Genomic DNA, 57671 nt, shown 5'->3' with positions numbered 1-57671 from the left:
GCCTGAGTCGCGGAGCCCCCCGCTTTCAGCAGTTCGGCCGCGAAGTAAACGTCTGTCCGCTTCGACAGGAAGTAGTTGGTGTAGAGATCGATTGCCCGATAGATTGGGCTCGCGGAGGTCGCATCGACTTTGCCGTGCGTGTAGATGTAAGCCGCGCCGGCGACCAGGAAAGGCGTAATGAAGTAACCGACGTTGGCCTCGTAGTTGTCAAACCGCACGTCACTACCAAGGAAGCCTTTCTTGAATTGCGTCGACGTGTACTCGAAGGCAACTGTAGCGCTGCCAATCTTGTACGATGCACCGACCCCTGCGATGGTTTGGCTTTCCGCGCTCTGCACGTACGGGGCATAAATGATGTTGTGCGGCGTAATGCTATCGAATGCGGCAACATACGGATTCTTGATGATCGTATAGGCGGCCGCAACATACAGTGGGAGGCTTATTCCCGTGTAACTCAGTCCCACCGACGTCACGCTATCCGTGGAGAATTGTCCGGGCTGCCCACCAAAGCTATAGAGCGCACCAAATGTGAACCCTGCAATTTTCGGACTGGCATATTTGACAGAGTTGTTGATGCGTATGCTTCCTCCAACGTTGTCAACGTCACCGGCATGAGCGAAGTAGACTGCCCAGTTCAAACCGGCGGCGATGGGGGAAAGCATTTCGGCTATTTCCTCGTATTGACGCCCAGCCGTGAACGTCCCATACGGGCTTGAAATGCCAACGTACGCCTGCCGGCCGAACAGACGCCCATTGTTCGACAGGTTTCCGCTAGACACGTCAAAGCCGTTTTCCAACGTAAACACCGCTTTGTAACCTCCGCCCAAATCTTCGGCGCCGCGCAGTCCCCATCTGGACAGTGATCCACCTCCGCTTTGAAGCAACCAGGCTGAATGTCCGCCTTGATTGCTTGTGTAGGTCAAACCTTCATCCAGCAGACCGTACAGCGTGACGGAACTTTGGGCGTACGCCACAGCAGGAGCGACGCAAAGAAGCGCCGCGGCCCATGACAATCTCTTCATCTCCAGTCTCCTTCGTCGTTTTGAACGTACTGCTAACTGGCACGTCAGAGGTGCTGAAATGAAGGATAGATCTAAATTTTCCAGTCGTACAGGATAGTTTGGATAGGAGTATCCCCAGGTATGCTTCACCTGACGAATGAAGAGAACGAATGTCCGACGCCACCGGGAAGCCGGGGATGGATTGAATTTGGCAACGCGTCAGATCGGAAATCGATGGCGACGGCGTGGGGCAGTGACGTTACAAGGACGCCAACCGGCAAAGGGGATGGGGGGATGTAGTGCAATGATGAAGTGCAACTGACGTCGCACTTGCGGTGTACGCGACGCCTTCTGATTCGCTGTTATGCCGTATCGGCCTGCACAATGGATCGTGCGTTCGCACCGACTTCAGCGTCATGCCACCGCTCAACCCGGTGAGCCCGTGAGCCGGCATCAGATAAAGGCATCATCAATTCAGGACTTCTGCAGACCTTCCTTGAGACGCCTTGTCGTCATCAGGTCGACGCGCTTCTGGGCGACTCGGAGTTGGCGATGAATTGAGCGACGCGTTGAGAAAACGCTTCCGTCGCCGCGCATCTCAGGAATGCACGTTTTTCCTCTTCAAGATGGCGCTCCAGGTTATCTTCGGCCGCCATTCCGACCAGCGATTTCGTTTCTCTAATCGCCGCTGCGGGTATGTCCATGACTTTCCGCGCGAGCGCCAGACTGGCGTCCTGCAGGGAAGCGGGTTCCGCAACACTCTGGACAAGCCCCAGCAGCTTGGCCTCGTCCGCACTCAACGAGTCCCGCGTCAACATGATCTCCAATGCCCTCGCCGCCCCCAATCGGCGCGCGAGATGAAAAGACAGGCCACCGTCGCTCGATGTTCCCAGCTTGGCGTAGCCGACGACAAAGCGGGCGGCGCTCGACGCCACCACCAGGTCGCACGCCATGGCCAGCGAAAAGCCCGCACCGGCTGCCGCCCCCTGAACGCTAGCGATCACAGGTATCGGCAAGCGCCGGATCGCCATGATCGTGCTGTTCAATGCGCTAATCAAGGATTCGAGGAAGGAGTCAGAACGCTGCAATCCGTCAAAAATCTGGCGAAGATCGCCGCCGGCCGAGAATATTCGGCCTCTGGCTTGAAGGATCACTGCACGATACCTGGACGACCCCTCAATTTCGTGGAGGGCGGCCAGCAGCTCCTCACAGAACACCTTGTCGATCGAGTTCGCGCGTGCTTCGTTCACCATCGTAACGAAAGCGATGTCGTCACTTGATGTCAGCGTGATTTTGCTTTCCATGTGCCCTTGGCCCGTGAATCAAATCTGCAGTGGGATTCAGTTCTGTCCTCGGCCGGTTGGAACACCAGGACCCGCCAGAGTTACCCCCCCATTATACTTTACGATATGTTAGTTTAGAAGGAATTTCGACACCACGGACCGACGGGTCGACTGAGCACGCCGCACGTGCGATGCAACTTTTGTCCGATGAATTGGATCACTCATTGCAATGTGTTACTGTGCCGGCCAAATCAACGGTGCGCAGCAGGTTCAGCGACGGTCAAGATCCGGGTCGAGCGTGTGATACCGTTGTGAAGCCTGCCCTCGTTGACGATCGCGTATCCTGCTACGCTTATAGTGTTGGCCTGTCAGAGGCGAAGGGCACTGGAACGCAGAAGTAACGAAATTCCCAATCGAGAAATCAAATGGTGGATAGCACAGGTCCCAAGAACGCTAGCAGTAAAAGCAGACCAACCGAACTCAAACGCGCAGAGCAGCAGCGGTCGCAGGAAACCCGCTCCGCGATTCTGAACGCGGCACTTGCCGAATTCGCATCGAAGGGCTTTGAGGCTGCGAGTATTCGTAGCATTGCGGATCGTATTGGGTTGCAACATCCGCTGATCACCTACCATTACCGATCCAAGGACGTTCTCTGGCAGGCGGTAGCGGAGTATGTGTTCGAACGCATCCGCCATGAGTGGGAGGCCTATCTGACCGATACGCCCCCTGCCGAGGCGGTGGACCGGGTAAGACTTGTGTATCGCGCTCTGTTTCGGTTCACGGTTGATTTCCCCCAGTTTCATCGCTTCATGCTTCAAGAGTTCCTTGTGTACAGCCCTCGATTGCAGTGGCTTGCCGACACGGTGCTCAAGCCATTGATCAACTGGTTAATTCCGCAGATTCGCGCGGCACAGAATGAACACGCTTTGCCCCAGGTCGAGCCGATCCTCTTGCACTATCTCATGATCAGCCTGACATCTACCCTGTCTGGATTCGGCCCGGAAATGCTGGCGACAAGCAATGTTTCCGCGTCCGATCCCGCTGTGGTTGACGCCTATTGGCAGATGGTCGAGGCGCTCGTCTTTGGCCAGCAACCGGCGGCGCAACGTTCGGACAAGGCCGAATCAGGTTCGAGCAAGCCCGCAAACCGGCCGCGCGTATCCGCACGCGTGAAGAACGGTTGAGGCGTCCACACTGCGACAGCGTTTCAAGGGAGGTCCGCATGTCCGGCACTAGCCGTCCACCTGCGGTTCAAGCCTCCTCCTGATCACGTCAATCAATGCACGCACCTTTGCCGTCGGATAACGGGTAGGCGGAAACACCGCGTAGATGCCCTTGGGCTTGCCGGCCCAGCCAGGCACCAGGCGGACCAGCCGACCCGCCGCCACGTCTGCCGCAATCGAAAAATCAGTCAGCAATCCGAATCCACCGCCCGCAAGCGTCGCCGCACGTGCTGCATCGGCCGTATTCACCAGCAGAACATTCTCGCACCGCACACTTTGTCTTGCGCCTTTCGCACGCTGCAGATCGAGCGTCAGCGGATGCGGCAGCACAGACAATGCGACATGAGGCATGGCCGCGAGCGCAGCCGGCGTTCTCGGCTTACCCCACGTATCGGTGAATTCCGGGCTCGCGACGATCCATTTGACGAAACCACCGAGCCTCACCGCCCGGTAGCCCGAGTCGGCAAGCTGCCCCAGACGGATCGCCACGTCGATGCCCTCCGCGATCAGATCCACATAGTGGTCGTTGCAGACCAGTTCGATGTCGAGTTCCGGATACGCACGGCGCATCTCGACCAGCGCGGGCGCCACCACCAACGCGCCATAGTCGATCGGCGAACTCACGCGCAGCGTGCCTCGCAACGGCGCCGATTCCCCCGACACGACCGATAGCGCTTCCTCGGCTGCGAGCAAGATCTTGCAACTTGCCTCGTAGAAGGCACGCCCGCTTTCGGTCACGCTGAGCCGCCGCGTCGTGCGGACTAGCAGGCCTGCACCGATCTCACGCTCGAGCCGCTGTATGTGCGTGCTGACCATGGTTTTCGTGAGTCCGAGACGCGCCGCGGCCGCGGTAAACGAGCCCGCTTCCACCACTGCAACAAAAATCGCAAGGCGGTTCAGATTGACATCCCGTAGATCTGCCATTCGCCGATTGTCCATCTTTGATTGATTATGTTTTCTAGCTTAGCAGTCTTCTGCGTTGCGCCGCGAGTCGGTAGGCTTGTCTCATTCCAGTCGACGGTTGTCGGCTTTTCCCGATCCAGGAGCTTTCAATGTCTGCCGCCAAACCCGCCCAGCCGATCCGCCTGCACACCGCGCTCCTCTCCGGGCACGGACACCGCGTCAAGCTGTTCCTGACATTACTTGATCTGCCATTTGAAGTAATCGAACTGAACATGGCTGCCGGCGACAATCGCCGCCCCGAATACCTGAAGCTCAATCCGTTCGGCCAGGTGCCGACGATCGAAGATGGCGACACGGTACTGTTCGATTCCAACGCCATCCTCGTCTATCTGGCGAAACGCTATGGCGACCCGTCATGGCTGCCAGAAGACGCGCTTGGCGCCGCCGCCGTGCAACGCTGGCTCTCGCTCGCGGCCGGACAGATTGCTTACGGGCCGTGTGCCGCCCGGCTGGTCACGGTATTCGGCGCGCCCCTCAATCTCGACACCGCGCAGAAGATTGCCCACAAACTGTTCGACGTGCTCGACGCGGAATTTGCCAGCAAACCGTTCGCTGCAGGAGACCACGTGAGCATCGCCGACATCGCCGCGCATACCTACATCGCCCATGCGCCGGAAGGCGGCGTATCGCTCGATCCGTACCCGAATATCCGGGCATGGCTTCGTCGTGTCGAAGCGCTGCCGCGCTTCATTGCGATGCCGGCGACGAAAGCGGGACTGCTCGCCGGCTGAGCGCAGACAAAACGCACGCAGCAACAACCCGAGGTCGACATGTCTCAACGCTCTTCCAGCACGCCGCGAGGTTGGGACGCCGCCGACTCGCCCTTTCACGCCGCCGAACTTATGGCGCAGCGGCATGCAGGCGTGAGCGAGGAGGCGGAGTTGAGCGGCCGTCGAGGCATTCGCCGCTATATGCCGGATCAGCATCGGCAGTTTTTCTCCGAGCAGCCGTTCATGGTGTTCGGCGGTCTCGATGCAAACGGTCAGCCGTGGGCCACCCTGCGCGCGGGGGCAGCTGGGTTTGTGTCGTCCCCTGACGCGCGCACTTTGCGGATCGACGGCGGGGTTTTACCGGGCGATCCGCTGGCCGGCCGCTGGCAGCCCGGCATGATGATCGGTGGCCTGGGACTGCAAGCACAGACTCGCCGGCGCAATCGCGTCAACGGTGTCGTGTCGTCGGTAGAGGGCGATACGGTCATGCTCGAGGTCATGCAAAGCTTCGGCAACTGCGCGAAGTATATTCAGAGCCGTACGCCGACATTCGTTGCGCGCGGCGAAACCAGCACGCGGACACCCGTTGAGATAACGACCGAACTCAGCGACGCGGACCAGGCATTGCTGGCCAACGCGGATACTTTTTTTATCGCCAGCGCGAACGTCGGCGAAGAAGCCGGCGCGGCGCGCGGTGTCGATGTTTCGCATCGCGGCGGCCTGCCGGGCTTCGTGCGGATCGACGACGCCACCACCCTGACAACACCGGACTTCAGCGGCAATCGTTTCTTCAACACACTGGGCAATCTGCTCCATGATCCACGCGCGGGCCTGTTGTTTGTAGACTTCGCGAGCGGCGACCTGCTGTATGTCGCAGCCCTCGCCGAGATCGTCTGGGACGGTCCGGAACTGGCTGACTTTCCGCTGGCCGAGCGCCTGGTGCGCTTTCGTATTACCGAAGTGCGGCGCAGCCGCGAGGCGTTGCCGTTTCGCTGGTCTGAAGTCGCCTATGCGCCGCAGTTTGTGACGTCCGCGTCACTGCCCGAGTCGCTGCCCGACTCACCTCCTGCTTCGCCGCCCGATTCCCTGCCGGCTTCACCGCTCGAAGCGCCGTGGAAGAAGCTCAGGGTCGCCGCCGTGCACGAAGAAACGCCCACGATCCGCTCGTTCTATTTTGAATCGACGGACGGCGCACCGTTGCCCGCGTACCAGCCCGGCCAGTACCTGCCGATCCGTGTACCGGTCGACGGGTTCGACAAGCCGCTCGCGCGCACCTATACGCTGTCAGACGCGAGCAACCGGCAGCAGTACCGGATCACCGTCAAGCGCGACGGAGTCGGCTCCCGCTGGCTGCATGAACGCTTCACCACCGGCATGCAGGTCGAAGCGATGACGCCGCGTGGCGGATTCACCTACGATTCAGCAAGCCCGCGCCCGGCCGTGTTCATTTCGGCGGGCATCGGCATCACGCCGATGATCACGATGCTGCATCACGCAATTGCAGCGCGCGAGCCGCATACGCAGCCCAAGCCGCTGCATTTCTTCCATGGCGCGCGAAGCGACGGCGATCGGCCGTTCAGCGCGCACTTGCGGGACCTCGCGGCGCGCCATCCCGCGGTCTCGATGCACCTGTTCGACAGCGCCGCCGATCCGGCCACGCATGCGTCTTCCAGCACCTTGCGCGGTCGCGTGAGCATGGCGGAAATCAAGCGCTCACTGCCCTTCGACGACTACGACTTCTATCTGTGTGGTCCCGAGTCGTTCATGCGCGAACTGTATGAAGGATTGCTCGCGCTCAACGTCGCCGATGACAGAATCCGCTTCGAAGCATTTGGACCGGCAACGGTCAAACGCACGCCTGCGAATCCACCGGCGGTGCCGGAAAACGCACGAGGCTCGCGGCCCGCAAACTTGCCGGAAACGAACGGGAGCGGCATACCCGTGACGTTCGCGCGATCGCACCGCACGGTTCAATGGCTGCCAAAGGACGGCACGCTTCTCGAACTCGCCGAGGCATGCGGCATCGCCGCTCAGTCGAGTTGCCGGTCCGGGATGTGCGGCACATGCGCCACGCGCGTGTTAAACGGCCGCGTCGCTTACGAAGAACCCACAGATGCCACCATCGAGGAAGGCCATGCGCTCATCTGCATGGGGCGACCGGTTGCCGATGACGTAGCCGCGCGGGACGGTCTGTCGCTAGAACTCTGAATGACGGGCGCGACATCTTGGCGCAAAATCCGACTACGCATGCTTCCACGCGCATGAGTTCCGTTTCCGACCGGTAAGGTGAAGCGGGCGCCAGGCATTTTCACACCGAATGCCGGTTTTCCCACATACCGAAAGCTTACGGCTTGTCATTCTGACCACTCAAGCATGCGGCGGGAGGTTGCCATGTCGGTATATGTCGATGAAGGATTCAGGCCCTGTGTCACGGAATGCGCAACCGTCGCCTTCCGGGTCTGTTTTGACGATCGGGTGCAGATTTTCGAGGTCAGCGCCGAGGCACTCATGACCTATTGCGGAGCCGCGAGCAAGCGCCGCCAGGATTTGCTCGTTGCGTTCGAAGCCGCGCAACTGGAAATATTGAAGGTAGTGGAGTGTAAATGGCCGTTCAAACAGACCGAGCCCGTGCGGTTAGGGGTCGACGAATTCCGAATGGTCAGACATTAGGTATGCCAGAATCGCGGCCATGACCTGGATCGCCGCCCTGCCGATGTACAACGTGACGCCCGCGCTCGCTACTGCGTGGCGCGAGTGGCTGGACGACGTCTTGCGCATGGTGAAGCCGGCGTGCCGCATCGTCGAGCCCGACGAGGAGCTGCATGGCTTCTGGAGGCGCCCTAACGTACTGCTCTCGCAAACCTGCGGCTACCCCTTGATGCATGGTTTAAGCGAGCAGGTTCAGTTGATCGCTACGCCGCGATTCGATGCGCCGGGCTGCGAAGACACGGATTATTCGAGCGTACTGGTCACACGGGCCGACGCGCAGTTCGATTCGCTTGCGGCGTGCCGCGGCGCGCGTGCCGCCTACAATCAGGACGATTCGAACAGCGGCATGAACGTGTTTCGCCACGCGGTGGCGCCGCTTGCGCGTGACGGAGCGTTTTTCAGTGCGGTTCTGCGCACCGGTTCGCATCTAGGCTCGTTGCGAGCGGTGGTCGAAAATCGCGCGGACGTCGCCGCAATCGACTGCGTGACGTTCGCGTTTGTCTGCGATGAACTGCCGGAACTGGCGCGGCAGGTTCGGCAAATCGGTGTGACGGCAGCATCGCCGGGATTGCCTTTGATTGCCTCCAGCAACGTGCCATCCGCGACGATCGAGACGCTGCGCGAGGCACTGAGCGAGGCGCACCTTGCGCAGCCCGAGCGCGCCAAACGCCTGCGTTTAAAGGGCTTTTCCGCGTTGCCGCTCACGGACTACGAACGGATCGAGCAACTCGAAAACGAAGCGCGTGCCACCGGCTACACGCGCCTCGCTTAAGCAGGGCGGTTACCCCACATCCAGCACCAGAAGCTGTGCCCCATCGGCGACCTGATCGCCAACCGCATAGAGCACTTCCTTCACCGTCCCTGCCGCCGGTGCGCCGATCGTGTGCTCCATCTTCATCGCTTCCATCACGATCAGCGGCGTGCCCTTCTCCACCACCGTGCCCGGTTCGACCAGCACTGCGATCACCTTGCCCGGCATCGGCGCGGTCAAACGGCCTTCGCCGCCTTCAGCATCCGCCGCATGTGCGAGCAGGTTCTGCCACTCGAACGCCAGCGCCTCGCCGAGGCAGAACACGTGGAACGTATCGCCATCGATGAAAACGCGCCCTGTTACCCGCGCATCGCCGATCGTTGCGCGGTATTCGTGCTCTCCTGTGCCACCCGACCAGGTGAAGTCCTCGCGCACGCCGTCGTGTTCGAGCGTTTGCGTGGCGCCGTCGCGGGCAAACGTGACCGTGAAAACGCTTTCATTGTCAGCGTTGCTGTCGACATTGCGCCAGCCGAGCGTCTGCGTATAGCCGCTGTTCAGGCGCCAGTGCGATAGTGCATCCCACGGCGACGCGCCATGCGCGGTGCCGCCTTCGCGCGTCAGCAACGCCGCGCAGGCAAGCGCCAGGGCTTCCTTGAAGGGCTTCTTGACAGGCGCGAACAAGGTATCGTGATGACGCTCGATCAACCCCGTATCGAGATCGCCGGTTGCGAAAGGTTCACTCGTGACGATGCGCTGCAGGAACTCGACGTTGGTGTGCGGACCGACCACTTCGCAGGCACGCAGCGCGCGATTCAGACGCGCGAGCGCCTCTTCACGCGTCGCGCCGTGAACAATCAGCTTGGCGATCATCGGATCGTAGAACGGCGTAATGGTGTCGCCTTCGCGCACGCCGCTGTCGATGCGTACCGGCGCTTTGCGGCCCGGCTCGCCGATGGAGAATTCAACGCCTTCCGGCATGCGCAGATGCTTGAGCGTGCCCGTCGACGGCAGAAAGCCGCGTGCGGGATGCTCGGCGTAGATACGTGCTTCGATCGCGTGGCCGTCGATTGTCAGCTGTTGCTGCGTGAGCGGCAGCGGTTCGTCCGCAGCAACGCGCAGTTGCCATTCCACCAGGTCCTGCCCCGTCACCATTTCCGTGACCGGATGCTCCACCTGCAGGCGCGTGTTCATCTCCATGAAGTAGAAATCGCCCGTGCCGGTCATGATGAACTCGACCGTGCCCGCGCCGACGTAATTCACCGCACGCGCGGCGGCCACGGCCGCTTCGCCCATCTCGCGCTTGATGTCCGCGGACAACCCCGGCGCGGGTGCCTCTTCCAGCACTTTCTGATGGCGCCGTTGCACCGAGCAGTCGCGGTCGAACAGATACACCGCGCCGCCATGACGGTCCGCGAACACCTGCACTTCCACGTGACGCGGCCGCGTCAGATACTTTTCGATCAGCACGCGATCGTTGCCGAAACTACTGGCCGCTTCGCGTTTGCACGATGCCAATGCCGCCGTGAAGTCTTCAGTGCGCTCGACGACGCGCATGCCCTTGCCGCCGCCACCCGCGCTCGCCTTCAGCAAGACCGGATAACCGATCGCATCGGCTTCGCGATGCAGCAGCTGCGGATCCTGATCGTCGCCGTGATAACCCGGCACGAGCGGCACGGCGGCCGCATGCATCAGCGCCTTCGCGGCTGCTTTCGAGCCCATCGCGGCAATTGCTTCGACCGGCGGTCCAATGAAGACGATGCCGGCCGCTTCGCAGGCCTGCGCGAAGTCTTCATTTTCCGACAGGAAGCCATAACCCGGATGCACGGCCTGCGCACCGGTGGCGCGCGCGGCTTCAATAATGCGCTCGAAGCGCAGATAGCTTTCCGCCGCGGTCGATCCGCCGATATGCACTGCCTCGTCGCAGGCGGCCACGTGTTTCGCATTGGCGTCTGCATCGGAATACACGGCCACACTCGCGATACCGAGCCGCTTGCAGGTCGCGGCGACGCGGCACGCAATCTCGCCGCGGTTGGCAATCAGGATCTTGTTGAACATGAGGTGTCTCGGTGATTGTCCCGTTCGGGGCTGTGTTGTTCTGGTGGAGGCCTGCATGCGCCTCGGAATAGGTGCCTTCGTGGCGCTTCAACTGCGCCAGGACGGCGTGCGCTTTTCGAGGAACGACGCGACGCCTTCACGGCCTTCCGTACCGGCTCGCGTGCGCGCGATGCGGGCCGCCGTGTCCTCGATCATGGCCTCGTTCAACTCGCGGCCGGCGATGTCCTGCACGAGTTGCTTGCAGGCACGCACCGCTTGCGGGCCGTTTGCGCAAAGCGTTTCAGCGAGCTGCTGCACGGTCGTGTCGAGTTGCTCCGCGCTGACCGCTTCGCTGACGAGGCCGAGGCGCAACGCCGTCGCGCAATCGAACTGCTCCGCGGTCGTGAAATAGCGCCGCGACGCCTGCTCGCCCAACGCGCGGATCACGTACGGCGCGATGGTTGCCGGGATCAGACCGAGACGCGCTTCCGAGAGGCAAAAACGTGCGCTCTCCACCGCAACGACGATATCGCACGCCGAGATCAGACCCATGCCGCCCGCGTACGCGTCGCCGTTCACGCGCGCGATCACCGGCTTGTTGCAGCGATAGATCGACGACAGCATGTTCGCCAGCAGCATTGCGTCGGCGCGGTTCTCGTCGTCCGAGTAGCCGGCCATCTTCTTCATCCAGTTCAGGTCGGCGCCCGCGCAGAACGCTTTACCGTTCGCGGCGAGCACGACCGCGCGCACGTCGTCGCGCGCGTTCAAGGCCGTGAAGGCCGAAGTCACTTCGGCGATCATCGTTTCGTTGAACGCATTGCGTACGTCCGGCCGGTTCAACGTGACCGTGGCGATCTGACCAGCGAAAGCGACATTCAGCGTTTCGTATTGCATCGTTGCAGCTCCTCTCTCGTAGCGCTCTGTCACATTCTGAACACGCCGAAACGCGTGTCTTCGATCGGCGCGTTCATCGTCGCCGAGAGGCCGAGACCGAGCACGTCGCGCGTTTGCGCCGGATCGATCACGCCGTCGTCCCACAGACGCGCGCTGGCGTAGTACGGGTGCCCCTGGTGCTCGTATTGATCGCGGATCGGCTGCTTGAACGCCTCTTCCTCTTCGGCGCTCCATGAACCGCCCTTGCCTTCGATGCCGTCTCGCTTGACCGTGGCCAGCACCGACGCCGCCTGCTCGCCGCCCATCACCGAAATGCGCGCGTTCGGCCACATCCACAGAAAGCGCGGCGAATACGCGCGGCCGCACATGCCATAGTTGCCTGCCCCGAACGACCCGCCGATGATCACCGTGAACTTCGGCACCTTCGCCGTGGCCACAGCCGTCACCATCTTCGCCCCATTACGGGCGATGCCTTCGTTTTCGTACTTGCGGCCGACCATGAAACCCGTGATGTTCTGCAGGAATACCAGCGGAATCTTGCGCTGGCAGCACAGCTCGATGAAGTGCGCGCCCTTGAGCGCCGACTCCGAAAACAGAATGCCGTTGTTCGCGATGATGCCGACCGGATGCCCCCAGATATGCGCGAAGCCAGTCACGAGCGTGGTGCCGTAGCGGGCCTTGAATTCGTCGAAAGCGGAATCGTCGACGATGCGCGCGATCACCTCGCGGATATCGAACGGCTTGCGCGTGTCGACCGGAATCACGCCGTACATGCTCTTCACGTCATAGCGCGGCGGCTTCGGTTCCTGCAACGCCACCGGCACCTGCTTCGTGCGATTCAGGTTGCCGACGATGCTGCGCGCAATGCCCAACGCATGTGCGTCGTTCTGCGCGAGATGATCGACCACGCCCGACAGACGCGTATGCACGTCGCCGCCGCCGAGGTCTTCCGCGCTCACCACTTCACCGGTTGCGGCTTTCACCAAAGGCGGACCGCCGAGGAAAATCGTCCCTTGATTCTTGACGATGATCGATTCATCGCTCATGGCGGGCACATAGGCGCCGCCCGCCGTGCACGAGCCCATCACGACGGCGATTTGCGGAATGCCTGCCGCGGACAGATTCGCCTGGTTAAAGAAGATGCGGCCGAAGTGATCGCGATCCGGGAACACGTCATCCTGATTCGGCAGATTCGCACCGCCCGAGTCGACCAGGTAGACACACGGCAAATGGTTTTCGGCGGCGATTTCCTGCGCCCGCACGTGCTTTTTCACGGTGACAGGATAGTAAGTGCCGCCTTTGACCGTCGCGTCATTGCAGACGATCACGCACTCCTGCCCCGCGATGCGGCCAATGCCGGTAATCACACCCGCGCCCGGCGCATCGTTGTGATACATGCCGTAGGCCGCAAGTTGCGAGAACTCGAGAAACGGTGTGCCCGGATCGAGCAGTTTCTCGATGCGATCACGCGGCAGCAGTTTGCCGCGGCCCGTATGTTTGTCGCGCGCCGCTTGCCCGCCGCCCAGCGCGAGTTTCTCGATCTTCGCGCGAAGATCGGCGACCAGCGCTTCGAGCGCCGCCGCATTGGTGCGGAAGTCGTCCGAGCGCGGATTCAACTTTGATTCGATGATCGGCATTGCTTGGCTTCTCCTGTGTCGATCGGAGTTAGCGCTTTAGCGCCTACTCCGATCCCATGCAAGGTGGTTGCTATCGCCGCTTTTTGTAGGCCTGCAGTGACGCGCTGCATTGGGTCGTGCGCTGTAGTGCGCCGTGGGCTGCAGTGGTCGGCAGTGATCCCGCGGTGCTCCGCAGTGATTGGTCAGGCAGCACGTTGCGCAGTGCTGTGGCTCAAGCCGTTTCGGCGAACAGTTCGCGGCCAATCAGCATGCGACGGATTTCGCTCGTGCCCGCGCCGATTTCATAGAGCTTGGCATCGCGCCACAGACGGCCGACCGGATACTCGTTGATATAACCATTGCCGCCGAGAATCTGGATCGCCTCGCCGGCCATCCACGTTGCTTTTTCAGCGGTGTAGAGAATCACGCCCGCGCAGTCCTTACGCACCTGGCGAATATGTCCGTTGCCGAGCGTGTCGAGTTGCCGGCCCACTGCGTAGAGATACGCGCGGCACGCTTGCAGCGTGGTGTACAGATCGGCGACTTTGCCTTGAATCAGCTGGAATTCACCGATCGGCTGGCCGAACTGCTTGCGGTCGTGGATATACGGCACGACTGCGTCCATGACCGCGACCATGATGCCGGTCGGGCCGCCGGCGAGCACGGCGCGTTCGTAATCGAGGCCGCTCATCAGCACCTTCACGCCGCCGTTCAGCTGGCCGAGGATATTTTCTTCCGGCACTTCCACGTTCTCGAACACCAGTTCACCCGTATGGGAGCCACGCATGCCGAGCTTGTCGAGCTTTTGCGCGACGGAGAAGCCTTTCATACCCTTCTCGACGATAAACGCAGTAATGCCGCGCGAATTCGCTTCGAGATCGGTTTTTGCATAGACGACGAGCGTGTCGCAATCCGGGCCGTTGGTGATCCACATCTTCGTGCCGTTCAGCACATAGTGATCGCCCTTCTTGTCCGCGCGCAGTTTCATACTGACGACGTCCGAGCCCGCATTCGGTTCGCTCATGGCGAGTGCGCCAATGTGCTCACCGGAAACCAGCTTGGGCAGATACTTTTCCTTTTGCGCTGCCGTGCCGTTGCGATGAATCTGGTTGACGCACAGATTCGAGTGCGCGCCGTACGAGAGACCGACCGACGCAGACGCGCGCGAGATTTCTTCCATCGCGATCATGTGCGCCGTGTAGCCCATATTCGCGCCGCCGTATTCCTCCGAGACCGTCATGCCGAGCACGCCCAGGTCGCCGAATTTGCGCCACAGGTCCATGGGGAACTGATCCGACCGATCGATTTCCGCGGCACGCGGGGCGATTTCTTTGGCAGCGAATCCTGCGATGCTGTCACGCAGCATTTCGATTTCTTCACCAAGCGGGAATTGCAAACCGGGCAGGTTGCTCATTGCTGTGTCTCCAGAGTTCGTTGGCGGCCGGTTGGCCTAGGGGGCGCCGGCTCGTCTGAGTGCGGCTCAGCGGACGGCGACGGCCTTGTGGGCCGCCTTCATCGCCCCGCACGAGGCGCGAAACGTTCAAGGCGCATTTCACGCCAGATTTACGTAAGCGTCAAGCGGTATTTTTGAGTATCACTCAGAAACTGCTTGGAACGCCTTCAAAGCCGCCTATACCGTGATAGGATCGCGCTCATCGAGGCTGTTTGCCTCACAAATCTGAACTGGACTCATATGACGGTTGCCTTGAAGGCTGAGTTACCTGCCTCGCGCCGCCAACCGGCCGGGCGCAAGTCGCAGCAGCGCGTGAAGGAGATATTGCAGGCGGGGCGCGACGTGTTCTCCGAGAAGGGTTACGAGCGCGCGACGACGGCGGAGATTGCGCAGCGCCTGGGCATTTCCGAGGCGACCGTATTCAGTTATTTCCGCGGCAAGCGAGAGTTATGCGCGCGGGTGATCGGCGACTGGTACGACGAGATCATTGAAGCGATTGAGTCCGGGCTGCCGCGTGATGGCAGTGTGAGGCAGCAATTTGCTTTTATTGTGCGCACGCATTTGCGGTTGATGCTGGTCAATGGCACTGACCTGTGTGCTCTGGTGCTGTCTGAGGGCCGGGCCCGGCATCATGAACTGAGTGAGGCGTTGACCGAATTGCAGCGGCGGTATACGGCGCCCTTGATGCGGGTGTTGGCGCAGGGCCAGGAGACTGGGCAGATTCGGGCCGATATGCCATTGAGGCTGCTGCGCTCGATGGTGTTCGGGCCGATGGAGCATGTGCTTTGGGATGCTACTTTGGCTAATCGGCACACTGATATCGACGCTACCGCGGATCAGTTGATCGATGTTTTGTGGGCGGCGCTTATGCCGCCGGATTTGGCGGTTAGTGCTTTGCAACAGTTCAGGGCTGAAGTGGCTGAGGCGAACCGGCGGTTTGAGGAGGCGGCGCGGAATTGTGGGGAGGGGGGCGCCTGACGGCGGATGGTGGTTTTGGTTTTGGTTTTGGTTTTGGTTTTGGTTTTGGTTTTGGTTTTGGTTTTGGTTTTGGTTTTGGTTTTGGTTTTGGTTTTGGTTTTGGTTTTGGTTTTGGTTTTGGTTTTGGTTTTGGTTTTGGTTTTGGGTTTTTGCCCGCGCGGCGCTTGCTGTCTGTTTGCCTGCGGTGTTGGCCTCGCCTACTACTACAGGTGGACGCTGCCCGTCGCAGCCAACGGCCGGAAGAAACACGGCCGCAAGACCGTCGGCCACTATCCTGCCATGGCGCCGAGCGCGGCACGCGAACTGGCAAAAAAACAGGCGGCCATCGGCAAGCTACACAAGGAGATGTACTTTCGCTGGAAATTGGTACTTTTTCCATACGTCTCAGCCATCCTTTTTGCGTTTGCGCTACTCGGCATCTTTGGCTCCTCGCACTTCATCTGGCTCAAGAACCTTGACAGCTTCTGGTGCTATGCCGCCATCGTCTGGGGTTTCTTCCTGCTCGCGATGACCGAACAGCTTCTCGAACCGTTCAGGCGGCGCACCGAACGCAGCACCGCGTAAACGAAGCGCGGGCCGTGAGTGTTACCAGCACTCATGGCCCGCTGACCACAACCAACTCATTAGAGGAGTTGACCATGGCTGACCCCAATCTTAATGCATTGCACGCTCATCCCGAGCGACACGCCACCGTCCAGCAGCTCATGCGCTGGCGACCCTCACCCAAACCCGGCAGGGACTGGCGCACACCCACGTTCTTTCCCTGGCTGCGCATTGCCGGCAAGTGGCTTGAGCACGCCGGCTTCGAACCCGGTCAGCGCGTGAGGATCGAGGTTCACCACGGCAGGCTCGTCATCACGCCGGACTGAACAATCCCACAAACAACAAACCCGGCTCAAAGCCGGGTTTGTCTTGTTACTGCTTCTTCTGGCGCAATATCTCGCACAGATTGGCGATTAACTCTTCAGCATCTTCCCTGTAGCGTTCGTTCCACGCCGCGGCCCAATCGCTCGGGTTTCCTGCGGATTCCCACTCCGATAACGCCAAGGCATTTACTATTTCAAGCTCGAACCAACAGGCGTCATACGCAGATTTCTGCTGCTCATCTTGAGCATCATTGTCATGCAACATTTCCGATTCCCGAACGAAACGTGCGTATTCAAGATGGTCCCTTGCTGCTGTTTTAGCGCGCTCAAGTATATCGACAGCTCGCATGTCATTTCCCGTACTTGACTGTAATCACTTTGCCTTCGCTATTCGTAACTACCGAAACATTATTGACCGAATCATAGAACACTGTCGTGCCTCCACGGCTTGGTGTCGGCACGCCATTTTCGATCGTGTTCTGTATGACCGATGGCGTCAGCCCTCGATCCTGCATACGATCGAACGCGTGGCCCGCGTAGTCTGTGCCGTCTACGGCTCCCGGCGTGTTCCGCGTAGGCTGATACGCCGGATTCTTCGGTTGGTTGAACTGGTTAGATTTGCTACCCATGGGAAGCGACGCATCGGAGTTGCCGCTGTTTGATGCCTCAGCATTATCTCCTCCACTACTCAGTGTCGCATTACCGGCCCCATAGCCCGAACTCGCGAAAGATTAGCGCCCTCCTGTATTGAATTCTTTCGGGCATTTCGCAAGCGCATCGCGAACTACCGATTGAAATTCGCCGCACGCCAAGACGACCTCACCAATTTCTCTTGAATTTTCCTTGAATCCATATATCAGTTTCGCCATTTTTTCATCCTCGATTAAGAAAACATAGTGCCCTTCATCTGAAAGACTTTCTGCCGATACAAGATGGGTGAAGTCGCTACTTTCCGCAGCAGAGTCCATGGAAGGAAATGCGCGCTCACAAAGCTCACGGTAAGCATCCGACGGTGGGCGATGAAACAAATCTGCATCTTCGACGGAGTTTTTCATGCAATACAAGCGCGCAAGCATGCTCAAGTCAACTCCCAACGTTGAGCGATTGGACCAAATTAGCTCACCTCCCATGAAATAGCCTAAGCATCCATTTGCGAAGTCAGGCGTTGACCAAAGGTCAACCGCATCGCACCAGATTGCAAACGAGTCCGGGTTTCCAGATAGCATTTATTTTCCTTTAAATCCGAGAGCCCGCTTTACATCAATTGGAATCTTCGAAACGTTTAAAGGTGCAGAGGAATCCCCTGTTGCACCTGACCAATGGTACACACCGGTTCCGTCAGAGAAAAACCGATTGATGTTGCCGTTCGAGTCGATGGCATACCGAACGCCTTCACCACCCGGGACAGACGAGTTAAACAGATCAAGCGAATTTCGCGGTTCCGTTCCGGCGTTCGACCGGTTGCCATCCATCCCGGGAGTATGTTTCGAGTTCGATTTAACTTCTAGGCCGTTGTCAGCAGTAACTTGTTCAGGAATCGGAAGACGGCCATCTCTACCACTGTTCGCAAGCGTAGCAGTGTCAAGCACACTGCCCGGCGTTCCGCTCACGCTAGTTGTGGGCGCCGGTGCAGATGGGGAGTTTACCAGTACACCTTGTGTACCCGTTGTCGGCGGCTCGCCGCCCGGCATGCCAAAGACAGCATTCAGGCCGTTTGCGATGCCTTGCAGAATCAAGGCCAGTGGCGACTGTGAAAACGGGTTCCTGCTCTTGCTGTCCCCGGTCAACTGCGCTTCGTCGTCCATCGACTGGTTATACAGATGGACGTTCGATGCCATCGCTGAACCCGCCGTACCACCGACTACAGCGCCGCCTACGCCCGCGGCAAAGCGTGAGCGCGCCCGCCGCGCTGAGCTGGCCCGCGTTCGTGAGAATCGACCCGGCCGAGAGCGTCAGGTTCGCGTTAGTTGCGAACGTGCCGCTGTTGAATAGGGTCTGCACGGCCGACGCAATCAGGCTCTGGACGGCAGTGATAGACCCGGCGTTAACAAACTGTCCAGATTGCAGTGCGACGTTGCCATTGCCGCCGATTGTGCCGCCCGCACCGTTGTTGAGCAGGCCGGTCGTCGTGATGGAAACGCCATCTGCGTTTAGCGACGCAATGTGACCACCCGAATTGTCGAGCGCCGCGCTCGACGACGCGAGCGCGCCCGAGGCCTGCATCGTGCCGCCCTGGTTGATCGTCTGGCCCGCGACGTTTTCCGTCAGCGTGCTACCCGAGACGATCTGACCGCCACGGTTCGAGAGTGCGGCCGCCGTGATGGTCTGCGCGCCGCCCGACGACATGGCGCCGTTGTCGTTCGTGAGCGTGCCCGCGGTGCGTGCGTCGAGCGAGCCGCCCGCGGTCGTGGTCGCGCCCGACAGGTTCAGGTCGCCGCCGTTTGCCGCAAGCACAAGCGCGCCGCTAGCAGAGTTCGTCGCGCCCGCGAGATTGACCGCCACGCCGGTGACGCTTGCATTACCGCCCGCGACATTCCTGCCTGACGTGACGACAGTGCCGGACGCGTTCACATTCAGGTCGCCCGTCTGCGCGAGCGAGCCGTCGCCGTTCACACCAGATGCGAGCGTGCCGGTCGAACTCAATGAACCGGCGTTTGCTGCCGTGTTCTGCTGCGCGGCAATCATGCCGCTGTTGGTCAGCGCTCCCGACGCGGAGAGGTTAGCGTTCTGCTGCGCGTAGGTCGTGCCGCTGTTGTCGATGTCCTGTGCGCTCGCAACGATGTTGCCGCTTGCATTCGTCTGGCCCGCCAGTACCAGCTTGCCCGCCGATGTCAGCACGAGGTCGCCAGCATTGGCTGCTAATACACCTTTCAGGGAGACCCCGACCCCTGCCTCAGTACCAACGAGTACGATACGATTTGCATACATTCCGCCGAGACTGCTTACGTCGATGGAGACACCCGGCGCGGAACCAGTACCCGCAATCGGCGTCACCGTGAGCGAGTCGTGGTCGATGCTGTTCGCACCAGTAACGACATTCAGGTTTTTCGCGTATATCGCAGCATTAGCCTGCACCGCACGCGCAAGCAGGTCGACCTGGTCGACATCCGATGCGTTAAGCCCCGAGCCCTGTATCGTGATATTTCCGCCCGTCACGTTGAAGTCCGAGAGGGAGCCGTCCGGTGCGAAGTTGGGCGTTCCTGTCGTCAGGATTGCGCGCGACGTGTTCACGAATCCGCCGCCGTTTACGCTGATACCCGAACCGTTGGCAATCACGACTTCGGCGCGTTGTCCCGCGACTTCCAGGTGCCCGTTGATCTGGCTCGCCGCGCTGCTGTTGACCTGGTTGACGATGACGCGCGCGGACTGACCGGGGCCGAAATTCGGATTCCCGTTAATCATGCCCGCCTGCTGTGTCTGCACCATCACAGGCGAGTTGTTCAGGATCGCGCCTTTCTGCTGCACGTCGAACTGGCCGTAGGTATTCATCGAAACGCCTGCACCAGACGCCCGGTTGATGTTCACCTGGTCAAGTCCGTTGGGGGTTTGCACGACTGAAGGGGCGTCTGCGCCACCCGGTGCGATCTGAGCGCCTGACCACGACGGAAGCGCGCCGAGTAGCGCGAGCACGCCAAGCGCGATACGGTGCATCGCAAAACCATGTGCCACGTTGGGTGTACCCGCCAGCGTGCGCCTCGTAACGGCAGTATCGCCGTTAGCTTTGCCCGTCGCCGTGGCCGATTCCTCGACGGCAACAAGCATTCCTCTCAACCGGCTGTACACCAGTCTGAATGCATTCCGGTTCATTTTGTTCTGTAGTACGGATTAGAAAGGGTCCGTAAGCTACAGAACGACTTAGGCGACATGTGTCAAGAATCGTCACAGTTCGCACCCGCACAACGTTTGACGCAAAATAGGTTTTGTCTGATTGTGCGCTTGGCGGATTCAACCGGTCGATGCAACACCTCTGTTCCAATACGGAAATGGAGAGTGGAGCACGATGGGACGACAAAGAAGACCGTGGTTGAACAGCGCGCAGAAGGCCGAAATCTGGAAGCTATGGCGCGAGGGCGAGTCGCTTAGTGCAATCGCGCGGATGCTCGAGCGCCAGCCGAGTGCGGTTTATCACGTTGTGAACAGGAATGGCGGGATTTCCCCGCCCGCCCGCACACGATCTGCGCGAGCGCTGACGCTGGCCGAACGCGAGGAGATATCGCGGGCCCTTGTCGCACGCAGAACGATGGGGCAGATTGCACTGCAACTGGGACGCTCGAAATCGACCATCAGCCGGGAGATCGGGCGCAATGGCGGTATTCACAGGTATCGGGCGCACGAGGCCGATGCGAACGCCTGGGAGCGTGCACGGCGGCCCAAGGTGTGTGCGTTGTCGGGCAATGCGCGCCTGCGCCGGCTGGTGGCGGCCAAGCTCAAATTAAAATGGGCTCCTGTACAGATAGCGGGGTGGCTCAAGCGCGAGTTCCGGGTCAACAAGGACATGCAGATATCTCACGAGACGATTTACCGGAGCCTGTTCATCCAGGCGCGCGGGGTGCTTAAAAAGGAACTGGTCGAGCATCTTCGTACGAACCGTACGATGCGCCAGGCGAAGAGCGCCTCGGCAAGCGGACAGAACCGGGGCAAGATAGTCGGGGCAGTGTCGATCAGCGAAAGGCCAGCTGAGGTGGAAGACCGTGCGGTACCCGGCCATTGGGAAGGCGATCTGCTGGCGGGCTCGAATAACACCTACATTCTTTCTTTGGGCGGCAAAGAAAGTAAGTGCCTGCCCCGCACAGGGGCGAACGCTAATAGACCAGTAACAATTCAAGGAAAAGCACCAAACCCAGAAGCAAAGACAAAAAACGCGCCGAAGGCAAAAAACACAACCAAATGCGTTAATCTACCTCTCCCGGCGAAGCCAACCAAAGAGGCAAAAAATGCCATCCCCGAAAACCGGCAAAATCCGAATCGGCATAGGCGGTTGGACCTATGCCCCCTGGCGAGGCACGTTCTACCCATCAGACCTCACGCAAAGCCGCGAACTCGAGCACGCGAGCAAAAACCTCACATCGATAGAAATCAACGGCACTTTTTACGGCTTGCAAAAACCGGCAAGCTACGAGAAGTGGTATCAGGAAACGCCGGAAGATTTCGTCTTCTCGCTAAAAGCCCCCCGCTACGCAACAAACCGAAAAATCCTGGCAGACGCCAACGAAACCATCGAACGCTTCTTCGCCAGCGGCGTGCTGCTGCTAAAACAGAAACTCGGCCCAATCAACTGGCAATTCGCACCCACCAAAAAGTTCGACCCGGAAGACTTCGAAGCCTTCCTGAAACTGCTGCCCGCCAGCATAGAAGGCCAAAAGCTAAGACACGCAATCGAAGTCCGCAACGACACCTTCAAGACCTCCGAATTCATCGCGCTAGCCAGAAAGTACAAAATCGCCGTCGTGCTGGCAGCCGACAGCGATTACCCGCAAATCGCCGACATCACGGCGCCATTCGTCTACGCCCGCATCATGGGGACAAGCGACAAACAGGCCAAAGGCTATTCGACCAAGGCCCTCGACGCCTGGGTCGAACGCGCCCGCCAACTCGCGGCAGGCACGACGCCGGACGACCTGGAAACCTCAGCCGCGGCCCCCGCAAAAGCCACGGCGCGCGACGTCTACCTCTATGTCATCAGCGGCTTCAAGGAACGCAATCCGGCAGCCGCCATGGCGCTGATCAAACGCCTCGAATAACGATCATCCGCCCCACACGCGCGAGTGTCATAATCCCGGCAGCCAGTCAACGCATCGACACTCACACATTCAGGCCGCGAGGCTACCTCAACATCCAAGGTCCGGGAGAATATTTTGAGCGCCATCGACAATCCTTTGCACGATCAGGAAGTCGGCTCGGCCGACGCCACCCAAGACACCACGCGCATCGACGACGTTCGTATCGGCGCGGTACGTCCGCTGATTTCCCCCGCCCTGCTGCAAGATGAATTGCCTGTGCCGCCGTCGGTGCAGACGCTCGTCGAGAAAACCCGCGCGGAAATCGCCGACATTCTGCACGGCCGTGACGACCGGCTCGTGATGATCGTCGGCCCGTGTTCGATTCACGATCACGACCAGGCCGTCGAATACGCCCGTAAGCTCAAGGTCGCGGCACAGACCTACAAGGACGATCTGCTGATCGTCATGCGGGTCTACTTCGAAAAACCGCGCACAACGGTAGGCTGGAAAGGCTATATCAACGACCCACGTCTCGATGGCAGCTTCCGCATCAACGAAGGTCTGCGTCTCGCACGGCAACTGCTGCTCGATATCAACGGTCTCGGCCTGCCCACGGCCACCGAATTTCTCGACTTGCTCAGCCCGCAATACATCGCGGATCTGATCGCGTGGGGTGCGATCGGCGCGCGCACGACTGAGAGCCAGAGTCACCGGCAGCTCGCGTCGGGTTTGAGCTGCCCGATCGGCTTCAAGAACGGCACGGACGGCGGTGTGCAAATCGCCGCGGACGCAATCGTTGCGGCGCGCGCGAGTCACGCGTTCATGGGTATGACCAAGATGGGTATGGCGGCAATCTTCGAGACGCGTGGCAATGACGATGCACACGTTATCTTGCGCGGTGGCAAGAATGGTCCGAATTACGACAGCGCGTCCGTCGAAGCAACCTGCGCGGCGCTCAAATCAGCAAGCCTGCGCGAGCAGGTCATGATCGACTGTTCGCATGCGAACTCAGGCAAATCGCATTTGCGTCAACTGGAGGTGGTGCAGGATCTGGCGCAGCAACTCTCGCAGCGCGAGCGCCGCATCATCGGCGTCATGCTCGAAAGTCATCTGGAAGAAGGCCGTCAGGATCTGAAAGCCGGTGTGCCGCTACGTTACGGCGTATCGATTACGGACGCCTGCGTAAGCTGGGCGCAAACCGAACCGGTGCTCGAGACCCTGGCCGAAGCGACCCGGAAACGACGCGCGGGCTGAACTCGCCGACGCGGCCTGCACGATCTCGCGCAACCAACAACCGGAACCACGGCCGGGAGGCGAGCGTGCATGACGCAAAACCTGAAGCAATCAACGGCAGCGTAAGCACCAACCAAGGCACCAACGCGCACCACACGCGCCGCACCAACCGCCGATTAAACCCGCTCACCGGGGTTGGGCAGCGCGTGATTCCTCACGCCCGATGCATCGGGCGCCGCGCGCTATAGCAACGCGCGTGGATGCTCCGGCGCAAGGCGCGTTGCATTACGACGCGTTGACGGCTTCCTTGAAAGCCTTGCCGGCGGTGAACTTCACCGTCTTGGCTGCAGCGATCTGGATCTCGGCACCGGTCGACGGATTGCGGCCGACGCGTGCTGCGCGTGCGCCGGTCGAGAAAGAACCGAAACCGACCAGTTGCACCGTATCACCACCCACCACGGCTTTGGTCACCGCTTCGACGATAGCGTCGATGGTTTGGCCGGTGGCCGCTTTGCTTTCGCCCGTCGCTGCGGCGACTGCATCAATCAGTTCCTGTTTGTTCATAGCACTTCCCGTATGGTAATCATGGAAACGGCGCCACATCTGTTGCGCCGGGACCGACACACTAACGCATAGGCGCGTATTCGCGCAAACCTTGGGTGTAAGCCTTGTATCACCCGCCCAGCGGCAATTTGACGTTTTTTTGTCCCAAAGTGCTATAAGAATCGCGCTCTTACGCGTTTCTCCCGCTTTACGGCTCTCTGCGGCGTATCACAATCCGTTGCAATTTCAGTGCTTTAGCGGCGCCAAACCCGCTGCAGCCACGCTTTTTTACTATCGTATGCGGGATCGCAAAGATTCCGCATTGAGCACCGCACCGCGCTCAACAATAAATAATCCGGGAAAAATAAAACGATGAAAATTCTCCAGATTGCAACATAGCGATGCTCGTCACATGGTCTTGCGCCACCGCGACGGCTACCGACACCGCCTGCGCAACGCTGGTCGGCACGACGAATCCGGCCATGCCGCAGAGCTTCCGGGTACCCAGGACTCGCTAGCGGAGGTGCCCGCACCACTAGCGAATCCGGAAGTCATACCACGCCCTAAGTCGAGTTTCCGCAGATCTCGTGCAAGCTTACGCGGCATAAATGACCCATGACCGACTCGGCCGCCGGGCGTATTTACCGCCCGTTTAACCGGCGCGCTTCATTTCCATTGAAATCGCCCTCAAGGTCCCACCAGCGCTGCCGATATACAAAGCTGCGTATGCGGCGCAACGTTACAGGGACGGGAATGGTTCGGTTAGCCAGATTGAGGGAAGCGCTGTCGGTCGCGGAAGGCGACCCTGAACTCGTGCGCTCGCAACTCCAGGCATTCGGCCGCCAGATACCGCTGCTCTATTTCATCCTGATCGTGAACACGATGGCCGTGGCTGTCACACATCTGGGATCGGCGCCGGCATGGTTGTCCATCTACTTTCCGGTGGCGCTCTGCACGCTGTGCATCATCCGTTGTGTGCGCTGGTGGCGCGTCCGGCACCGGGTTCTGACACACGATAAGGCCGTCCCCGAACTGCGCAAGGTAATCTGGCTCACGGGCATCCTCGGCGGCGCCTTCAGCAGTTGGTCGGTCCTGCTGTTTCCCTACGGCTCCGCCCCTGAACAGGCACAAGTCGCGTTTTACATGGCGACGACGTTGGTCGGTTGCGTGTTCTGCCTGATGCATCTGCGGGCGGCCGCCCTGCTTCTGCTCTCGATCGTCATCCTAAGCTTTGCGACGTTTCTGGTTTACACGCACTCTTGTGTCTTCATCGCGATGGCCGTCGACATGGCACTGGTCGGCGTCGCCCTCGCCTTTATCATCGAACTGTATTACCGGAGTTTCGCCGGCGTAGTGCACGCGCAGCGCGAATTGCAGGTGAGCCAGAAAAAAACGCAAAGACTCAGCGACGACAACTTCCGGCTCGCGAGCATCGACAGCCTGACCGACCTACCCAACCGGCGCAGCTTCTTCGCCTCGCTGCACGCGCTATCCGAACAGGCGCCCGGAATCGGTGGTGGCTTTAATGTCGGGCTGATCGATCTCGACGGCTTCAAACAGGTCAACGATATCTACGGACATGCAAGCGGCGATCTCGTGCTGCAGGAAGTCGGCGTGCGACTGTTGGCGCTCGCCGAGCCAGGCCTCTTCTTCGCGCGCCTGGGCGGCGACGAATTCGGCGTGCTGGCCCAGCACAAACTGGCAAACGAGACGCTCGTCGAGTTGGGCGAGCGCATCTGCGATGCGCTCGCCCAGCCGTATCGGGTGGCCGGCAATGTCGCCGAATTGACAGGAACGATCGGCTGGGCAGCGTTTCCGGAAGCAGGCACGACAGTCCAGCAGGTTTTCGAACGCGCCGACGCGGCTTTGTACGTCGGCAAGGAAGGCCGCCGCGGCACGCCGGTGATCTTCTCGACGGAACATGAGACGCGAATCCGCCGCTCGAGTCTCGTCGCCCAGGAACTCCGCCATGCGGACCTGGAGTCCGAACTGTTCCTTGAGTTTCAGCCGATTTACGACGTGCTCACACAACGCACCATCGGCATGGAGGCGCTCGGGCGATGGCACAACGCGCGGCTAGGCGCAGTCAAGCCAGAGGAATTCATTCGGATTGCCGAGCGTACCGAACTGATTCTTCGCGTCACTGAAGTGCTGCTGCGCAAAGCGCTCGAGGAAGTATCGCGCTGGCCGTCCGATCTCTATCTGTCGTTCAATCTCTCCGCGATCGATATTTCGACTTCGCCACGCGCTCGCCGCCTCGTCGATATCGTGCTGGGCAGCGGCGTGCCCGCGCATCGCGTCAACTTCGAGATCACGGAAACCGCGGTCACGCGCGATTTCGAACAGGCCCACTGCTCGCTCACGATGATCAAGCAAGCCGGCTGCCGCGTCTCGCTCGACGATTTCGGCACTGGTTATTCGAGCCTCAGCTATGTGCATCGCCTGCCCTTCGATACGATCAAGATCGACCGCAGCTTCATGACCGACGTGGATTCCAATAGTGCGTCCAAGAAGATCGTCAAGTCGGTGCTCGATCTGTGCAGAAACCTCGGACTCGAATGCATCGTGGAAGGACTCGAATCGTCATCACAAGCCGAGGTCGTCAAGGCGCTGGGCGCTCGCGCGGTGCAGGGCTTTCTGTTCGGCAAACCGATGCGGGCGAGCGCCGTTTCGATCTATTTGCAAGCGGCGCTCGGGCAGGTGCATGCCGTAGAAGCGTAAGCGCTCGCCTTCCCGTCTCTCGCGCGAATCAGCACGACACGCTCACGCCAGGCGCAAGACGCACGCGGATGACACGGCACGACTAACCTGACGCAGCACTGTATTCCAGCTTCGGATACCAGTCGCTGCCGCGGCCACCAGGTGTCATGTCGAGCACCGTCCAGATCGGCATCACATCGGGTGCGCCGCGCGGATCCTGACCCGGGTCCGCTGTCGATGGTCCCATTTCCTCGGCCCAGAAGTGCCGCACCGTGCCGCCTGAACGCGTGAACACGTTGAAGGCTGGGTGATCGTCGCCGTCCGGATCTTCGGCGGCGTAGTCGCGGTTGAAGGTGTTGCCGCCTGACGAATACAGCCGCAGATGTCGCCAGCCGCGCTCTTTCTTGAATGCCACCAGCTTGTCGATCGGCGAGCGGCCGATCACGGCAAAAGCCACGCGTTGCAGTATGTCGGGCATTTCACCGTCGTAAGCGCTCAGGAGCGAGGTGCACATCGGACAGGGCCGCGTGCGCTGCGGGCCGAACATCCAGTTGTAGGTGACGAGGGTGTCATGCGCGCCGAACATCTCCGCGAGCGTCACCGTGCCCGTTTCGCCCTCGAAGCGATAGTCCTGCGGCACGGCACCGCCGGGCGGCAACGCGCGGCGCTGCGCGGCAACGCGTTCGATATGACGGCGCAACTCGATTTCCTCGGCCAGCAGCTCGTTGCGCGCACTGCGATATTCGGCGCTCTCGCCCGGAAACCGGCGAGGCGAGTCAGCCAGCAGCCGGGCCGGTTTCAACGTTTGTGCGGATGGGTCTACTTCAGTCATCAGCCACCTCCTGGTACGGTAACAAGGATTAAGGGCACGACAGCGGCAGGGCATGGCGCGGCGCAACCGCGAGTGCATTTATTGCCCTTATATATCCACGACGAACGGCTTGCCGGCAAATCGACAACGCCAGTGAATTATTTTGCAGCCCGTTCGCGATGGCACTCGAGCGCTGCCGTTCGACATGCGGACGAAGTTCGGACGAAACCCGGATAAGCCGTGGGAAACCCATGAACGACACACTGACAACGATCGAAACCGCATTGCAAGGTATCCTTTGCCGATACAGCATGCGCGCGCCGACGCACTATTGCACCGTCACGGCGCCCGCTGCGCCGCTTTTGAGGATGCACCATGCCGCTTCGTCTGCCACCCTTGCCCGCGCTTCGCTTCTTCGAGGCGGCCGGCAGGCATCAGAGTTTCAAGCTTGCCGCCGCGGAACTGAACGTCACGCCGAGCGCGATCAGTCACGGCATCGTTGGCCTTGAGCAATCACTCGGCGTCGAACTGTTCGTGCGCGAGCCGCGCGGAATTTCGCTCACGGCGGCGGGCGCCGATTATCTGTCGTACGTATCCGAAGCGTTTTCGCTGATCGCGATCGGTACGCAACGCCTGCCGAACCACCGCGCGAATCGCCCGATCGCGCTGAGTTGCGCGCCCACGCTAGCCTCGCGCTGGCTGCTGCCGCGTCTCGCCGGATTTCGCGCGCGCTGGCCGGATGCGAACGTCACTGTCGATACATCGCACCGTCAGGTCGGCTTTCCCGTCGACGGTTTCGATTTCGCCATTCGCCTGAGCCGCGCCCCGGTCGCGGGGACCGCCTGGACGCGTCTGTTCGGCGAACGCCTGGTGCCGGTGTGCAGCCCCGCTTACGCGGACAATTTGCGCGACGAGCACGGCCACGTGGATCTGCGCCACGCGACGCTCATTCACGTGAACTCGGCAAGCGAGGACTGGCAGGCGTGGTTCGACGGGGTCGCCATCGACGGGGTCGCCTTAGACGGGACCGCCCTAGACGGGACCGCCATCGACGGTATCGACTTGAACAATGGGTTGCGCGTCGACACGATCCAGCTCGCTTTCGAAGCTGCGAGCATGGGCCTCGGCGTCGCGCTCGGCCGACGGCCGCTGGTGGACCGCGATCTCGCGACCGGCGCACTCGTCGAAGCCTGTCCACAAACGATCGCCTCCTCCACGGCGTATTGGTTGGTCAGCGCGCAAAACGCGGATAGCGCGGAAAATCGCCCGGAACTATTCGATTTCAAGCGGTGGCTGCTCAGTGAGGCTGAGCCATTCGCCAATCCATCTGGTGGCGACAACGCGTGATTGCGCCGCGCCAACCACTGAACCGCGCTTTCGACCTGAACAGGTGAGCCGCGCTCACCTGTCGTCAAAATCTTTTCTTTTGCCGCTTCTGACGCTCGCTGCGACCATGGTGTCGAAGGAGATCAGAACCATGTCCACGACAAATAGCAAACGCTTCACCTTCCCGTTGAGTCAAACGACGCTCGTGATCATCGCCGGCGCGCTGATTCTGAGCGCCGCAATGGGCATCCGGCAGACCTTCGGCCTCTTCATCGGGCCGTTCTCATTCGACCGCGGCCTGCCCGTCACACTGATCGCTTTCGCCATCGCGCTGCACAACCTGGTGTGGGGCTTCGCGCAACCGTTCGCAGGCGCCGCCGCGGATCGCTATGGCTCGGCGCCGGTGGTCGCGTTCGGCGCGACGACATTTGCAGCGGGCCTGGGCGTCGCGGCGGTCGCGCCCTCAGGCCCGATGCTGATCGTCGGTATGGGTCTTCTGGTCGGGATCGGCGTGAGTTGCACGACGTTTGGCGTGGTCTTGCCGGCAGTCGGCCGCATCGCTTCCCCAGAAAAACGCAGCATGGCGATGGGCCTTGTCAGTGCAGGTGGCTCGGCAGGACAGGTGCTGATGATCCCGCTCGTGCAGAGCATTCGACTCAGCTCGGGCATCGCCACATCCCTCTTCGTGCTGGCCTTCGTAATGCTGCTGATCGCGCCGCTCGGCATCGTGCTCGATCGGCGCACGAGTGTCGGCATGCACCCCCAGGAACCGGCCGCTGCGCCGCTTCGCAAAGTGCTCGCTCAGGCAGTCCGGCATCGCGGCTATCGACTCCTGACACTCGGCTTCTTCACTTGTGGATTTCAACTCGCGTTTATCGCTACCCATCTGCCTGAATATCTGACGCTCTGTCACATGCCTGTCGGGATGGGTGCCACGGCGCTGGCGCTGATCGGCCTGTTCAACATGGCGGGCAGTTGGGGCTGCGGCTGGCTCGGCGGCCGGTTCCGGCAGCACCACGTACTCGGCTGGCTCTACCTCATTCGAAGCGTGACGATCGGCGCCTTCTTCCTGTTGCCGAAGACCTCCACGTCGGTCGTCATCTTCGCGGCCGTGATGGGTCTGACCTGGCTCGGTACCGTGCCGCTCACGAGCGGACTCGTGGCGAAAGTGTTCGGCACACGGCACCTCGGCAGCCTCTTTGGCGTCTGCTTTCTGAGCCACCAGATCGGCTCGTTTCTGGGTGCGTGGCTAGGCGGCCTGGTGTTCGATCTGACCGGGTCGTATTCGTTGCTATGGGAAGCAACAGTCGCCGCCGGACTCATCGCCGCGATGCTGCACTTCCCGATCGACGACAAGGCCGTCAGCACGCCGGCAATTCGATCCGAGCCGGTGCGTGCGTGAGGGTGTTCGATCACGAGCAAGGCTGCGTGAGCAGGTATCCGCGCGCATCGCGCGCCGCGAGTCCGCTGCTCGCTGCTCGCTGCTCGCTGCACAGATGCTACTTTCGCGGCGCGTCCGCCGCCGCTTTCGGCACGCGCCCCATCAGATAGAACTCGTCGTTCGGGCGCATTGAAATGACGTTGGCCATGCGGTTCGACAAGCCGAAAAATGCCGTGATGGCTGCGATATCCCACACGTCTTCATCTGAAAAGCCATGCTCGCGCAGCGTCTGAAAATCGGCATCGTCGACCGTGCCGGATTCGCGGCAGACCTTCAGCGCAAAGTCGAGCATCGCCTTCTGGCGCGGCGTGATATCCGCCTTACGATGATTGACGGCCACCTGATCCGCAAGCAACGGCGCTTTTTCGTAAATACGCAGAATCGCGCCGTGTGCGACCACGCAATACAGGCACTGATTCACTGCACTCGTGGCGACGACGATCATCTCGCGCTCGCCTTTGCTTAAGCCGCCCTCTTTCAGCATCAACGCGTCGTGGTACGCAAAAAACGCGCGGAATTCATCTGGCCGATGCGCCAGCGTGAGAAACACGTTCGGGACAAAACCGGCTTTTTCCTGCACTTCGAGGATCCGGGCACGGATGTCGTCCGGCCATTCGCCCGGCTCGGGCACGGGGTAGCGGCTGATTGGCTGAAGGTTTGCCATGCGGTCTCTCCGTCGTATCTGTATGTGTACGACGATTGTAGCAACCGTGCCGCGGAACACGGCATGAGCGACCCGATTACCCGTAGCTCGCCTTCCAGAAGCACACGTAATGCTGTATTTTCGATGGATCAATTCTCGAAGACCGAGAGGGTCCATGGATCGCCTGGAGGCAATGTCAATTCTGGTGGCCGCGGTGGAGACCGGCAGTTTTTCGGCCGCGAGCCGCAAACTGGGCACACCGCTCCCCACCGTCAGCCGTAAAGTCGCCGAGCTCGAAGCGCATCTGAACGCGCGGCTGCTGGTGCGCTCCACGCGCAAGCTGACCTTGACGGACGCAGGCGCGGCCTACCTCGCCGCCTGCAAGCAGATCCTCGAACAGGTGAGCGAAGCCGAAAGCGCGGCCGCAGGCGAGTACAGCACGCCGCGCGGCGAACTCGTCGTCACGGCGCCGATGGTGTTCGGACGCCTGCATCTGCTGCCCATCATCAACGATTTCCTCGCAACGTTCCCGGCGATCGCCGTGCGTCTGGTGCTGGCTGACCGCACGCTGCATCTGCTCGACGAACATATCGACGTCGCGTTGCGCATCGGCAAGCTGCCCGACAGCAGCATGATCGCGACCCAGGTCGGCACGGTGGTCCGGGTGGTCTGCGCCAGTCCGCGTTACCTCGCGCAAGCCGGCAAGCCGGACACGCCCGCCGATCTCGCCCACTTCGCTTGCGTGAATGTCGACTCGTTGCCGTCCGGGCCGATCTGGACTTTCGCGCCGCACGGCGCGAAACAGCAAGCCGTGCCGATCCGTCCGCGCCTGTCCGTCAATACCGCGGAAGCCGCCATCGACGCGGCTATCGCAGGTGTAAGGCCTCACGCACGTACTCTCTTACCAGGCCGCGCGGGCCGTCGAAGAAGGCAAGCTGCAACTGGTGCTGCGCAAATTCGAGCCCGAACCGATCCCGGTCAGCCTGATGCACGCGGGGCAAGGGCCATTGCCGCTGAAAACGCGCAGTTTTATCGACTTCGCGGTGCCGCGCTTGCGCGCTGCGCTGAGCGGCGACAAGGACAGGCTGCACGGGGGCAGCGCGGCGCGCGTAATCGTCCCGCCCTCTTGAATCTTTGCGGGCGTTTAGCCCTCCCCGTAGCGCCCTTTTTCCAACCTGTGCTTAAATCTGCCTTTCGTGCTGTCGCGTTCGTACCGGGCGACTGAACGAGCCGTGTGGTCGCCCGCTGCCCCGCGGGAACCCGCCACGCATGACGTGTTCGCAACAGACGCGGACCGGGCGCCGATTGTTTCAAATCCTTTCATTGCATCAAGAGGAGCTTGGTTGTGTGGCATTTTCCCGTTGCTATTCCACCCTCGCTGGGCGTGTGGGCCGTGTTCATGAGCGTGCTCATCACGCAACTCGGCATGCCGATTCCAGCGGCGCCGATGCTGATCCTCGGCGGAACCATGGCGGCGATGGGACAGACCTCTTACGCCAGCGTCATTGGCGCCGCCGTCGTCGCGACGCTGATTGCGGATTCGCTGTGGTTCTTCACCGGGCGGGCATACGGCCGGCGGTTGCTGAACCAGCTGGTGCGCTTCTCACTCTCGCTCGACACCACCGTGCGCGTCGCACGCAATACCTATGAACGGTACGGCGCCCCGATCCTCACCGTCGCGAAGTTCCTGCCCGGCCTCGGTCTGATCTCGGCGCCGCTGCTCGGCACCACGCCAATCAACGTCGGCGTGTTTCTGCTGTGGGATTTTGTCGGCGCGGCGCTGTGGGCCAGCGTATGGGTGGTCGGCGGCGCAGCGCTTCACGATCAGATCGTGCAGCTCGTTCTGCTCGTGCGCCATCACGGCGGCACGATTTTCGACGCGTTCGCGGCGATCTTCGTTGCCGTGCTCCTCTATCGCTGTGTACGCCGCTGGCAGTTTCGCCGCTGGCTCGCACATATACGCATCTCGCCGGACCAGCTCGACGAATTGATGAAGTCCAATGAGCCGCCGCTGATTCTCGATGCCCGGCCGCACAGCATACGCGTGAAAGAATCGCACCGGATCACGGGCGCGCAGTTACTGGACCTCGATTCGCCCGAGCCACTGCATCCCGAGTTGCTGAAGCGGCCGATTGTCGTCTACTGTGTCTGTCCTAACGAAGCGACCGCCAAGCGGATCATCAACCAGCTGCATCGGAAGAATATCCATCACGTAAAAGCGCTCAAGGGCGGCCTCGACGCATGGGAAAAACGCGGCTATCCGGTCGAGCCATTGCCACCTGACTTCGCGACGGCGATGGCCCATATGTCGGAAGACGAAGGCAACGAGGGCGAATACACCGTGCGGGCCAGATTGGCGAAGTGACTTCGCGCGCCACCGCCTGATGTGGAAGATGAAGCTTGCAGGCCATGCTTCGTTAGGGCTGCAAGCCGCACGCGCACCTGATCAGATCTTCGCCGTAAACGTCAAACCGAAGACGCGCGGGTCGCCATATAGCACCGGATACGCCCCATAAGACGGCAACAGTTCCAGCTTTTTATAGACCTTGTTGGTCAGGTTCGTCACGTAGCCGGTCAGAATGTATTTCTGATTCGACGAGACGTACGATACGTGCGCATTCATCACCGTATAGCCCGCCTGCCACAGCTGCGGCACGGTTTGACGCGTCGCGCTGAAATACTCGGTGCTGCGGTAGTTAATATCGCCACCCAACGCGATCGAGCCCACCGGCAGCGGCACGCGGTATTCACCGCCCACGTCGATCGTGGTGTGCGGCGAACGGGCGAACGAATTGCCCACCGCGGTCGGCACATTGGCAAACTCGGTAAAGCGCGTGTTCAGCAGTCCGAGGTTCGCGAACAGATAAAGGCTGTTGAGCGGCTGCGCCTTCAATTCAAGTTCGAAACCATCGGCACGCCCCTGTCCCGCGTTCGACAATGTGGACACCGGCGCGCCGCCTAACGGATTCGGCGCGAGAGCAAATACCTGAATGTCGCGGTAGTCGTAATGGAAGACGCTCGCGTTGGCGGTCAGGCGCTTGTCGAACCATTCGCTCTTGATGCCGGCTTCGTAGTCGGTCAGATACTCGGGCGTAACTGTCGATACGGTGCTTTGCGTATACGCGCTGCCGTTGTAGCCCCCCGAACGGAAGCCGCGCGCATAACGGATATAAGCCCGCACGTTGTTACTGATCGCGTATTCGGGCGTCAGGTCCCACGTCGGTGCGCGCCAGGTGTTGGTCTGGTTCTGTCGCGCGCTCACCGCGAGTGGCGACGTGATCGACGCTGGATCCCACCAGTTGCTCACATCGCTGAACGAAACGGGGCCGCTATTTTCCAAACCGGTCAGATTGATCGTCTTGCGTTCGATCGTATAGCGCAGGCCACCGGTCAGGTTGAAGCGATCGGTGAAGCGATACTTCACGCTGCCGAACGCTGCGGCGCTTTGCGTGTGCTGAGTCAGTTCGGTCAGATGGTAATAGGTGGCCGACGGGCCGCCCGGCGCATCCGGCAAGCCGCCGCCGGCACCCTCTTCGCTCAGTTCCTCGGTGAAGAAGTGCGCCCCTGCGATCCAGCTCAATCGGTCATTCTGCGGCGACTCGATACGAAACTCCTGCGAGAACTGATGCGACGCAAGCGTATCGTGCGAACGCGCCGCGTCGTAGGGCGAGTAGTCTTCATCGTCCTGGTACCAGCGGTTCAGGCCTTCCAGCGCGGTAATCGAGGTCAGCGTCAGGGCGCTGTTGATATGCCAATGCGCCGTCAGCGAGCCGCCATAAGACGCAATGTGATCGCTCGACGGTGCATTCAATGAAACCGTTTGCGGATCGCTCGACCCGACGAAGCCAAACTGGTTTGCACCGTTAGAAGCGGCCCCTTGTGCGTGCCACGGGTCGCCGCCACCGGTGTAATTGCGGCCGTGGATGTTCAGCAGGAAGTCTGAATTCGAGGTCGGCACCGCGAGTAACTGGAAGCGCACCGCGTTGTCGTGGAAGCCGCCGAAACGGCCATCCGCGACTGTGTTGGTGAAAAAACTGTCGCCGTTCTCGTGATACACCGAGATGCGCGCCGCCAGCACGTCGTTGTTGCCGATCGGACCGCCGATCGCGGCTTCGGCAAGCCGGCTGTTGTACTGGCCGAACCCGACCTTGCCATAACCGTCCACGTCGAAGGTCGGCTTTTTCGAGGTCAGGCTGACCGCGCCGCCGATCGTATTCTTGCCCCACAGCGTGCCCTGCGGGCCGCGCAGCACCTGGATATTGTCGAGGTCGAACAGCGGAAAGCCCTGGCCGAACACGCTGTTGATATACACGTCGTCGAAGTAGACGCCGATCGGGCTCAGCGACAGATCCGACGGATCGTTGCTGCCGACGCCACGCAGGAACCAGCGGGGCCGTTCGCGTCCTTCGGTGGACTGCGCGGTGAAGTTCGGCACGTATTTGGTGATGTCGTTGACGACTCGCAATTCGTTGTTCTTGATGGTGTCACCGCTCAACGCGGTGACGGCGACCGGCACTTCCTGAATGCTTTCCTTGCGTCGGCGCGCGGTGACGGTGACCGTTCCCAGATTCGTATCGGCCACGGCCTTGTTCGTGTTCTTCGCTTTCGGCTTTGCCTGTACTGCCGTACCGGCCGCTTCAGCTGAAGCATCGCTTGCCGCGCTATCCGCAGCCCATGCCGGCGACACCAGCACACCACCAGCAAGCACTCCCCCGAGCGCAACGACGAGTGTTTTTCTCTTGAACATTGACTTCGCTATCCTTATTCAATTGTTGTTTGATTGCGCCCGCAACCGAGTTTTCGTCTTCGTGCGCGAGCGATGCGGCACGCATGGTGTGCTCTATTGCAAGTCGGATGCCAGGTGAAGCGGCCCGTCACACAAGGGTTGCGTGAACGGCACCAGGGGTGATTGCTGCTGGTGCACCCGCGGGGTGGTGTTGGGGTGTTGCGTATGCAGCACCCCAACACGGGGACAGCTATTGAGCGGGAAAATGCGCGCGAATGATCCGCAAGGTTCGCACTTGGGGAGCGTGATGCTGTGTTCGCGATGGGTGACGTGAGCGCGGCGAGGTGGCCGCGATCAGAACGATTCAATACCAGCCATCAGGATGCCGAATCTAATTTCAGAGCCAAACATCGTCGGCCTCACCGGCGCGAACCGGATGGCGACGCGATATAGCGATGTGATTGCGCGAGCGCGCGTGGATCGATCCACGCATGAATATCGAAGTCCGCCGGCAGAAAGCCCCATTCCACGAGGAAGCCTTTGAAATCGTCGAGCGCGGCGATCGACGTGTCGTCGAGATCAGTACGCAAGCGTTGATGCACGTCGTCGCCATAAGCGAGACGCAGCCAGTCGTCGCCCGAACCGGTTTCCCGGCCCAGATAGCCAAGCACTTCCTGCTTGTGCTCCCGCGCCCAGCCGTCCACGTCGATCACGCGCGCCAGAAAGCGGCTGACGATGTCCGGATGGTTGTCGAGCGTGGCCGCGTTGACCGTCAACGGCCGTGGCGAGCCGTTGTTGATGCGAACCTTCGGCTCGGGATGAAAGCCGATGTCGACCACAACCCGCGCGCCGATCAGGTAGGCACTCTCGAGACCGAGCGAACCCTTCACATAGATCGCATCGACCTCACCACGCACCAGTGCCGCGATTTCCGCGGAATAGAGACGGCGGCTGCTGACGCTACCCGGATTGCTGAACGACGCCGTGGGCAAGGCACCGCCATCCGCGGGCTCGCGCACATTGGCCGCCGCCACGTCGACCAGCTCGACATCGCGCGCGGACAGGCCCTCAAGATCCAGCACGCTGACAAAACCACGCAACGCTGCCGCGCGGAAAATATCGATCCGCTCGCCCGCGCGCTTCGGCAGGCCAACGCGGCGTCCACGCAAGTCTTTCGCCGTGCGGATGCCGGAGTCGGGCAGCGCAACGATCGCCTGCGCTTCGTCCACCCACGTCAGCGCGATCACGCGAGTATCGGCCCCGGCGGAACGCGCCCACAACGCCGGGATACTACCTCCCTGGCGAAACGAATTGTCCAATGTGTGATCGATATGTGAGGCGCGCTGGGCCGCATGCTGCGTTTCCTGTAACGAGCGTACGGTAATGCCGTCGCGCGCGAATTCGTCATCGAGCCAGCCGAGATGCGCGGCGATGCCGAGCGGTGTCGGCACCGGGCAGCGCGTGTACCAGATCGACTGGATGTTGTCTGAAACCGAAGTGCTCATGAATTGTTCCGGTAAGGAGTCGAGTGTCTGGTGTGATTTGCCGTGCTTAGGTGTGATTAGCCGTGACTCAACCGTGGCTAACCGTTATTGGCCGTCAGTACCGACAGCTTGCTGATGCCGGCGTGCTCGATCGCCGCCATCAGTTTGGCCACCGTGCCGTAGGGCACGCCTTCATCAGCCTGCAGGTTAAGCGCAACATCCGGGTTGTTCGCCTTGAGCGCCGACAGTTCAGCGCCGATCAGGCGCAGATCGGTGGGTCGCTTGTCGAGGTACACAACGCCCTTTGCATCGACACTGACGGTCACGGCCGGCTTCTGATCGGCGGGCGCCGTGGCGACCGTCCGGGGCAGATTCACATGCACCGCGTTGTTGAGCAGCGGCGCCGTGACGATGAACGCGACCAGCAGCACCAGCATCACGTCGACGAGCGGCGTGATGTTGATTTCGCTCAGCACGTCATCGTTATCGGAAGAAGATGAGAAGGCCATTATGCGAACGCCTCGTTGACGGTCTTCAGGCTCGGTTGCGCACGCGCCGCCGTGCCCTGTACGCGGAATCCGGCTTTCTGCGCGAGCGTGACGAAATCGGTTGCGAAACCGTCGAGATCGGCGGAAGCCGCTTTGACCAGGCGCACGAAGAAGTTGTAGGCGAGCACCGCCGGCACCGCGACCGCGATGCCAATGCCGGTTGCTACCAGCGCTTCGCCGATCGGTCCGGCCACCACGTCGATACTCGCCGACGCGCTGTGCGTGATCGCCGTCAGCGCGTGAATGATGCCGAACACGGTGCCGAACAGGCCGACAAACGGCGCGGTGCTGCCGATCGAGGCAAGCACGGCGAGACCCGCTTCGAGGCGGCGGCGCTCGTTCTGGATCTGCTGGCGCAGGTGGCGCTCCAGCAGATCGTGGCGGCTCCAGCTATGTTCGAGATCCTGACCATTGCCTTCGTCGGCGCGTTGCAAGGTCTCGAAACCGGTTGCCGCGACGCGGCCCACCGGGCTCACGCCGGGTTCCAGCGCGGCTGCCGCGTGGAAACTGCTGGCCGCCCAGAACTGCTTCGTGAAGCGCCGGCTCTGCACGCTCGCGCGCACGCTTTGGACGGCCTTGACGACAATGAGGGTCCACGTCACCACCGAGAAAATTCCCAGTAGCCAGAGCGCGCCCTGCACGATGAAAGTCGTTGAAATGCCATTCATGATGATTGATTCCTTTTGGTTCGCAATTCGGTTCGCAATTCGGTTCGCAATTCGGTTCGAGATTCGGTTCGAGATTCGGTCCGAGATTCGCTTCGAACTCGGTTCGCAATTCGGTTCGAAATTCAGATCCGGTGTTGAAAAGAAAGCACGCGCTTCGCCCGTCATGCAGACGGCCCGCTTCAGCCCAGCTTGAAGTCGATAGGCACGTTGACCCAGCCGTCGACCGCTTCGTCTCCCCGTTTGGCCGGCACGAAGCTCCAGCGCCGGACCGCGGCCACCGCGGCGTCGTCGAGCATCTTCCGGCCGCTGCTGGTCCTGATATCGACCGAGTCAGGTTTGCCGTTCGGCAGCACATGCACACGCAGCAGCACGCGCCCTTCCCATCCCTGGTCTTGTGCGATCGGTGGGTAGTCGGGCGCCGGGTTGTGCAGATACGCGGCGTTGCCGATCGGCGCGGTTTCAGCCACCGGCGCGGGGGGCGCGGCGGGGGCCGGTGCCACTGGTGCCGGCACGTGCGTGGCGACTGTGTCGGCCGGCGTCGAAGCTTGCGGCGGCTGGGCCACGAGCGGTGTGGCAGCAGGCGCCGGCTTCGGGGCTGCGGCACGCGTCAGCGGGCGTGCTGGCTGCGGTTGCTGTTTAATCGGCTGCGGCAGGGGCGGCGGCGCCTGCCTGGCCTGCGGCAACGGCACCGGCGGCCGCGTCAGCTCCACCGTCATCGGCAGGGGTTTGGGCGGCACGACAGCCGCGAGCGGCTCCACATGTCCATGTCTCGCCACCAGCACGAATCCCGCGTGCAGCGCGACGATCAACAGCGCGGCTGCGCCGATCTCGCCCCATGCCCGCTGCGTCGCCCGCGACTCATGCTCCGCCGCGGGCACGCGCTGCGTCAGCGGCTGCGGCGGCAGTGGCGCAAACGCAGGCACGTTCGAACGGCGCACCGCCGAGCCGCTCCAGCGCGCCGCATGGCGTCGCGCCTGCGTACCCGAACCCTCCATTGTCAGAAACGTCACGGTTCACTCCTTACTGGTTTGCGCGCTGCGCGAGGACGCCCCACACTAGGCGACCCATGCGCGGCGATATTTCGATACCTCGGTGTAAGGCTGCGGCTCGATCCATGCTCGCGCGTCGAAGTCGTGCTCGAGAAAGCCCCATTCGAATAGAAAGTCCTTAAACGCCACGAGACCGTCGATCGAGGTCTGCGCGAGATTGGTTTCCAGATGCCGATGCACTTCACTGCCATACGCATAGCGCACCCACTCGTCGGACGAACGGGTCTCACGCCCGATATAGGCAACGGTCTCGGCCGGATGCTTCGTCGCCCAGTCACCCGCCGCCACCACCACCGATACGAACCGGCTGACCAGATCGGGGCGCTCGTCGATGAGCGCCTGATCCACCGTCAGCGTGCGCGGCGTACCGTTGCCGATGCGCACCAGCGGATCGGGATGTGCGCCCAGATCGATCACCACGTGAGCGTCGATCAGATGCACGGTTTCCAGTCCGGCCACGCCCTTCACGAAGATCGCATCGACATCGCCCCGCACCAGCGCCGCCACTTCCAGCCCGTACTCATGCGGCCCGCGAAACGTCGATGCATTGCCGGGCGCCTGCCCAAGCTTGCCGATAGCAATCCGCGCTTCACCAGCTTCGCGCGTCGGCTCGGGTAAATCGACCCACTGCGCGTCGCTATGCCCGAGGCCTTCAAGTTCGAGTGCGGTAAGAAAACCCTTGAGCGCGGCAGCGCGCCAGAAGTCAATACTGATCGCGTGTCGCGGCAGACCCAGACGCCGTCCACGCAGATCGCGCGAATGGCGAATGCCACTGCCCGGCAGCGTCACGATCGCCTGAAATTCATTGGTCCACGAGAGGCCGACAACCCGCGTCGCCGCACCGCGCGAACGCGCCCACAACGCCGGGATATTGCCGCCCTGGCGAAACGACGACGGCAGACTGTGATCGAAATGCGACTCGCGTATGGCAGGCTCGCGGGTCTCCTGCAACGAATTCAGGGTGATGCCGTCCGGTCCGAACTCCTCGTCGAACCAGCCGCGGTGAACGGCTATGCCGAGCGCGGTCGGCACGGGACAGCGGGTGTACCACAGTGCAGTGGACGTCGCGGCTTGCGCAACGGTTGTACTCATCGTTGGATTCCTTGATTGTTGTTGTACGCGGGGCCGATTGCCGCCGCCTTAGGCAAGAGCGACCCGCAACGCCGCAGCGGTTCTGCGTGCATCGATCGCTCCCGCCACCAGCGGCAGGACCTCCTCGCCGACGCGATACGCTTCTTCCAGATGCGGGTTGCTCGCCAGAATGAAGGTCGATACGCCGATGTCCACATACTCGGCGAGCCGCTCCGCGACCTGCTCGTGGCTGCCCACGATCACGCAGCCTGGGCCGCCGCGAATCTTCGACATGCCGGCCCACAGGTTCGGCCCGACGATCAGGTCGTCGAAATGCTGGGTGTTGCCCTGGTGCAGCGCGAACTGCCGCTTCGCGCCAACCGACTCCGAATCGCCGACGCCAACGGTGCGTCGCGTGCCACCCAGTTGCGTCGAGTCGCTGACAGTAGCGAACATCTGCCGCAACTCGGCCCATGCCTGTTCTTCCGTCTCGCGCGCGAGAATGTCGATGCGCATGCCGAAGCGCAGATCGCGCTCGGCGTTTTGCGCGTCGAGCGCCTGGCGCGCGCGGTCGATCACCTCCTTCTGTTTGGCCAGCGGCTCGCCCCAACTCAGATGCACATCACCGTGTTTCGCGGCCACCGCCATCGCGGCGTCGCTGGCGCCAGCCAGATAGATACGCGGCACAGGCTGGCTGGAGAGCGGCGCGACCAGGCCGCCGCCTTCGACCTGATAGAAGCGGCCCTTGTGCGTGTAGGGCTCACCGGCGGAATAGCCCTTCACCACGTCGAGAAATTCATCGGTGCGCGCGTAACGGCTGTCGTGATCGATAAAGTCGCCATACGCGCGCTGATCCGCGCCACCGCCGCCCGTCACGATGTTCCACTCCACGCGGCCGCGGCTGATCCGCTGCAGGCTGGCCGCCATTTGCGCGGCATACGCCGGATGCATGAACCACGGCTGCATCGCGATCAGCAAGCGCAGGTTGCGGGTCTCGCGCGCCAGTGCCGCGGCCACCACCCACGGCTCCTCGGTAAAGCGGAAGATCGGAATCAACGCGCCGTGAAAACCGACCAGATCCGCTGCGCGCGCCACCTGGGACAGATAGTCGATGTAGCCAAAATCGTCGCTATCCGTTTTCGGCGCGACGCGCGAGGCCGTCTGGTTATTCCACTCGCCACGGGTGTGCCGGTCGTGTGCGCGTCTGCCATCGCCGTGCATCGGCAAGCGCCACAGAAATTCGACAGCCATTGATCTGTTCTCCTTGGTGTTAGCGTCGGGTCGACACGCGATGACGCGCGCCGTAACCGGTTCGGCACCTCTCTAAGCACGGCCTATGCCAATTGCAATGGAGAAGCCTTCGATTGGCACGCGATGCGCGATGGCCACGAGCGTTGCGGGCGCTTCGACTGGCACCGATCGCGGCGCAGCCAGCCTGCTCGCAAGCTGCTGCATCAGCACCTCACGTGTTGCTGGCGCAACACCGCTTCGGACAAGTGCTGCTGGAGCAACACCGGCGAAGGTGTCGAATCCCGCACCACACCGGTGGCACCGGCGGGACATAGCCGAGCCGCACGCCCGCTCCGCGCCACCAGGAGGATCCACGCGCGCCTGGCCTGAAATTTGCATTTATCAGTCCGCGCCGCCGCGACCGCTTTCGCGCGCCGCCGGCGGGCAGCACGAACCTCAATATGGAAACGCACATGACAGACAGGCCCGATTCATCATCGGACAAACAGCATCCCTTCTGGTACGCACGCTCACCGGTGCCAACGCCGCTCGGCATCGCCGTGCATCTCGGCTGGCTCAACGGCGAGTTGTCGGCCGACGGCATCGCGATCCGCTCGCTGCGCGACTCGGCAGGACACGACGCGTCGTCGATCAGCGATCACACGCTGGCGATGTCGTTTCGTCAGGGCGGCAGTATTCCGGCGATGTGGGCGCGCTCGCATCGTGCCGATACGCGCGTGATCGGCCTATCGTGGGTCGATGAATCGCAGTTGATCCTGACGCTGCCGGGTTCCGGCATTCAGTCGGTCAAGCAACTGCGTGGCCGGCGCATCGCGATTCCGCGTCGTTCGACCGACCGCATCGATATCTTTCGCGCCTCCGCGCTGCGCGGCTTCGTCAATGCACTCAGTCTGGAAGGCATGACGACGCGCGACGTCGAGCTGATCGGTGTAGAAGCACGCACACTGCAGGCAGTCGGCGACGATCCCGCAACGGAACTCTTCACCTTGCCGCTCGGCCTGTCGAGCCGCGCGCTGTATGCCGCCGAAGCGAGCGCCTTGCTGCGCGGCACGGTGGATGCGATCTACGTGAAGGGGTCAGTCGGGCTGGAAGTGGCGCAACTGATCGGCGCGCAAGTCGTGATCGATATCGGCTTTCATCCTGAGCCGCATATCCGCAACAACAACGGCACGCCGCGTCCGCTCACGGTGAATGCGGAAGTGCTCGCCAATCATCCGGACATCGTCGCCGGCTTTCTGAAGCTCGTGGTCGCGGCAGGCGACTGGGCGCGCACGCATCCCGACGAAACCGCGCAGTACGTTTCCCACGAAACCGCGTCGGCGATCGAGTGGGTTCATGCGGCCTATGGCGGCAACCTGCATCACCATCTCGGCGTGAACCTGGAAGCGGAATCGGTCGCCGCGCTCGACGACTTCAAAAACTTTCTGTTCGAGTGGGGATTCCTCGAAGCCGACTTCGAGATCGCCGACTGGATCGATCCACGCCCGATGGCCGATGCGCTGCATTCGACCATCAAGCGGCGAGCATGAACGAGCGCCCCGCTCGAACCACGCCGCCCGGTTTCCACCATTACGTTCAAGGTCTGATCCGCACATCATGAAACGCTCATCTGCTCTCTCCCTGTTGCTGCGGCGCGCGTTCGTCGCATGGTCGATGACGGTACCGCTCACCGCCGCCGCGTTGCTGGGCCCCGCCGTGGCACGCGCCGAAGATGCGCCAAAAGTCGTGCGGATCGCCGTGGTCGCTTATTCAAACGGCGGCAAAACGCAATATGCGGGCGCCTCCGCTTTAATCGACGCCGACAAGTCGCTGGAGCAGGCACTCGCCGCACGCCATATCAAGCTGCAATGGGTGCCGGTCTCGACCGCTGCGGTCGGAACGCTGGTCAACGAGGCCTTCACGAATCACAGCATCGACTTCGCCGGTTACGGCGACCTGCCCTCGGTCGTGGTCAACGCTTCCGGCACGCATACCAGACTGATCGTGCCGGGTGGCGTGGGCAGCAACACCTATCTGGTGGTGCCGGCCAATTCGACGGCGAAGTCGATCGTCGACCTGAAAGGCAAGCGGATTGCGCTCAATCGCGGCCGCCCGTGGGAAGTGACGTTCGGCAAACTGCTGGCGGCCAACGGCCTGAAACTGTCCGACTTCAAGATCTATAACCTCGATCCGCAAGCCGGCGCCGCCGCTGTCGCCGCGGGACGGGTCGACGGGTTCTTTACGCTCTCGGATGCTTACCCACTCGTGGACAAGCAGGTCGGCAAGATCATCTGGTCGACCAAGGAAGCACCCGACGCCTGGAAGATGCGCGCGGAATTGTGGGCCTCCGACGATTTCGTGCGTCAGTACCCCGACGTCACGCAACTGGTGGCGACCGCGTACGTACGTGCGGCCTATTGGATCTCGCAACCGCAGAACCGCGACGCGTTCATCAAGATTCTGAGCGCGTCGGGCCAACCCGAAAACGTAGTGCGCCGCGAGTACGACGACGAGAAGCTGCCGTGGAAAGACCAATGGACGCCGCTTTTCACGCCATCGCTCAGCGCGCATTACCGCGACGTGTCGGCGTATAGCCAGCAGGCCAAGCTCACGTCCGGCGGCGTGGATGTCAATAGCCTGCTCGCGCCGCAATTCGTCAACAACGCGTTGAAGGAGCTCAAGCTTGAACGCTACTGGGATGTGAGCGCCACGACGAATGTCGCAAACCGTTGAAACGGTGGCGGGCGCCGCGGCATCCGCTCCACCCACACCCGTCACTCAGGCAAGGGCGAGCGCCGCCTCTCGCGTGCGCGCTTTCGCGCACCGCGCTGCCTCACTGCTGTGGTGGGTCTCGCCCGCGATGCTATTCCTGCTCTGGTGGTGTGCGAGCGCGCAACACTGGTTCGCGCCGCAACTCCTCGTGCCGCCGCACAAGGTCTATGACACCTTCAGCACGCTCGCGGCCGGCGGCGACCTGCAGGACAACCTGCTGATCACTTTGCGTCGTCTGGCAACCGGCTTCGTGTGGGGCGGCTTGCTCGGCATTGCGTGCGGCACACTGCTCGCCGTGAACCGCGTTTTCTCAGACTACGTGCGCCCGCTCTTCGACATCCTGCGGCAGGTACCGACGCTGACGCTCATACCTATTCTGATTCTGCTCATCGGCATCGACGAACCGCTCAAGGTGGTGGTGGTCGCCAAAGCGGTGTTCTTTCCGGTCGCGCTGGCCACCTACGGGGGCGTGCAAGGCGTGCCGCGCGACCTGGTCGAAATGGCGCGCCACTATGGGCTCGGCCGCCTCGCGTTGTTGCGCGACGTGCTGCTACCCTCGGCCATTCCGTCGCTGCTCACGGGCATCCGTATTGCGATGGCGCGTTCCTGGCTCGCGCTGGTCGCGGTCGAGTTGCTGAGCGCCGACAGCGGCATTGGCGAAATGATGGAGATGGCGCGGCAAATGCTGCGTATCGACATTGTGATGGTCGACGTGATCGCAATTGGGTTGATCGGCTTCGCCCTCGATCAGAGCATCGCACTCGTGCAGCGCCGCGTGTTGCGCTGGCAAACGCCCAACCGTTGAATCAACTTCCTTTTGAAACGTTATCCATGACCGCTCTGCATGCCACGTCCCCCCTGCGCCGACGCGCCCGTGGTTTTGTGTTGCCGCTCGCCTTACTTGGGCTCTGGCAATTCGCCGCCTATCGCGATGCCGTGCATCAATACGCGTTCGTGCCACTCGAACAGGTGGCGAGTGCAGCAATCGAACTCGTCAGAAGCGGTGAATTGTTCGTCGACCTCGGCGCGAGCCTGCGCCGCACGACGTTAGGTCTTGCCACCGGCGTAATCGCCGGCGTCGCCGTAGGCGCGTTGACCGCCTTATCGCGTAGCGCCGAGAAGCTGGTGCATCCGTTATTTCAGGCATTGCGTCACGTCCCGCTGCTCGGGCTGATTCCATTGATCAGTCTCTGGTGCGGCACGGGCGAGTTCGCGAAGGTGTTCATCGTCTTCCTCGCCGCCTTCTATCCGATGGTGACGAGCAGCTTCGACGGACTGCGCCGTATCGATCAACGTTATTTCGAGCTTGCGCAATCGTATGAGTTGACACGGCTTGGCTGGCTGCGCGACGTGCTGATTCCAGGCGCGTTACCGGACGTATTCGCCGGCATCCTGCAAGCGGTGCCGTTTGCATGGATTACGGCCACGAGCAGCGAGCTCTTATTCAACGCCGGCGCGGGCGTCGGCAATCTGATGCAGACCGCGCAGGCCGGCGCGCGCGTGGACGTGTTGCTGGTATGCGTGACAGGCGTCACCGTGCTGGCAGTAGCAATGGGTATGCTGTGCGAGCGCGTCGCGCAGCGCCTGCTGCGCTGGCGCGATCACGCCTGACGGCGGTCGGCGGTTTCGCTCGCATCGGCGGCGTCCGGTTCGCCAGCGTCGCGCAGCTTGAGGATGCCGAGTTGCGCGAGCCGCGCGCGCACGATGTTGCGCGACAGATCGAGCAGGCGTGAAGTGCGAAGCTGATTGTTCTCGGAGAATTCGAAGGTGCTGCGATAGACCGTGTCTTCGATGTGCTGCCAGAGCCTCGGCGTACCGAGCTCCAACAGATCGACGATGGCCTCGCGCAAGGCGTCGGTGGCCTCTGCGATATCGCGCGGGCGGCGTGACGGGTTCGCCGCCGCGGCCACGACAGGCGCGTCCGCAGCCGGTGCGTGAGGCGCCAGCGAGAGTGCGGAAAACTGCAGGTCGGCGACGTCGATGAAACCGCCGCTGCTCACCAGCAGCGCATGATGAATCACGTTCTCCAGCTCGCGAATGTTGCCCGGCCATGAGTGAGCATGCAGCCGTTCGAGCGCGGCATCCGTCAGCGCGGGCGGCGTGATCCGCAGACGCTTCGCGTAGCTCTCGAGAAAGTGCTGGATCAACGGCCCGATGTCGCCCGGTCGCTCGCGCAACGGCAACAGGCTCAGTTTCACGACGTTCAGACGGTAGTACAGATCTTCCCGAAAGTGCCCGGCACGTACCGCGGCTTCGAGATTCACATTGGTCGCGGTGACCAGCCGCACGTCGATTTTGACGGTCTTGCGCGAACCGACCGGCACCACCTCGCGTTCCTGCAATACGCGCAGCAGCTTGACCTGCGCCGCAAGCGGCAAGTCCCCCACTTCATCGAGAAACAGCGTGCCGCGATTAGCCGACTCGAACCAGCCGGGCTGGCTGCTGATCGCGCCCGTAAACGCGCCACGTTCGTGACCGAACAGTTCGCTCTCGATCAGCGTCTCCGAGAACGCACCGCAATTCACCGCAACGAATGGCCCGTCACGGCGCTCGCTCAGCGAATGCACGAGCCGGGCGATCAACTCCTTGCCAGTGCCGCTCTCGCCCGTGACAAGCACGGTGGCGTCGCTCGGCGCGACCAGATGGATGCGTTCGAGCAACACCAGCGACTTGGGATCGTCGAAAGTCAGGGCTTTCGCACGAATCGTGATGGCGTGCGACGCGGGATCGGGAAAACTGAAGACAGCCATTGATCGACCAGCAAGGAATCCAAAGGGAGCCTCGACGATAGCAAGCCGGCCGTGCGCTGCGAACCAATACATCGAGCTAACAGTATGACGGAACCGGCAATACCGCTGCCAGGCTGCGTCGATACGATGAGCGGCACGGCTGACTGCGCCGTGCCGCTCATCGTCGCTGCTTCATTGCCCCTACCAGCAGGGCTCAGGCGAGGCCAGTCATTTTCCACTGCTGTTCGAGCACGCCCGGGCCGAACTCCTTCGAGCCGCCGAGCGATTCCGCGAGCGCCTGGAAGTACGCGCCCTCTTCGAGGATCAGGATGTACTGCGAGACGTCGAGGATGTTTTTGCCCCAGAAGGTCGCCCCGCCGTTCGCCTCGAGAATCGCCGGGATGTTCGGATCGCGCCGGATCGTGTCGACGATGAAACGCGGCTCGCCCGGCCGCCGGTCGATATAGATCGGAATTTCACGCGCCTTTGTATAGCGCTGCGCCGGCGCGTACAGGATCGGCAGCGGACGGTGCGCGCTCGCCCACGCGCCGAGATATGGGCCATGCACGTGAATCACCACGTCGACTTCCGGCGCTTCCTGGAACACGCCCGCATAGCGGGGACCATGGCCGGATGCCTTCGGATCGCCATGGATCACGTTGCCGTCGAACGACACCACGACCGCCTGAACCTCCTGCGATTGCGCCCATGGCGTGGGCGCCGACACGGCGACGACGAGGTCCGTGCCAGGCACACGCTGATACGCCTGGAAGGTGTTGGTAGCGGATAACGTGCGGGTTTCCTTGAAGACGCGCGTGGCTTGCGCGAACTCGCGCCGGATACGTTCGACGAAGGCGACCAGCTCGCCGCTTTCCAGCGTCTGCGTGACTGACATGTTGAGTCCTTTGGTGAGAGAGGGATCGATGCGGGGGGTATTTAGCAGCAAGTGTGCCAATCGGGGCGTCGCTCGCAGACCCTTGTTCGGCGGATGCCTCGCCGCTCGCCGCACATAAGCGCTCACGCTCGAACCCGGTGATTTTGCTGCTGGACCAACAGCGCAGCATCAGCGGCTGTTGCGCACGACGCAAAGCCGGCGTTGGCGCACATGTTGGCGCACATCACGCCTGCGCATTGTTGCGCCCCGCTGCGAGCCGGATTTCGCCGGCAACGCATGACGATGGTTCAAAACTTGCGTTGAAGGCCGCCCGGGTTCGACGGGCGCACGTGGGCAGTCATCACGTGGCCCGCACTTTTCTCACCATCGTACAAGGCGTCAGCATGAAAATAGAAAATAACCGAGCGCCGAAGTGGCAGGCATCGGCTCGCGTCAAATTCGGCACACGGTTTGCCGCAAGCCTCGCCGCATTGCTCGCATTCAGCACGGTTCTCGCTGCAGGCGCAAGAGCACCAGCGCCCAATCCGCTGCAAGGCGACGGCCGCGTGTCCGCGTTCTATAGCTGGGACGACGAGATTCCCGTACACCCCGGCGAACTGCTGCGCTCCGAGCGCCTGCCGTCCACACTCGGCCTCGCCAACGCCGGCCAGCAACTGCGCCTGTTATACAGTTCGACTGATGGCGTCGACGGCAAAACGCCGATCGCTGTATCGGGTGCGCTGTTCCTGCCCAAAGGCCAGCCGCCGCAAGGAGGATGGCCGATCGTCGCGTGGGGGCACGGCACCTTCGGCATGGCCGATATCTGCGCGCCCTCGTGGTTCGGACGTTCCTATCGCGACGTACGCTATCTGAACGCGTGGCTCCAGCAAGGCTTCGCGGTGGTCGCGACCGACTATCAGGGACTCGGCACGCCCGGACCCAACCCGCAGTTGAACAATCGCTCGAATAGCTACACGATGCTCGATAGCGTACGCGCCGTGTTGCACAGCGTACCTGGGCTCTCCAATCAGGTTGTGCTGGTTGGGCAATCGCAAGGCGGTTCCGCCGTTTTCGCCGCGGCGGGCTACGCGAGCACGTATGCGCCCGAACTCGACATCCGTGGCACGGTCGCGACCGGCGTGATTTACAACGCACCGAAGCAAACCCTGGCAACGCTTGCACCATTCAAAACCGCTTACCAGCGTGACCCCAATCGGATCGACTCAACGCTCGCGTATCAGTTCTATTCAGTGCTGTCGGCGCAACAGATCGACCCTGAGTTGAAGGCTTCCGACATCCTCACCGATTCCGCGCTACCGATTCTCGAACAATCGCGCATCAGTTGCCTCGCCTCGCTCGAGGACGACGCAGCGCTCGCCGGACTGACCACCGCGAACACCGTGAAGCCAGGCGCCAACGCGCGGTTGCAGGCATGGTGGGACGCGTATCTGAAGTTTCCGACCCTGAAGATCAAGTCGCCGGTGTTCATCGGCATTGGTGCGGACGACGGTCTCGCGCCGCTGGAACTCTCGCTCGCGAAAGACGCCTGCGCGGCGGGCACCACGGTCGAAGCGCATCTATATGCGGGTCGCGAACATAACGGCACAGTCAACACATCGCTGGAGGATTCGATACCTTTCGTCAGGAAAGTGCTGGCTGGTCAGCCGGTTACGCCGGTGTGCTCGCCAGTCGAGCAAGATCCGAGGCTCTAACGCAGCGCCGCGGGTTTTCGACGCGACTTACGACTTACGGTTTGCGGTGAGCGACTGATCGTCACAAAAAAGCGCTTGCGCATCGCCAGCAATGTGTGCAACATGCATATATGCACGTTGCACACATTGAGGTGTCCCCATGACGCAGCGCACAGAGAACCTGCTTGGCGTGCTCGCCCTGCTGGTCACGGACGAGATGAACGCGCAGCCTACCGTGGCCGCGCTCGCGGGCCCCACTGCCCGCGCCATGCTCAACGCAGTCGGTCAATACCCCGATTCATCCATTGAAGTATTGCGCGAAGCGGTCGATCTTTCGCATCCGGCCGCAGTCCGCGCCGTAGCGGGTCTGGTAGACGCCGGGCTCATCGAAAAGAAATCTGGCGCCGACAAACGTTCCGTCGCCCTGGCCTTGACCGCTTCCGGCAAGCGAGAAGCCAAACGGCTGCAAACGGCACGCGACCGGATGCTCCAACGCATCGTCGGGCAGCTCGACGAGCGCGAGCGCGACGTGCTCGAAAGTCTGCTGATCAAGATCCTGTGGAACGAGACCCGTGATCCGGCACACGCCATGCAACTATGCCGTCTCTGCGACGACGGTCCCTGCCTGAAAGCCGGCTGCCCGGTCGAATGCCGCGAACAGGGTCTGCCAATGCCCGCGCGGAGCGGCACATGAATGCCGCCGCGCCGGTGCGCTGGCCAGCGATCGCCGCGCTAACCGCGGTCTCGGCACTCTCGCAGATCGGCCAGTTCGGCATCGGCTTCATGGTGTTGCCCGTGTGGCTGGCCCATCACGGTCTCGACGCACCGCGCGCCGGCCTCTTCTCCGCTTCGCAATGGACCGGCATGCTGGCTGGCCTGTTGATCGCGCCGTGGCTGGTGGAACGGATCGGTGCGAAGCGCACGGTGTCGCTGGGTCTCGCCGCCACGGTTATTGCATTCGCCACGATGAGCGCGTTGTGGTGGCCGTTGTGGCTCGTGCCCGGCCTGCTGACCGGGCTCGGCATCGGATTGCGCTGGATCGCCAATGAAACGTGGCTCTACCGGCTTGTGCCAACTGAGTCGAGCGGACGTGTAGTGGGCGTGCACGAAGCGCTGATTGCTACGGCAGGCGTAATCGGTCCGGCATTGGCAGCGTGGTGCGCAGTCGACGGACGCATCACGTTCACGGCCGGCGCGGCCTTCACGTTTGCCGCGGCCCTGCCGCTGTGGCTGACCGCGTCAGACGATGGACGCCCCGCTGTTAAAACAGTACGGCCTGCGCGAAAAACCAGGGCTGAGAAACGCGCCCCAATCGGCCCAATCGGCCCATTGGTCAGCCTCGGCATGGTGGTCGTCGCGGCAGGCGGCATCGGCGATGGCGCGCTCTACGGCCTCTTCCCGCTCTTTGCCGACGCCCACGGCCTCAGTACCACACAGACGGCCACGTTACTCACGCTATTCGGTGTCGGCGGCATGGCGCTGCAGTATCCGATTGGCTGGTTCGCCGATCGCGTGGGCCTGGCCGCCACGGTGATCGTCTGCGCCGCGCTCAGCACGCTGGCGATCTGCGGTTTTTCGCTCGCCGCGCCCGCCTCATGGCTCGCTGACGCGAGCGCATTGCTGCTCGGCGGCATGAACAGCGCGTACATCACACTCGGCATGGTTGCGGCGGCGTGCAGCGACAAGGCCGCGCTCACGCGCAACATGCGGCTGGTGTCGCTCACCTTCACCGCGAGTTCGATTGTGGGGCCGCTCATCGCCGGTTTCGCCATGAAGGCACGCGGCAGCGATATGCTGATGTGGCAGCTGGCGATCATGAGCGGCGCGCTCGTTGCCTACACGCTCGGCTTACGCGAAGGCCGGCGTCAACCCGATCGATCGTCGTCGATGGGCTGAGCCGGGATTGCACTGCTGTGTTTCAAGCCAATTGAACGTGCCTAGCGTTCAGCCACCTTCCGCTGCCGCCAGAGACACAACAGATCGCACGCGATATGCGCGGCGGCAATCGCCGTGATCTCGCTCTGGTCATAGGCGGGCGCCACTTCCACCACATCCGCGCCCACCAGATTCAACGCGCCGAGCCCGCGCACGATGGCCAGCCCCTGCGCCGACGACAAACCGCCCGCCACCGGCGTACCCGTGCCTGGCGCGAACGCCGGATCGAGACAGTCGATATCGAAGGTCAGATACGCGGGCCGCTCGCCGACAATCGACGTGATCCGCTCCACCGCCGCGCGCGCGCCATGCTCGTGGACCCACGCGGCATCGAGGATATTGATCCCTAGAAAATCGTCATTCCACGTGCGAATACCGACCTGCACCGAGGTCTTGGGATCGATCAACCCGTCTTTCACCGCCTTGTAGAACATCGAGCCGTGATTCAGGCTGTCCGGGCTGTCATCCGCCCACGTATCGCAGTGGGCGTCGAAATGGATCAGCGAGAGCGGCTTGCCGTACTTCTCCGCATGCGCGATCAGCAGCGGATACGTAATGTAGTGATCGCCGCCGAGCGTCAGCATCTTCGCATCCGAGCGCAGGATCGTGCGCGCATGGTCGACGATCGATTCCTTGATCGTCATGGGGTTGTGCGCGTCGAACCAGCAGTCGCCGTAGTCCGTCACGGCGAGATCGTCGAACGGGTTGAAGCCCCACGGATACGGATGCAACTCCGACAACTGCACGCTCGCCGCGCGCACTGCCGCGGGGCCGAGACGCGCGCCTGAGCGGAACGTGGTGGCCAGATCGAGCGGCACGCCGGAGACCACGACGTCGACGCCGTCGAGTTCGCGGGTGTACTTGCGGCGCATGAACGACAACACACCCGCATAGGTGTTTTCGATCGACGAGCCATAGAGCGACGAACGACGGATCGCGCCGTCGCCATAAACGAGTTCAGTCATGGATGACCTGATACCTGATAAACATGCCGGAGCCGCACGCGGGGCTTCCAGGTGATGCGTGCGACGTCCGGCCTCGGATTCATTGGGAACGCGGCGGCTACGTTCCTGCAAACCGCCGCGCTGGCTTGCGAATCCTTTAGCGCAGCCGCACCAGCGTGGACTTCAGCTCGGTGTACTTCTCCAGCGCGTGCAACGACTTGTCGCGGCCGTTGCCCGATTGTTTGTAGCCGCCGAACGGGAAGTTCATATCGCCACCTTCGTCGTAGCAGTTGACCCATACCGTGCCGGCGCGCAGCTTGCGCGACACTTCATGCGCGGTGGTCAGGTTCGAGGTCCATACGGCAGCGGCAAGGCCGTATTCGCTGTCGTTAGCGATCCTGATCGCTTCTTCAACCGTGTCGAACGTAATCACCGACAACACCGGCCCAAAGATTTCCTCGCGCGCAACCTTCGCGCCGGTTGCCGGGATGTCGAAGATGGTCGGTTCGATATAGAAGCCGCCAGTCTCCTGCTTGACGCGCGATCCACCCAGCAGCAGCTTCGCTTCGGCGCGGCCCGCTTCGATATAACCGAGCACGCGTTCAAGCTGCACGTTATCGACGATCGCGCCCATCGAGGTTTGCGGATCGAGCGGGTTGCCCGGCGTATAGCTGCGCGCGGCGGCGATCAGCTTGTCGAGGAACACGTCCTTGATGTCGCGATGCACGAGCAGCCGCGAACCGGCGGTGCACATTTCGCCCATGTTGTAGAAGATCGCGCCGGCCGCCGCATTGGCTGCACGGTCGAGGTCGGGGCAATCGGGCATCACGATGTTCGGCGACTTGCCGCCGAGTTCGAGCCAGACGCGCTTCAGGTTCGACTGGCCGGCGTATTGCATGATCAGCTTGCCGACATTGGTCGAGCCGGTGAAGGCGAGACAGTCCACGTCCTGATGCAGCGCCAGCAGCTTGCCCGGTTCGCCCGCGCCCGGCACCACGTTGAACACGCCGGCGGGGATGCCCGCGTCCAGCGCGAGCTGAGCGAGGCGGATCGCGGTGAGCGGCGACTTCTCCGAAGGCTTGAGCACGACGCTGTTACCCGCGGCGAGCGCCGGGCCGAACTTCCACGACGCCATCAGGATCGGGAAATTCCACGGCACCACCGCTGCGACCACGCCGATCGGCTCGCGCGTCACGAGGCCCACCAGATGATGATCGGCCGGCGCGACTTCGCCGCCGACCTTGTCGATGGCTTCAGCGAACCACTCGACGCAATAGGCCGCGCCCGGCACGTCCACCGTGGTGGTGTCGGCAATCGGCTTGCCTGCGTCCAGCGTTTCGAGCAGCGCGAGTTCGTCCATGTGCTCGCGGATCGACGCGGCCCAGCGCAACAGAATCGCCTTGCGCTTGCGTGGATTGAGGTCCGACCACACGCCGGAATCGAACGCGCGGCGTGCAGCTGCCACGGCGGCGTCGACATCCGCGGCGCCGCTGTCGGCAACCTTGGCGAGCAGCTTGCCGTCGATCGGGCTCAGGCAGTCGAACGTGCGGCCACCTGCGGCGTCACGATACTCGCCGTCGATAAACGCACGGCCTTCGATTGAAAGCGTAGCGGCTTTGTCTTGCCAGAAGGCGAGAGATTTCTTGTCCATCAGGATGCCTCAATGTTATGCGCTCGACGCACGCCGGCATCGACTTCATGTGGCTTGGAACTGCGTCGCAGCGCGTTGGCGCGGAGTCTTTAGAACGTGGGCGGCGAATTGGCCGACACGATCTCGCAGAGATGCTCCGCGCTGGGATTGCGAAAACGATGCGGTAGACGACTTTCGAAGTAGTAGCTGTCGCCAGGGTCGAGCAGCCACGTGACGCCGTCCACCGTCAGTTCGATCTGACCGCTGACCACCACCCCGCCCTCGTGCCCCTCGTGCGCCAGCATTTCCGGCCCCGTATCCGACAGAGGCTGATAGACCTCGCGCAGAATGCCCATGTTGCGATCTTTGATGCTGGAGCCCGCGAGATAGAACTCGATCGACTCATTGCCGAGATTCGGCATGTCGGCGCGGCGCGACACGACAGAGCGCTCCACCTCGACCTCAAAGGTGAAGAACTCGGCAAGACTCATCGGGATGCATTCGAGCAGCTTCTTCAGTGACCCGACCGACGGACTCACGCGGTTCTGTTCGATCAGCGAGATCGTGCCGTTAGTCACGCCCGCCCGTTTGGCCAGTTCACGCTGAGACAGGCCATTCTTCTTACGGATGTATTGCAGACGGGTCGCTACTTCTATAGACATCGCTGGATTCTCTGACATATGAAGATGGTCTGGACGCTCGGATCAGGGCAGTGCGCTGCGCGCGAGTGTTGAATATTCTAATCACTTTAAACTTTGCGCCGTTGGGGAAAACCCCTGAAAGGTATCCGAAATATGAATAGCGCAACGAATGTTCCCACGGGCTGGGATTCTAGCGACACCCCCGGGAAAGCCCTGATAAATCTTTTATAAAAATGATTTGACGGCTTTATTGGCTCGTATACGATGGTTCTCAGGCGATCGTCATGCCGACGTCACGAAGCACGAAAGTGTGTTTTTTGATGCAGCGAACCCAGTTCGCATCGGTTAGAGGCGATCATCCCAGCGTGATGTTTCTTTAAACGCCCCGTGCGTTTTTCGAGCAAGCGTTCAATACTTTCAACGTCGCTAGTCGAGTGTAATCGTGAGAGTCCGAGGCCCTTTGGTGAGATGGAATCGAAGTCAGGCGAGTTGTCCTCGCGCTGACGGCGCCATCGCCGACGGCAGCAACGGCAGCCTTGCGTTCCGCCGCTTCCTGTCCGTCTTCACGATCCTGTCCCGCCGTTCAGTTCGACGTCACAACTCTATCTCCGCGCGTGCCTTCATTGCTGTGCGCACGGACGAAGTCGCCTCGCTGCTGCCGTAGCGCCTCCCCCCTTTTTTGCCGTTCGATTTGTCCGTTTGCGTGATCGCGCGCTCCTCTTTTGAGCCGTACGTTCGTGCATGTGCGGTGCCGTCTGCCGCTTGTGCACTTCATGGACTTCATGCGCCTCATGCGGATCAGATCAGTTGCGCACCCGCAGCGGATCGAATCGAACGGCCTACCTGACTATCACGCGCGGCGCGTTCAGTTGACGACGACCGCCTGCACTACCCGGTGGCTTGACGCCTTGCGTCCGGCTGCGGAATCGTGCCGCGCTGTGTTTAACGTTGTTCATGCCGCGTCCCGCGGGGAACACACACGTCTATCTGTTATGCGAAACAAACCCCTGGTCGGCATCAGCGCCGACAGAACGATGATGGGAGTCCACCCGTCGCACGTCACCGGCGAAAAGTACATCGCCGCGATCGTGGACGGCTCGCAAGCGCTGGCCATGTTGTTGCCGGCACTCGGCGAGCGTCAGTCCACCGCGGATGTGCTGGACGCCGTCGACGGCTTACTGTTCACCGGCAGCTATTCGAATGTCGAGCCGCACCGCTACGGTGGTCATCCCAGCGCGCCGGGCACCCTGCACGACGCCGCACGCGATGCGACCACGCTGCCGCTTCTGCGCGCGGCGATCGCCGCAGGTGTGCCGGTGCTGGCGGTATGCCGGGGCTTTCAGGAAATGAACGTGGTGTTCGGCGGGACGTTGCATCAAAGCGTTCACGCGGTGGCGGGCTTCAACGACCATCGCGAGAACAAGGAAGACGACCTCGACGTGCAGTACGCACCGTCGCATTCGATCACGCTGACGCAGGGCGGCTTGTTGCAGCGCCTCGCGGGCGGCACGAATGAAGCGCGTGTGAATTCATTGCACGGTCAGGGCGTCGAGCGGTTGGGCGTGGGACTGGTGGCTGAAGCCACCGCGCCGGACGGATTGATCGAAGCGGTGAGTGTGAAAGATGCGCGTGCCTTCGCGCTGGGTGTGCAGTGGCACCCGGAATGGAAGCATGCCAGCGACGCACTTTCCACCGCGATCTTTCGCGCCTTCGGCGACGCCTGCCGCGATCGAATGCGCACCAAGGCCGGCTATGGCGCGGCATCCGCCGCTGCCACGCATGCCTGAGCCGGTCGCGCACCAAAACTGAGAGAATAACTATGCATGAAATCGACGACTTCCTGAAGAAGAACCGCGTCACCGAAATCGAAGCGATCATTCCGGATATGGCCGGGATCGCACGCGGCAAGATCATTCCGCGCAGCAAGTTCGAATCCGGCGAGTCCATGCGCTTGCCGCAGGCGGTGATGATCCAGACCGTCACAGGAGACTATCCGGAAGACGGCACGCTCACCGGCGTCACCGACCCGGACATGGTGTGCGTTCCTGATGCCAGCACCATCCGCATGATTCCGTGGGCCATCGATCCGACCGCCCAGGTCATCCACGATTGCGTTCACTTCGACGGCACGCCCGTCGCGATCTCGCCGCGCCGCGTGTTGCGCCGCGTGCTCGAACTCTATAAGGCCAAAGGCTGGAAGCCGGTCATCGCGCCCGAGCTCGAGTTCTACCTGGTCGACATGAACAAGGACCCGGATCTGCCGCTGCAACCGCCGATCGGCCGTACGGGCCGTCCGGAGACCGGACGCCAGGCGTATTCGATCGAAGCGGTCAACGAATTCGATCCGCTGTTCGAAGACATCTATGAATACTGCGAGGTGCAGGAACTGGAAGTCGACACGCTGATTCACGAAGTCGGCGCCGCGCAGATGGAAATCAACTTCATGCACGGCGATCCGCTGAAGCTCGCCGACAGCGTATTTCTGTTCAAGCGCACGGTGCGTGAAGCCGCGCTGCGTCACAAGATGTACGCGACTTTCATGGCCAAGCCGATGGAAGGCGAACCGGGCTCGGCAATGCACATGCACCAGAGCCTCGTGGACGAAGAAACCGGGCACAACCTGTTCACGGGTCCCGACGGCAAACCGACATCGATGTTCACCGGCTATATCGCGGGTCTGCAGAAATACACGCCTGCACTGATGCCGATCTTCGCGCCGTACATCAACTCGTATCGCCGCCTGTCGCGCTTCATGGCTGCACCGATCAACGTGGCATGGGG

50 protein-coding genes and 3 pseudogenes (1 of these 53 running past the window's edge) are annotated in these 57671 nt (G+C 61.7%); 26 read left to right on the top strand and 27 right to left on the bottom strand.

Features of this window, described 5'->3' with window-relative positions; all coding sequences use genetic code 11:
• Both HHL24_RS05555 and HHL24_RS05550 read right to left on the bottom strand, forming a co-directional pair.
• Positions 1-1022, bottom strand: partial view of a porin gene (locus HHL24_RS05555; RefSeq protein WP_169484510.1) — the 5' portion only. Its footprint begins 79 nt before the window's first position; only the first 1022 of its 1101 coding nucleotides appear in the window; it begins with the start codon at positions 1020-1022; the stop codon falls past the left edge of the window.
• Between the two features lie 494 nt (positions 1023-1516).
• On the bottom strand, positions 1517-2305 hold the full coding sequence (locus HHL24_RS05550) for an enoyl-CoA hydratase/isomerase family protein (protein ID WP_169484509.1): 789 nt from the start codon (positions 2303-2305) through the stop codon (positions 1517-1519).
• A gap of 404 nt (positions 2306-2709) precedes the next feature.
• Between HHL24_RS05550 and HHL24_RS05545 the strand changes: the two genes are divergently transcribed.
• Positions 2710-3468 (top strand): TetR/AcrR family transcriptional regulator, encoded by a 759-nt coding sequence (locus HHL24_RS05545; protein ID WP_169484508.1) that lies wholly within the window; start codon positions 2710-2712, stop codon positions 3466-3468.
• A gap of 48 nt (positions 3469-3516) precedes the next feature.
• Here HHL24_RS05545 and HHL24_RS05540 read toward each other — a convergent pair whose 3' ends face one another.
• A complete protein-coding gene (locus tag HHL24_RS05540; protein ID WP_169484507.1) occupies positions 3517-4431 on the bottom strand; it encodes a LysR family transcriptional regulator in 915 nt (304 codons plus the stop codon).
• 128 nt (positions 4432-4559) lie between these two features.
• Here HHL24_RS05540 and HHL24_RS05535 point away from each other — a divergent pair, with 128 nt between their 5' ends.
• From HHL24_RS05535 to HHL24_RS05520, 4 genes are all read left to right on the top strand, one after another.
• Positions 4560-5201 carry a glutathione S-transferase family protein gene (locus tag HHL24_RS05535; protein ID WP_169484506.1) on the top strand — a complete coding sequence of 214 codons (642 nt, stop codon included), beginning with the start codon at positions 4560-4562 and terminating at the stop codon, positions 5199-5201.
• 39 nt (positions 5202-5240) lie between these two features.
• Positions 5241-7388 (top strand): pyridoxamine 5'-phosphate oxidase family protein, encoded by a 2148-nt coding sequence (locus HHL24_RS05530; protein WP_169484505.1) that lies wholly within the window; start codon positions 5241-5243, stop codon positions 7386-7388.
• Positions 7389-7571: 183 nt separating this feature from the next.
• Positions 7572-7850 carry a DUF1488 family protein gene (locus HHL24_RS05525; RefSeq protein WP_169484504.1) on the top strand — a complete coding sequence of 93 codons (279 nt, stop codon included), beginning with the start codon at positions 7572-7574 and terminating at the stop codon, positions 7848-7850.
• A gap of 19 nt (positions 7851-7869) precedes the next feature.
• Positions 7870-8661, top strand: coding sequence for a phosphate/phosphite/phosphonate ABC transporter substrate-binding protein (locus HHL24_RS05520; protein ID WP_169484503.1), 792 nt, complete (start codon positions 7870-7872; stop codon positions 8659-8661).
• 9 nt (positions 8662-8670) lie between these two features.
• Here the strand turns inward: HHL24_RS05520 and HHL24_RS05515 are convergent, their stop codons facing one another.
• The 4 genes from HHL24_RS05515 to HHL24_RS05500 all read right to left on the bottom strand — a co-directional run bounded on the left by HHL24_RS05515 (position 8671) and on the right by HHL24_RS05500 (position 14598).
• Positions 8671-10695 carry an acetyl/propionyl/methylcrotonyl-CoA carboxylase subunit alpha gene (locus HHL24_RS05515; protein ID WP_169484502.1) on the bottom strand — a complete coding sequence of 675 codons (2025 nt, stop codon included), beginning with the start codon at positions 10693-10695 and terminating at the stop codon, positions 8671-8673.
• A gap of 87 nt (positions 10696-10782) precedes the next feature.
• Complete coding sequence (locus HHL24_RS05510; protein WP_169484501.1) at positions 10783-11568, bottom strand: enoyl-CoA hydratase/isomerase family protein; 786 nt, start codon at positions 11566-11568, stop codon at positions 10783-10785.
• A 29-nt stretch (positions 11569-11597) separates the two neighbouring features.
• Complete coding sequence (locus HHL24_RS05505) at positions 11598-13205, bottom strand: carboxyl transferase domain-containing protein (protein WP_169484500.1); 1608 nt, start codon at positions 13203-13205, stop codon at positions 11598-11600.
• 211 nt (positions 13206-13416) lie between these two features.
• Positions 13417-14598: an isovaleryl-CoA dehydrogenase gene (locus HHL24_RS05500; protein WP_169484499.1), complete on the bottom strand. Its 1182-nt coding sequence runs from the start codon at positions 14596-14598 to the stop codon at positions 13417-13419.
• A gap of 279 nt (positions 14599-14877) precedes the next feature.
• Here HHL24_RS05500 and HHL24_RS05495 point away from each other — a divergent pair, with 279 nt between their 5' ends.
• The 3 genes from HHL24_RS05495 to HHL24_RS05485 all read left to right on the top strand — a co-directional run bounded on the left by HHL24_RS05495 (position 14878) and on the right by HHL24_RS05485 (position 16484).
• Positions 14878-15615 carry a TetR/AcrR family transcriptional regulator gene (locus HHL24_RS05495; protein ID WP_169484498.1) on the top strand — a complete coding sequence of 246 codons (738 nt, stop codon included), beginning with the start codon at positions 14878-14880 and terminating at the stop codon, positions 15613-15615.
• Between the two features lie 6 nt (positions 15616-15621).
• Positions 15622-16179: a hypothetical protein gene (locus HHL24_RS05490; RefSeq protein ID WP_169484497.1), complete on the top strand. Its 558-nt coding sequence runs from the start codon at positions 15622-15624 to the stop codon at positions 16177-16179.
• Between the two features lie 74 nt (positions 16180-16253).
• Entirely contained in the window at positions 16254-16484 is a 231-nt protein-coding gene (locus tag HHL24_RS05485; protein ID WP_169484496.1) for a SymE family type I addiction module toxin, read from the top strand.
• 46 nt (positions 16485-16530) lie between these two features.
• On the opposite strand, the gene HHL24_RS05480 is transcribed toward HHL24_RS05485, so the two are convergent.
• From HHL24_RS05480 to HHL24_RS05465, 4 genes and pseudogenes are all read right to left on the bottom strand, one after another.
• Positions 16531-16830: a hypothetical protein gene (locus HHL24_RS05480; protein WP_169484495.1), complete on the bottom strand. Its 300-nt coding sequence runs from the start codon at positions 16828-16830 to the stop codon at positions 16531-16533.
• A gap of 382 nt (positions 16831-17212) precedes the next feature.
• Entirely contained in the window at positions 17213-17707 is a 495-nt protein-coding gene (locus HHL24_RS05475) for an Imm42 family immunity protein (RefSeq protein WP_169484494.1), read from the bottom strand.
• On the bottom strand, positions 17708-18319 hold the full coding sequence (locus tag HHL24_RS05470) for a hypothetical protein (RefSeq protein WP_169484493.1): 612 nt from the start codon (positions 18317-18319) through the stop codon (positions 17708-17710).
• Positions 18320-18371: 52 nt separating this feature from the next.
• Positions 18372-20288: pseudogene (locus HHL24_RS05465) on the bottom strand (two-partner secretion domain-containing protein); the annotation flags it as partial.
• Positions 20289-20481: 193 nt separating this feature from the next.
• Here HHL24_RS05465 and HHL24_RS44990 point away from each other — a divergent pair.
• From HHL24_RS44990 to HHL24_RS05450, 3 genes and pseudogenes are all read left to right on the top strand, one after another.
• Positions 20482-21258 (top strand): annotated as a pseudogene (locus tag HHL24_RS44990) (IS30 family transposase); the annotation flags it as partial.
• 157 nt (positions 21259-21415) lie between these two features.
• On the top strand, positions 21416-22222 hold the full coding sequence (locus tag HHL24_RS05455) for a DUF72 domain-containing protein (protein ID WP_169484491.1): 807 nt from the start codon (positions 21416-21418) through the stop codon (positions 22220-22222).
• A gap of 114 nt (positions 22223-22336) precedes the next feature.
• Entirely contained in the window at positions 22337-23455 is a 1119-nt protein-coding gene (locus HHL24_RS05450) for a 3-deoxy-7-phosphoheptulonate synthase (protein ID WP_329606587.1), read from the top strand.
• A 264-nt stretch (positions 23456-23719) separates the two neighbouring features.
• On the opposite strand, the gene HHL24_RS05445 is transcribed toward HHL24_RS05450, so the two are convergent.
• Positions 23720-23998, bottom strand: coding sequence for an HU family DNA-binding protein (locus tag HHL24_RS05445; protein ID WP_006049832.1), 279 nt, complete (start codon positions 23996-23998; stop codon positions 23720-23722).
• Between the two features lie 319 nt (positions 23999-24317).
• Positions 24318-24461: a hypothetical protein gene (locus HHL24_RS05440; protein ID WP_169484490.1), complete on the bottom strand. Its 144-nt coding sequence runs from the start codon at positions 24459-24461 to the stop codon at positions 24318-24320.
• 269 nt (positions 24462-24730) lie between these two features.
• On the opposite strand from HHL24_RS05440, the gene HHL24_RS05435 reads away from it, so the two are divergent.
• Positions 24731-26698: a putative bifunctional diguanylate cyclase/phosphodiesterase gene (locus HHL24_RS05435; RefSeq protein WP_169484489.1), complete on the top strand. Its 1968-nt coding sequence runs from the start codon at positions 24731-24733 to the stop codon at positions 26696-26698.
• A gap of 82 nt (positions 26699-26780) precedes the next feature.
• Here the strand turns inward: HHL24_RS05435 and HHL24_RS05430 are convergent, their stop codons facing one another.
• Positions 26781-27509 carry a DUF899 domain-containing protein gene (locus tag HHL24_RS05430; RefSeq protein ID WP_169484488.1) on the bottom strand — a complete coding sequence of 243 codons (729 nt, stop codon included), beginning with the start codon at positions 27507-27509 and terminating at the stop codon, positions 26781-26783.
• Between the two features lie 354 nt (positions 27510-27863).
• Here HHL24_RS05430 and HHL24_RS05425 point away from each other — a divergent pair, with 354 nt between their 5' ends.
• Together HHL24_RS05425 and HHL24_RS05420 are read left to right on the top strand one after the other, a co-directional pair.
• Entirely contained in the window at positions 27864-28835 is a 972-nt protein-coding gene (locus HHL24_RS05425) for a LysR substrate-binding domain-containing protein (protein ID WP_169484487.1), read from the top strand.
• Positions 28836-28965: 130 nt separating this feature from the next.
• Positions 28966-30216, top strand: a complete 1251-nt coding sequence (locus HHL24_RS05420; protein WP_169484486.1) for an MFS transporter — start codon at positions 28966-28968, stop codon at positions 30214-30216.
• Positions 30217-30313: 97 nt separating this feature from the next.
• Here HHL24_RS05420 and HHL24_RS05415 read toward each other — a convergent pair whose 3' ends face one another.
• Positions 30314-30919 (bottom strand): peroxidase-related enzyme, encoded by a 606-nt coding sequence (locus HHL24_RS05415; protein WP_169484485.1) that lies wholly within the window; start codon positions 30917-30919, stop codon positions 30314-30316.
• 154 nt (positions 30920-31073) lie between these two features.
• Between HHL24_RS05415 and HHL24_RS05410 the strand changes: the two are divergent.
• Both HHL24_RS05410 and HHL24_RS05405 read left to right on the top strand, forming a co-directional pair.
• A pseudogene (locus HHL24_RS05410) lies at positions 31074-32028 on the top strand (LysR family transcriptional regulator).
• Between the two features lie 215 nt (positions 32029-32243).
• Positions 32244-33263 (top strand): VTT domain-containing protein, encoded by a 1020-nt coding sequence (locus tag HHL24_RS05405; protein ID WP_169484484.1) that lies wholly within the window; start codon positions 32244-32246, stop codon positions 33261-33263.
• Positions 33264-33344: 81 nt separating this feature from the next.
• On the opposite strand, the gene HHL24_RS05400 is transcribed toward HHL24_RS05405, so the two are convergent.
• The 7 genes from HHL24_RS05400 to HHL24_RS05370 all read right to left on the bottom strand — a co-directional run bounded on the left by HHL24_RS05400 (position 33345) and on the right by HHL24_RS05370 (position 41695).
• A complete protein-coding gene (locus HHL24_RS05400; RefSeq protein WP_169484483.1) occupies positions 33345-35645 on the bottom strand; it encodes a TonB-dependent receptor in 2301 nt (766 codons plus the stop codon).
• Between the two features lie 398 nt (positions 35646-36043).
• On the bottom strand, positions 36044-37129 hold the full coding sequence (locus tag HHL24_RS05395; RefSeq protein WP_169484481.1) for an ABC transporter substrate-binding protein: 1086 nt from the start codon (positions 37127-37129) through the stop codon (positions 36044-36046).
• Positions 37130-37206: 77 nt separating this feature from the next.
• Entirely contained in the window at positions 37207-37617 is a 411-nt protein-coding gene (locus tag HHL24_RS05390) for an ExbD/TolR family protein (RefSeq protein ID WP_169484479.1), read from the bottom strand.
• Positions 37617-38324, bottom strand: coding sequence for a MotA/TolQ/ExbB proton channel family protein (locus tag HHL24_RS05385; protein ID WP_169484478.1), 708 nt, complete (start codon positions 38322-38324; stop codon positions 37617-37619). Before HHL24_RS05385 ends, HHL24_RS05390 begins: the two co-directional genes overlap by 1 nt.
• A 179-nt stretch (positions 38325-38503) precedes the next feature.
• Positions 38504-39334 carry an energy transducer TonB gene (locus tag HHL24_RS05380; protein WP_169484476.1) on the bottom strand — a complete coding sequence of 277 codons (831 nt, stop codon included), beginning with the start codon at positions 39332-39334 and terminating at the stop codon, positions 38504-38506.
• Between the two features lie 45 nt (positions 39335-39379).
• The gene (locus HHL24_RS05375; RefSeq protein ID WP_169484474.1) at positions 39380-40465 is read right to left on the bottom strand and encodes an ABC transporter substrate-binding protein; all 1086 of its coding nucleotides are present in this window, start codon (positions 40463-40465) and stop codon (positions 39380-39382) included.
• Positions 40466-40513: 48 nt separating this feature from the next.
• Positions 40514-41695: an LLM class flavin-dependent oxidoreductase gene (locus tag HHL24_RS05370; protein WP_169484472.1), complete on the bottom strand. Its 1182-nt coding sequence runs from the start codon at positions 41693-41695 to the stop codon at positions 40514-40516.
• Between the two features lie 452 nt (positions 41696-42147).
• Here HHL24_RS05370 and HHL24_RS05365 point away from each other — a divergent pair, with 452 nt between their 5' ends.
• The 4 genes from HHL24_RS05365 (at position 42148) to HHL24_RS05350 (ending at position 46057) form a co-directional block, all read left to right on the top strand.
• Positions 42148-43224, top strand: a complete 1077-nt coding sequence (locus HHL24_RS05365) for an ABC transporter substrate-binding protein (RefSeq protein WP_169484470.1) — start codon at positions 42148-42150, stop codon at positions 43222-43224.
• A 67-nt stretch (positions 43225-43291) separates the two neighbouring features.
• A complete protein-coding gene (locus tag HHL24_RS05360; RefSeq protein WP_169484468.1) occupies positions 43292-44407 on the top strand; it encodes an ABC transporter substrate-binding protein in 1116 nt (371 codons plus the stop codon).
• Positions 44391-45251, top strand: a complete 861-nt coding sequence (locus tag HHL24_RS05355; protein ID WP_169484466.1) for an ABC transporter permease — start codon at positions 44391-44393, stop codon at positions 45249-45251. The genes HHL24_RS05360 and HHL24_RS05355 overlap by 17 nt, the downstream gene beginning before the upstream one ends.
• A gap of 26 nt (positions 45252-45277) precedes the next feature.
• Complete coding sequence (locus tag HHL24_RS05350; RefSeq protein WP_169484464.1) at positions 45278-46057, top strand: ABC transporter permease; 780 nt, start codon at positions 45278-45280, stop codon at positions 46055-46057.
• Here the strand turns inward: HHL24_RS05350 and HHL24_RS05345 are convergent.
• On the bottom strand, positions 46048-47196 hold the full coding sequence (locus HHL24_RS05345) for a sigma-54 interaction domain-containing protein (RefSeq protein WP_169484463.1): 1149 nt from the start codon (positions 47194-47196) through the stop codon (positions 46048-46050). The genes HHL24_RS05350 and HHL24_RS05345 overlap by 10 nt on opposite strands.
• Positions 47197-47389: 193 nt before the next feature.
• Positions 47390-48070: a class II aldolase/adducin family protein gene (locus HHL24_RS05340; RefSeq protein ID WP_169484461.1), complete on the bottom strand. Its 681-nt coding sequence runs from the start codon at positions 48068-48070 to the stop codon at positions 47390-47392.
• Between the two features lie 383 nt (positions 48071-48453).
• Here HHL24_RS05340 and HHL24_RS05335 point away from each other — a divergent pair, with 383 nt between their 5' ends.
• The 3 genes from HHL24_RS05335 (at position 48454) to HHL24_RS05325 (ending at position 51636) form a co-directional block, all read left to right on the top strand.
• Positions 48454-49761 (top strand): alpha/beta fold hydrolase, encoded by a 1308-nt coding sequence (locus tag HHL24_RS05335; RefSeq protein ID WP_169484459.1) that lies wholly within the window; start codon positions 48454-48456, stop codon positions 49759-49761.
• Between the two features lie 139 nt (positions 49762-49900).
• The gene (locus HHL24_RS05330; RefSeq protein ID WP_169484457.1) at positions 49901-50434 is read left to right on the top strand and encodes a MarR family winged helix-turn-helix transcriptional regulator; all 534 of its coding nucleotides are present in this window, start codon (positions 49901-49903) and stop codon (positions 50432-50434) included.
• Positions 50431-51636, top strand: a complete 1206-nt coding sequence (locus HHL24_RS05325; protein ID WP_169484455.1) for an MFS transporter — start codon at positions 50431-50433, stop codon at positions 51634-51636. The genes HHL24_RS05330 and HHL24_RS05325 overlap by 4 nt, the downstream gene beginning before the upstream one ends.
• 41 nt (positions 51637-51677) lie before the next feature.
• On the opposite strand, the gene speB is transcribed toward HHL24_RS05325, so the two are convergent.
• The 3 genes from speB to HHL24_RS05310 all read right to left on the bottom strand — a co-directional run bounded on the left by speB (position 51678) and on the right by HHL24_RS05310 (position 54911).
• The gene (gene speB, locus HHL24_RS05320; RefSeq protein WP_169484453.1) at positions 51678-52640 is read right to left on the bottom strand and encodes an agmatinase; all 963 of its coding nucleotides are present in this window, start codon (positions 52638-52640) and stop codon (positions 51678-51680) included.
• A gap of 136 nt (positions 52641-52776) precedes the next feature.
• Positions 52777-54270: an aldehyde dehydrogenase gene (locus HHL24_RS05315; RefSeq protein WP_169484451.1), complete on the bottom strand. Its 1494-nt coding sequence runs from the start codon at positions 54268-54270 to the stop codon at positions 52777-52779.
• Between the two features lie 89 nt (positions 54271-54359).
• On the bottom strand, positions 54360-54911 hold the full coding sequence (locus tag HHL24_RS05310; RefSeq protein ID WP_169484449.1) for a cupin domain-containing protein: 552 nt from the start codon (positions 54909-54911) through the stop codon (positions 54360-54362).
• A 421-nt stretch (positions 54912-55332) separates the two neighbouring features.
• Here HHL24_RS05310 and HHL24_RS44985 point away from each other — a divergent pair, with 421 nt between their 5' ends.
• From HHL24_RS44985 to HHL24_RS05295, 3 genes are all read left to right on the top strand, one after another.
• Positions 55333-55554, top strand: coding sequence for a hypothetical protein (locus HHL24_RS44985; protein ID WP_171983793.1), 222 nt, complete (start codon positions 55333-55335; stop codon positions 55552-55554).
• Between the two features lie 328 nt (positions 55555-55882).
• On the top strand, positions 55883-56677 hold the full coding sequence (locus HHL24_RS05300) for a gamma-glutamyl-gamma-aminobutyrate hydrolase family protein (RefSeq protein ID WP_169484448.1): 795 nt from the start codon (positions 55883-55885) through the stop codon (positions 56675-56677).
• Positions 56678-56709: 32 nt separating this feature from the next.
• The coding region (locus tag HHL24_RS05295) for a glutamine synthetase family protein (protein ID WP_169484447.1) at positions 56710-57671 on the top strand (962 nt) is incomplete at its 3' end.

It is taken from the genome of Paraburkholderia polaris, assembly GCF_012927345.1.
Taxonomy (GTDB): domain Bacteria; phylum Pseudomonadota; class Gammaproteobacteria; order Burkholderiales; family Burkholderiaceae; genus Paraburkholderia; species Paraburkholderia polaris.
The sequence above is the reverse complement of the archived record's forward strand: the minus strand, read 5'-3'. Positions and strand labels throughout refer to the sequence as shown.

Excerpts from the sequence above, each read along its gene's own strand:
- HHL24_RS05300 (WP_169484448.1), top strand. The coding sequence starts at position 55,883 with ATGCGAAACAAACCCCTGGTCGGCATCAGCGCCGACAGAACGATGATG.
- HHL24_RS05390 (WP_169484479.1), bottom strand. The coding sequence starts at position 37,617 with ATGGCCTTCTCATCTTCTTCCGATAACGATGACGTGCTGAGCGAAATC.
- HHL24_RS05440 (WP_169484490.1), bottom strand. The coding sequence starts at position 24,461 with ATGGCCGGATTCGTCGTGCCGACCAGCGTTGCGCAGGCGGTGTCGGTA.
- HHL24_RS05310 (WP_169484449.1), bottom strand. The coding sequence starts at position 54,911 with ATGTCTATAGAAGTAGCGACCCGTCTGCAATACATCCGTAAGAAGAAT.
- HHL24_RS05335 (WP_169484459.1), top strand. The coding sequence starts at position 48,454 with ATGAAAATAGAAAATAACCGAGCGCCGAAGTGGCAGGCATCGGCTCGC.
- HHL24_RS05385 (WP_169484478.1), bottom strand. The coding sequence starts at position 38,324 with ATGAATGGCATTTCAACGACTTTCATCGTGCAGGGCGCGCTCTGGCTA.
- HHL24_RS05370 (WP_169484472.1), bottom strand. The coding sequence starts at position 41,695 with ATGGCTGTCGAATTTCTGTGGCGCTTGCCGATGCACGGCGATGGCAGA.
- HHL24_RS05330 (WP_169484457.1), top strand. The coding sequence starts at position 49,901 with ATGACGCAGCGCACAGAGAACCTGCTTGGCGTGCTCGCCCTGCTGGTC.
- HHL24_RS05455 (WP_169484491.1), top strand. The coding sequence starts at position 21,416 with ATGCCATCCCCGAAAACCGGCAAAATCCGAATCGGCATAGGCGGTTGG.
- HHL24_RS05355 (WP_169484466.1), top strand. The coding sequence starts at position 44,391 with ATGTCGCAAACCGTTGAAACGGTGGCGGGCGCCGCGGCATCCGCTCCA.
- HHL24_RS05540 (WP_169484507.1), bottom strand. The coding sequence starts at position 4,431 with ATGGCAGATCTACGGGATGTCAATCTGAACCGCCTTGCGATTTTTGTT.
- HHL24_RS05470 (WP_169484493.1), bottom strand. The coding sequence starts at position 18,319 with ATGGCATCGAACGTCCATCTGTATAACCAGTCGATGGACGACGAAGCG.
- HHL24_RS05430 (WP_169484488.1), bottom strand. The coding sequence starts at position 27,509 with ATGACTGAAGTAGACCCATCCGCACAAACGTTGAAACCGGCCCGGCTG.
- HHL24_RS05375 (WP_169484474.1), bottom strand. The coding sequence starts at position 40,465 with ATGAGTACAACCGTTGCGCAAGCCGCGACGTCCACTGCACTGTGGTAC.
- HHL24_RS05350 (WP_169484464.1), top strand. The coding sequence starts at position 45,278 with ATGACCGCTCTGCATGCCACGTCCCCCCTGCGCCGACGCGCCCGTGGT.
- HHL24_RS05420 (WP_169484486.1), top strand. The coding sequence starts at position 28,966 with ATGTCCACGACAAATAGCAAACGCTTCACCTTCCCGTTGAGTCAAACG.
- HHL24_RS05345 (WP_169484463.1), bottom strand. The coding sequence starts at position 47,196 with ATGGCTGTCTTCAGTTTTCCCGATCCCGCGTCGCACGCCATCACGATT.
- HHL24_RS05510 (WP_169484501.1), bottom strand. The coding sequence starts at position 11,568 with ATGCAATACGAAACGCTGAATGTCGCTTTCGCTGGTCAGATCGCCACG.
- HHL24_RS05400 (WP_169484483.1), bottom strand. The coding sequence starts at position 35,645 with ATGTTCAAGAGAAAAACACTCGTCGTTGCGCTCGGGGGAGTGCTTGCT.
- HHL24_RS05505 (WP_169484500.1), bottom strand. The coding sequence starts at position 13,205 with ATGCCGATCATCGAATCAAAGTTGAATCCGCGCTCGGACGACTTCCGC.
- HHL24_RS05535 (WP_169484506.1), top strand. The coding sequence starts at position 4,560 with ATGTCTGCCGCCAAACCCGCCCAGCCGATCCGCCTGCACACCGCGCTC.
- HHL24_RS05435 (WP_169484489.1), top strand. The coding sequence starts at position 24,731 with ATGGTTCGGTTAGCCAGATTGAGGGAAGCGCTGTCGGTCGCGGAAGGC.
- HHL24_RS05365 (WP_169484470.1), top strand. The coding sequence starts at position 42,148 with ATGACAGACAGGCCCGATTCATCATCGGACAAACAGCATCCCTTCTGG.
- HHL24_RS05325 (WP_169484455.1), top strand. The coding sequence starts at position 50,431 with ATGAATGCCGCCGCGCCGGTGCGCTGGCCAGCGATCGCCGCGCTAACC.
- HHL24_RS05515 (WP_169484502.1), bottom strand. The coding sequence starts at position 10,695 with ATGTTCAACAAGATCCTGATTGCCAACCGCGGCGAGATTGCGTGCCGC.
- HHL24_RS05425 (WP_169484487.1), top strand. The coding sequence starts at position 27,864 with ATGCCGCTTCGTCTGCCACCCTTGCCCGCGCTTCGCTTCTTCGAGGCG.
- HHL24_RS05360 (WP_169484468.1), top strand. The coding sequence starts at position 43,292 with ATGAAACGCTCATCTGCTCTCTCCCTGTTGCTGCGGCGCGCGTTCGTC.
- HHL24_RS05340 (WP_169484461.1), bottom strand. The coding sequence starts at position 48,070 with ATGTCAGTCACGCAGACGCTGGAAAGCGGCGAGCTGGTCGCCTTCGTC.
- HHL24_RS05550 (WP_169484509.1), bottom strand. The coding sequence starts at position 2,305 with ATGGAAAGCAAAATCACGCTGACATCAAGTGACGACATCGCTTTCGTT.
- HHL24_RS05475 (WP_169484494.1), bottom strand. The coding sequence starts at position 17,707 with ATGCTATCTGGAAACCCGGACTCGTTTGCAATCTGGTGCGATGCGGTT.
- HHL24_RS05490 (WP_169484497.1), top strand. The coding sequence starts at position 15,622 with ATGGTGGTTTTGGTTTTGGTTTTGGTTTTGGTTTTGGTTTTGGTTTTG.
- HHL24_RS05495 (WP_169484498.1), top strand. The coding sequence starts at position 14,878 with ATGACGGTTGCCTTGAAGGCTGAGTTACCTGCCTCGCGCCGCCAACCG.
- speB (WP_169484453.1), bottom strand. The coding sequence starts at position 52,640 with ATGACTGAACTCGTTTATGGCGACGGCGCGATCCGTCGTTCGTCGCTC.
- HHL24_RS05485 (WP_169484496.1), top strand. The coding sequence starts at position 16,254 with ATGGCTGACCCCAATCTTAATGCATTGCACGCTCATCCCGAGCGACAC.
- HHL24_RS05445 (WP_006049832.1), bottom strand. The coding sequence starts at position 23,998 with ATGAACAAACAGGAACTGATTGATGCAGTCGCCGCAGCGACGGGCGAA.
- HHL24_RS05315 (WP_169484451.1), bottom strand. The coding sequence starts at position 54,270 with ATGGACAAGAAATCTCTCGCCTTCTGGCAAGACAAAGCCGCTACGCTT.
- HHL24_RS05530 (WP_169484505.1), top strand. The coding sequence starts at position 5,241 with ATGTCTCAACGCTCTTCCAGCACGCCGCGAGGTTGGGACGCCGCCGAC.
- HHL24_RS05545 (WP_169484508.1), top strand. The coding sequence starts at position 2,710 with ATGGTGGATAGCACAGGTCCCAAGAACGCTAGCAGTAAAAGCAGACCA.
- HHL24_RS05500 (WP_169484499.1), bottom strand. The coding sequence starts at position 14,598 with ATGAGCAACCTGCCCGGTTTGCAATTCCCGCTTGGTGAAGAAATCGAA.
- HHL24_RS05480 (WP_169484495.1), bottom strand. The coding sequence starts at position 16,830 with ATGCGAGCTGTCGATATACTTGAGCGCGCTAAAACAGCAGCAAGGGAC.
- HHL24_RS05520 (WP_169484503.1), top strand. The coding sequence starts at position 7,870 with ATGACCTGGATCGCCGCCCTGCCGATGTACAACGTGACGCCCGCGCTC.
- HHL24_RS05415 (WP_169484485.1), bottom strand. The coding sequence starts at position 30,919 with ATGGCAAACCTTCAGCCAATCAGCCGCTACCCCGTGCCCGAGCCGGGC.
- HHL24_RS05525 (WP_169484504.1), top strand. The coding sequence starts at position 7,572 with ATGTCGGTATATGTCGATGAAGGATTCAGGCCCTGTGTCACGGAATGC.
- HHL24_RS05395 (WP_169484481.1), bottom strand. The coding sequence starts at position 37,129 with ATGAGCACTTCGGTTTCAGACAACATCCAGTCGATCTGGTACACGCGC.